The following is a 57671-nucleotide window of genomic DNA, read 5'->3' as shown; positions in this document are numbered from 1 at the left end:
CGATCCGTTCCAGAACGCGCTGATCCTGACTGCAGCCGGCGAGCAGGAAGCAGAGGACAACGGTCAGAAATAGGCGTCTAGGCATGTTTCTTGAACCTCCTTTGCACTAGAAGGAGCAGGAGCAGCAGCATAGGAAAGCCGAAGGAGAAGCCCAGCTGTGCGATCGTCAAATATTGAAACCAAGTCTCCACCTCGATCAAGGATTTCGGGATCATTCCTACACAGGCAGTTGCGACCATGGACAAAACTACGATCATTTTCCAGGGGATGCGGCGAAAGACCTGCGACATCACCGCCTGGCCGGACCAATAGTACATCGCCCCCGTATGCATGATCGAAAACAGGAACAGGCTGAACAGAAAGTTCTGAATGCGCTCGATGAACGGAAACCGCAAATAGGCATACATGTCGAGGATCGGAAAAGACGAATGGATCAAAGCTTGATGGCTGAAGAAGCCGTAAGCCAAAAAGGTGACCAGCAGGTAAATGAACATAGTGATCCCGTTACCGAGATGGATGTATTTCAGCCATTTTTTGTTGTTTTCCGCATAGGGGAACAGAAAAAGGCATAGCTCGTATCCCATATACGCGCCGTACAGCCGGATAAATCCCTCTTTCATATCGGTTCCCTCCTGGAGCAGAAACGGCGTCAACCGAGCAAAATCGAATTCGCCGAGGAAAAAAAAGGCGAGCGGAATTTGCAGCAGCAGCAACAACGAGAAAATGACATTTGCCTTGGACATGGCGTAGATTCCTTTAGCAACATAGAGAAATACGAGTATGTCTACGAAGATCTTGAGCACCACATCCGAGGTTGTCGGAAAGATCAGCATTTGATAGATCAAGGCATACTGCTTGATAACGAGACAGCCGATCATGCTGAACAGCCCCCATAGCAGCACATACAGCGGGATCAGAAGGAACCGCGGCAGCGAGGCGCCGAGAATGTCAAACACGGATCTTCCCCCGCCCATCTTGTAAACTGCGGAGATCAGCATAATGTTCAGCGCAACGAACAGGAACATCGGAACAAGCATCAACCAGCCGTTGGTTCCCAAGTAGCGCGCCGTGATCCGCGGCAGGGTGAACAGGACGATCCCGCTTTGGGTGTTGAATACCATGAGGGCGATATGGAAGCGATTCAGTCTCTCCCGATCCAATTGGGTCACCTATTTCTTCATTTTGTTGGTTGTTGGATTAGTTGTACGGGACTGCTTCGGACGCTTGGAAAACATCCAGAACGGCCCCCGGATAAAAATGTCCTTCCAGTCCGTCGGTTTGATCGGCGCGAGCGGTAACATGTACGGTGCTCCCAGGCTGGTCAGCTTGGACATATGGATGATCACCAGTCCCAACCCGAACATGAAGCCGAAATTTCCGAGCATCCCCGACAGGATGATCAGAGCAAACCGTATGAGACGGATCGACCCGCTCATCGTGTAGCTGGGAATGACGAACGAAGCGATGGCGGACATCGCCACGGAGATGATCAGGATGTTGCTGGTAAATCCGGCTTCCACCGCCGCCGTGCCGATGACGATCCCGCCGACAATCCCGATCGTTTGCCCGATCTTGGACGGCAGACGGGCGCCGGCCTCACGCAGCAACTCGAGGGTGGTTTCCATCAGCAAAGCTTCCAGGACCGGGGGAAAAGGGACGCGGCTGCGCGATTCGGACAACGAGGCCAGCAAATTTTGCGGAATCATCTCGTAATGGTATGTCGTGATGGAGACATACATCGAGGTGAGCGTCAGCGTAAGCACAAAGGCGACATACCGCATGACCCGAAGAAACGTGCCGACGGCCCAGCGGCTGTAATAATCGTCGGGCGAGGTAAAAAATTCGAAGATCGTCGTAGGCCCTACGATGACCGAGGGGCTTTGGTCCATAATCACGACGACCCGCCCTTCGTTCAGTTTGGATACGGCAACGTCGGGACGCTCCGAGGTCAGGAACAGCGGAAAGATCGTGGAGGGAAAATCCTCGATCAATTGCACCAACATGCTGCCGTCGAAAACCGCGCTGTATTCGATGCTGCTAATCCGGTCGGACATGCGGTTGACGAAGTCCATATTGGCGATTTCGTCGATATACATTAAACACACCTTGGACTTGAACACTTCGCCGACCTCGAATTGCTTGACCTTCAATCGGCTGCTTTTCACCCTGCGGCGGATGATGGACAGATTGGTGTCCAGCGATTCAATAAATGAGTCATGCGGGCCGACAATCGTGGACTCCGTTTGTGACGATTCGATCGGCCGTATCTCGGGTCCATAAACGGAAACGAGATAGACCCCTTGCGGCACGAACAACGCGGCATCCCCGTCCAAAACGCCGCGGATGACCTTCGTTATATCGACCTCGCGGGCGAATTGGGACTGCTGCAGGAGCCCGTCCAGATCTTCACGACGGATGTTTTCAAGCGGAATCACCACGTTATTGATAAACTTCTGCTTGTCGACCATGTGATCGAAGTATAAGATATCGGCCTGGATCACCGGGTACGTCCGATGCTCCAGATCGGAGCAGCCCCGGAATTCATCCAGCACGCGGTTCAGTGACAGCGGGCCCGGTGCCTGGGGTTCGGATGTATGGGGTGTTTGCTGCCTGGTTTTTTGATTGGCTATCGTGAAGATGGATTTCATTAGTCGGGAGAACAAGGTGTAATTCCTCCAGTTGAGGTAGTTTCTTCTATTGTGTGTAGCATGGGTCGAACTATGCAGGGATGGCGAGAGATTGATTCGGATGCAAAAAAGGAATGCCGCATCCTATCGCAGCATTCCTTGGAGTTTCATTGTCTTTCATTCGATTCGCCCAGCAACAGCCGGGATAATTCGGTATAAGTGACAGCCGGCGTATAAGGAAGGGAACCCTCCGATTCGGGCCGAACACCGCGGTGATTGAACCAGATCGTCTGCCAACCGGCACCGGCTGCTCCAACGACATCGTTGCGCCAGGAATCCCCGATATAACAGCATTGCTCCGGTGCTTTGCCCAGCTTCTCGGCAATCAGGTGGAACAGCCGAATGTCCGGTTTGGTGAGGCCAATCGCTCCCGAGATGAACACCCGCTCGGCGGGGATCCGCCGGTCCACCCCCAGCGCTCGGATTTTTCGCCACTGGTGATCCGGCGGCCCGTTCGTAATAATTCCGACGACCACGTCCCGCGCCTGCAGCTCGCCGATGAGCTCCAGGGCTCCGGGGAACGGATGAATGTCAAATTGACGGCTCAGATAGGCGGCCTGAACCGCTGCGGCTTGTTCCGCGGACAGCGGGAGGCCGAACTCCCCCAGCGAGCGGATGAAACGCTCGGTACGCATCGACTCAAGCGCCTGACCTTGCGTTGGCGTGCCCCCAGCTTCGGCAGACAGAAAATCACTGTAATAGCGCATCCTGTGATAAGCCGGCTCGTACGGAAAGTCATTCCCGGTATTCAGTATTTCTTCCAGCGCGGCGCGGAAAGGCTGCAGGTGGTCATATAACGTATCGTCAACGTCAAAAAATACCGCATGGTTTGGCGTGATTGGCTTCATTGCGATGTTCCTCTTCTCCCTCTTCCAGCCGCAGTAGAAAACCTTGGCCTTTTCCATTAAAATGCTTATGTATTGTACTGACAGCAGGAGCTGACATCTTCTCATTATACGGGACAGGTTCGAAAATACATAGTTTCATCCGGCCTTTTCGTTATATGATGGGATCGGGTTGTACATTTTGGACGGAAAGGTTAGGACCGGATGTGAAAAAGCCGAAACGATGGTTTACCTTAAGAAATCAAATCTTCCTCAGCTTCATGCTGCTGATGATATTTGTCCTGGGGATTGCGAGCGTTCTGACGTATTCCCGGGTGTCTGCGCTGCTGAAAACCAATGCCGAGAAGCATATCAGCCAGACCGCGCTTCAAGCCAACGGCCGGTTGGATGCGCTGATTGCCCAGATCAACACGCTGACGACTCAAGTCGCCACCGATGATTATGTCCAGCAGCTGCTGATGGCTGAGGTGCAAGGGCAGGAGACGCCGTTCAGTTCGCGCCAGTCGTTGCTGCCGTTGTTCAGTGACTATCAGGCCTACGTAACCGGCATTAAATCGCTGGAGTTATATACGAACGACTACCGCCGGTTGTTCCCGCTTAACGAAACCCAATTGATAGACACGATTGACTCGCAGTGGATCAATGCAGCCAATTGGGGCAAGGGGGCGCTCGTATGGATTGGCATCGATCCGCGCGACCCGTCCTCCGTGCTGGCGCTGCGCCGAGTCAGCCTGCTCGACCGCTGGTTTTCGTCCGGGGGATATTTAATGGTGCGGATCGACCGAGCTTATTTTCAAATTCATGAGCAAATCAACGGGGAAGGCGGGGAATATATCCTGTTGGTGGATGGGAACCAGCGTCCGGTGGCAACGAACTTCAGCTTTCCGGCGGAAGATTTGAATTTGAAGGAGCTGCTGGGCAATCCGGGGAGAAATATCACCATCGGCGGACAGGAATTTATCGAGGTGAAACAAGCTTCCAAAGCGACGGGGTGGACGCTGGTCTTCTTCACGCCGGTCAGCTATGTCACCAGCGGGATCTCTGCGCTTCGCACGGCGGTCATTGCCTCGGGAGCAATCGGTGTGCTCCTGTTCCTGATCATGTCGCTGTCGCTGTCCACGATGATTACCCGGCCGATCTTCCGGCTGATCAAGGCGATGCGCGGGGCGAGATTTGGCGTGCTGCAGCCGAACCCGATGTTCTCGAAGACGATGGAAATCAATGAGCTGAACAATTCCTACAACCAGATGGTCGACAACATGAATGAATTGATCCGCGTCGTCTACGAGAAGGAGCTACTGCAAAGCCGCACCGAACTGAAAGCGCTCCAGGCGCAAATCAACCCGCATTTCCTGTTCAATACGCTGGAGGCTTTCTACTGGTCGCTGGAGGAGAAGGGGGAAGAGGAACTGGCTAATCTGGTGGTCGGCATGTCCAGCTTGTTCCGGTATACCATCAGCAGTTCGAACCAGGATGAGTGGGTGACGATGGAGGACGAGCTTGAGCATGTGGAACGTTATCTCCAACTGATGGATATTCGCCTTGCAGAACGGTTAACCTGGTCCATTGACGCCGGCGAGTTCCGCCACGTCAAGCTTCCGAAGCTTCTGATCCAGCCGTTGGTGGAGAACGCGATCTTGCACGGGGTGGAGAAGCAAGTCGGCCAGGGCAAAGTCAGTATAGCCGTCGAATCGGCGGAGCGGGAAGGTTACGTAAAAATCACCGTACGGGATAACGGTCCCGGAATGGATGAGGGAACGCTGAACGGCTTAATGCAGGCGATGGAAGGGGGGCCTTCCATTTCCTCCAAAGGGACCGGCGTTGGGATTGTAAACGTGCAGCGGCGGCTGCGTTTGTATTTTGACGGGGAGCATGGGGGAAAACACGGACTGCAGGTCGCCAGCCGTCCGGGCGAAGGAACGTCTGTAAGCTTTGAAATACCTAGTGAATTCGGGGGAACGGGATGAAGCAGCCAAAAACGATTCTTGTGGTGGAAGATGAACCGAGGACGAGACAAGGGTTTACGAAAACGCTGGAAGCGTGGTCTGCCGGGCGGTATCGCATCGAAGCGGCGGACAGCGGGCAGGCGGCGCTGGCTTGGCTGGAAGACCATGTCGCCCATCTGATGATTACGGACATCCGCATGCCCGGGATCAGCGGGTTGGAGTTGATTGAAATGCAGCAGCGTCACAAGCAGTTCAAGCCGGTCGCGATCATCATCTCGGGATATGCGGAATTCGAATACGCGCAAAAAGCAATGCAGCTCGGCGTCGTCAACTATTTGCTCAAACCGGTGGACAAGCACAAGCTGGTTCAAGCAGTGGAGCAGGCGCTGCTGGTGGAGGACGACCGGCATCGGATCGAAACGATGGAGAAGCTGGTCGACCCGCGACTGCTGGAGACGAAGGAGACGGATACGCAATATACGCCGCAGGTGCGTGAGGCGTTAAGCTATCTGGATGAGCATTTGCACGAACCGATTACGATGCGCCAGGTGGCCGACCGGCTGCATTTGAATCCGAGTTACTTCAGCGTGTTGTTCAAGGAACAAACGGACCTCACCTTCAGCGAATATATCAGCCGGCTGCGGGTGCTTCGCGCCAAGGAGCTGCTGTTGCGAACGACGCTGTCCGTCGGGGAGATCGCCGAACGCGTGGGTTATCAAAGCGATAAATATTTCATCAAGGTGTTCAAAAGCTATGAAGGGATGAGCCCCAGCAAATACCGCAGCAAAGCGAAAGAGACGGAAGAGAACGCCTAAATGCGAGAGGATTCGAGATTTTTACTGCGGCAAAAGGCGTCATGCCCTACAACTGGTATGGAAGCGGAAACATCAACGTGATAAACTTGGGTTGAAGCGGTTACATCAAGTGGCCGTGATAACTAGGGGGATCAAGCATGTCCAACCATAAAACAATACCCATCCTGTTGATTGCGCTTCTCCTGCTGCTGGGACTCTCCGGCTGCACCGGCGGTAAGGCAGCCGGAGGCGGGAGCGCGGAGGACCAGGCGGCCTCGGCGACAGGGGGGAACGTAACGATTCAATTCATGCACCTGTGGCCTGCAGGCGCTTCACCGCAGCAGAATAAACTGGTAAACGAAATCATCGACCAATATCAATCCGAGCATCCGAATATAACGATTCAGCAGGAAGTGATGGAAAACGAGCAATACAAGAATAAATTGAAGATTTTGTCCGCGGCCAACGAACTTCCTGACGTGGGCGTAACCTGGGCGGCTGGATTCATGGATCCGTATGTGAAGGGAGATCTGTTTGCTCCGCTGGATGATTTGCTGAGCAGCGGATTGAAGGATCAATTCGTACCGGGGGCGACGGATGCTTACGCCGTGCAGGGAAGAACGTACGGCTTGCCGATCGAGCTGAACATCTCGCCGATTTATTATAATAAAGCGATATTCGAGAAATATGATCTGAAGGTGCCGCAAACTTACGATCAGTTTCTGGATCTGGTTAATCAACTGAACCGTGAAGGGGTAACCCCGATTGCACTGGGGAACCGGGACCGATGGACGGGATCGATCTGGTACATGTACCTGGCCGACCGTCTCGGGGGACCGGAAACGTTGAAGAAAGCGATCGACCGTTCCGGGACCTTCGAGGACCCGGCATTGATTCAGGCCGCGGCCGAAATTCAGAAGCTGGTGGACATGAACGCTTTTAATAAAGGCTTTAACGGCCTGTCCAATGAGGAAGGGAAATCCGTCTTCATGAAGGAGCAAGCCGCGATGTTCCTGGCGGGAACCTGGGAGGTGCCGAACTTTACGAGCAACCCGGATGTCCCTCAGCAATTTAAAGAAAATGTGGGCTTCTTCAAATTTCCGACCTTCGCCGGCGGCAAAGGGGATATTAACAGTTGGGTTGGCGGGCCGGGGGTAGGCCTGTTTGTGGCGGAAAACTCCAAAGTCAAAGACGAAGCGAAGAAGTTCGTGGAATACTTCATCGGCAAATGGGGGGCCGAATCGGTCAGCACAGCCGGGGTGATCCCGGCAACCAAGGTGGACACTTCCTCTTCGGATTTACCCCGGCTCTACATCGATCTGCTGGATGAGCTGAACAATGCCAGCAACCTGACTTTATTTGCCGATGTGCAAATGAAATGGAATGCCGCGCAGACGCATCTGAACATGATTCAAGCGTTGTTTGGCAAAGCGGTGACGCCGGAACAATTCGTGAAGGAGCATGAAGCCGCGCTACAAAAGGGCGATTAATCCCGGTAAAAGAAGTCTGTCCAGTAAACCTGGGCAGACTACCAATAAAATACATAATATAGAATTAGTAAAAAATAAAATGTTAGACTAAGTGTTCCACAAGCCAGTCCTGCAAGTGCTAAGCCTTTACCGGAATCATTGGACCTAGTAATTTCATTTGATGCCTGTCTTGCCAAAATAATTGAAATTACTGCTAAAAGAAAACCTAAAAATGGTATTACTAAAGATAAAACACCTAAAATTAGAGAAGCAATAGATTTAGAATTAATCCGTTCTGGTGAGCTTCTAAACATTATTCATATCCTCCTTTTATAACTAACATTATGATAAATTGTGTATTTATGTAAAAAGTGATTTATATAATATAACGTAAGCTCTGTTCAATGGTCAAGACCCCGTTTAGTGGACATTGAAAAAACATAGACAACAAGCTGGTTTCTGTATTCTCAGAGGGGGTTAGTTTGTTTCTTCGGGTACGGCAGTTGTTATAAAAAAGTATATTCTCCAACCCGATTTTTCTCGAATCCATACGAAACTGCTTTTGAATTTCCTTCAAGAAAACAAGTATTGTCTTGAGCTGGTATTTCCACCGCCTTATAGTCCAGAGCTTAATCTTGTTGAAGGATTTTGGAAATGGTTGGAAGCGGATGCGATCAACAACGTCTATTACTACACACTGCTGAAATCCTAACCAATGTCCAAGCATTCATGGTCGGTTACTTCCGGTTAGCCTCAGCCAAGGGCTATTGAGAGAAATTCGACCAGTGGATTCAAAGAAGACTCTAATGTACCTCTGGAATCAATGTAAACGAGTATGGACTCGTTTTCTTGAACTTCGAGCACTCGAAGTCCAAGATTAGGCTTGCAAAGCAATGGCAAGCTCCCGCTGGGGGCATGAGAAATGGCTGTAACACAAATAAAGCCCTCCCGACTTCCTACTGGGAAGCGAAAGGGCTGAAAAGTTTGCTTTCTGGTTACCTGGAACTTCGTTAACCTTTTCTGGAAATGCCGAGTACGTACCCACATGCTAGGTTTTGTGAGAGGACAGGGATGCCGCCGCCTCCTACTCAATATTGTTTATTACTTAAAACCAAGGATTAAGTCGTTTCAAACTGTGCCGTGACTATATTAGCTATTGTGGAAACATATAAGTAAAGCCCATAAGTGTTCTGAAAGTATCCGAGCACAGTTGCGTCAAAAACAAGAGATGCTCTAGCAGGTCTCCCATTAACTCCAGAAGTTTCCTGCGGATTGTCAACCCCAAAGTAAACCCGGTTATAACTCCCACCTGCTACACTAATATAAGGATCGTAAACATCGTTAATGTAAGAATATCCATAACCAGATGCTACTCGGACATAATCGGCTTTATAGTTGCACTTAATAAGTGTAGAATCTTCTGCTACGGTAACATTTCTATAAATTGTATACCCAGTACCAGGTGTCGATGTTCCTCCTCCTACCGATGCAAATGGAGTAATTTCTTGATCCTCAGCATCTTCTACTTCAATTATTTCTATTTCCGCCTCAGTACTGTCGATTTTTGACTGTCTAACTGATCCGTCTGGATATGTGGTTCTTATAATTGTTTCTTTATCAGAAATCTTGATCTGCTCAGTAACACCTTGATCTCTCATTGCAGGATTATCTGAATCAATCATTTGACCTGACTCAAGTTTGCTAATTAGAGCCAATTGAGTTTCCCTCGGAATTCCAAGCTCGTCCATTTTTAAAGTCAACTCCGACAAAACCTCATCAGAAATCCCTACAGGTTGGACTACTTCATTTGCAAATGCTGCGGGAACAGATGAAAATACTAGAACTGTCGACAAAACAATTGAAGCCAATGCCTTTTTCATGAAATTCTACCTCCTTAATTTTGGGATATTTTACAAATAAAATGTTAGTATGTTATATTTTATTTGTCAACCAAAATATAGTAAAGGTGAGATAATAATGAATTTTAAATTACTTTTACATGAATTATCGATTTATCTACTACTAGCAAGTGAAGTATTATTGTTTTTCGTTTTCCTTCTTCTGTTTTTTTATCTATTTAGCAAGAATAAAATTGATAGGGAACTACAAAATGTTTTGGGGCTAATAAAGAAAAGATAAGGGGGATCTCACATGGGCTCTTGGTCATTTTCTGTTCCAATCATCTATTTGTTTACTATCATCAATTCTTTAGTTTTTTTTATTGTTATAGCTTTTATCGTAAAAATCCATAAACATAAAAAAACTATGTTAAAAACAATAGCAACTTTAAAAGAGTATCTGGGGTATATGGGGTATACAGGGAAATAATAGAGTAGGACGGGGGCTAGCCGCCCCCGTCCTACTCTATTTATCCGACGTATTGGGATAAGGAAATCAGCGCCGTCATCGTAATGATGTTCAGCAGCGTCGAGATCAGCACGGTTTGCGAGGCGAAATCCGGCTCGTTGTCGTACTCCTCCGCCAGAATCGTACTGTTCACGCCGGTCGGCATGCCGGAAGCGATCAACAGAGCTTGGGCCGGAATCCCCTTGAGGCCCAGCGCCAACACCAGCGCGAATCCGATAGCCGGTCCGATCAGCAGGCGCAGCGCTACGCTGACATAAACGTCGATCCGGTCGAGCCGGAGCGGATATTTGATGATTTGCGCGCCCAGCGTCAGCAAAGCGATGGCGACCATTGAATCGGCGATATACCCGAGCGGCTTAGCCACGAAATAAGGAATCGGCCACCGGAGCATGTGCAGCGCCATTCCCAGCACTAGGGCGTAAGGCACGGGCATCTTCAGGAAGCCGATCAGCGCCGCTTTCAGCGTGCCGCCGGATTTCGCCCTTTGAACGGACATCACGCCGAAAGTAAACGTGACCAGGCTCTGGAACGTCATCACCAACGCTTGGACCGAAGTGGCCAACGGATCGCCTTTGAAGGCCAATTGGTTGATCGGCAGTCCGTAATTGCCGGAGTTGTCGAGGATCAGGCTGTTGGCAAAGGCGGCCCGCATGCCCGGCCCGAACTTCAGGCGCCGGCTGACAAGCAGACTGACCCCGTACAGCAGCAAGACGTACAAAATGTAAAACCCTGTAACGCTCCCCAGCAGTTCCGCCGACATTTCCGATTCGTACATGCTCATGAATACGACTGCGGGCGTTACGAAGTAGAAATTGATCTTGGCCAGCGTGTACAAATCCAGTCTGAAAGCGCGCTGCATCAAGGCCCCTAATCCGATCAAGACAAAAATAGGCAAAACGACATCGAGCACAATATCGCCGATCATCTCTAGGTGTTCACTTCTTTCTTATTCACAGTTGCTTGTTATTATATCACGCTCGCCGCCGTATAGAAGATGTAAAATGCACTTTGCGAACCGGGTGTGTTAAAATGGCTTCACAGCAAACTTGCCCGTCGCTTGAATTAGGGAACCTATTTCCTGCGCGTGTGTACAATAAGGAGGGAACGCCGATGGGAAACGCCTCCCCGCAGAACCATCCCATCCTGAACGATGTGGAGCGAATGATTCACCTGGAGACGGAATTGACTCAATTTAATCATGAGCGATCCTTGTATTTGGCGGAATCCGCCCGACTGACGGTGACGCGGATCGGCGGGACCACGCTGCTGCTGGATGCGTCGTCCCCCGCGTCCAGCTATTATAATCGCGTTATCGGCTTTGGCCCGGCAGATTTGGATCGGTTGCCTGAGATTCTCGGGACATATACTGCGGCAGGCATCGATCCCTGCTTCGACATGAGCCCGGACCGGCAAACCGGCGAAGTGGCGGAAGTTTTGGCGGCACGGGGGTTCGTGCCGAGGCTGCAGCTTGCTTTTCTCAAACTGGAACGAATTGGAGAGAATCTGGAGCAGGCGAAGCCGGCACAGGCTCAGGCCAGGAAGGACATCGCCGTCTCCCGGGTTGCTGACGAGGCAGGGGCTCTCTCATTGATCCAACTCATCGAGCGGTCGCGCGGCGGAGACGGTTCCGCCTTGGAGGAAGCCAAGGTACAACAGAAGAGCCGGTATTTCTACCGGGCGGATTTTCAAAATTACGTGGCTTGGATTGGAGGAGAGCCCGCAGGGATCGGGTCACTATTTATCCGCAGGGAAACGGGGTATTTGGCTAACGACTTCACGTTTCCGGAGCACCGGAGGCAGGGCGTCCAGACCGCCTTGATCCGGCACAGACTGCAAGCCGCCTCAGCGCTGGGGCTGACGCGGGTGTATACCGATGTTGAGTTTGCATCGGCCAGTCATGTGAACATGTTGCGATGCGGGTTTGAAATGGTTTATATGAACACGTTCTGGATGAAATCGGCGTCGCCGCTATAAGCGGATTGGCGCTGTTTTTTATTTGGCCGTTCGCCTGCGGAGGCGCGGTACCCGCCGGATCAGAAGTTGACCTAGCACTTCGGACAAGACCAGCCCGATCGCGATCGACCCGGACAGGAGAAAAGCTTTGGCGGCAAGCTCGACCGCAAGGTCGTATTCGTTCTCCACGAAGCGGCGCATGGCGTCGTACGCCAGCCCGCCGGGAACCAACGGGATGATGCCGGCTACGCTGAAGATAATGACCGGCTTCTTGTAAATCCGGGCAAACAGCTGGCTTAAAGCACCCACCAGAAAGGTCGCGGCAACGGTCGAAAATACGCTGTCCATCCGCGGCTCCAGCAAGAGATAGACCATCCAGCCGACCATGCCGGACAGGCCGCATTGGAGCAGCGTTCGCTTGGGTGCATTAAAGAGGATGCCAAAAGCCCCTGAGGCGATAAAACTGACAAGCAAATGCACGAGGATATACATCGGACGGCAGGTCTCCTTCCGCTCTAGTTACAACAAGGTAAACACGACGGCAATCCCGGCCCCGATGGCAAAGGCGGTCAGGAAGGCCTCCGCCCCGCGCGACAACCCGGACACGAGATGACCCGCCATCAGGTCCCGGACCGCATTGGTGATCAGCAAACCCGGTACCAGCGGCATGACGGAACCGATAATGATCTTATCCAACTCCCGGCCGATGGATAACTGTACAAAACCCAGGGCCAGCAAACCGATCAGCAAAGCAGCGGTAAATTCGGCGAAAAACTTCACCTTGACCAACCGATGGAACAGCAGGTACGCGGCGAACCCCAAACCGCCGCATAATATGCCCGGCAGGAAATCGGTCAGTTGGCCGCGGAACATCAGCGTGAAGCAGCCGCTCGACAAGGCCGCCGCCGCCATCTGCAGCGGCATCGGGTAGGCGTGCTTCTCCTTCTCGATTCGCAGCAGCGAGGCATAGGCCTCCGCCGCCGTGAGATCTCCGCTGCCCAGCCTCCGAGAGATGTCGTTCACCGCGGATACCTTCTGCAGATCGGTTGTCCGCTCCACGATGCGAATCAGCTTGGCTGATTCCGCTTCACCGGATTGGAAGACGATCCCTGTCGGCGTCACATAACTATGCGAGCCCGGCAGCCCCAGCGCCTCGGCCATCCGGGTCATCGTGTCCTCCACGCGGTAGGTTTCCGCTCCGCTTTGAAGCATGATTTTTCCCGCCAATAGGCAGACCTGTACAGGCTCCTGTCCCTGGACCGCAGCCGTGCTATTCATCACCGTCACCCTTTCAAGCATCTGACGCCATTATATCACGCTGATCCGCGCAGAGAAATGGACTCGACTAGATATGTCATATATTGTCGAATATAATCGAAATATAGCAAAAAAATCTTATTATTTTCCATATAATATGTTATGCTATCCCTATTCACCAATGCACCTTACATCAGAGAGGAACATGGGATGCTGCAAAGCTTATTTAACAATTTTACGCTGCTAACGACTGCGATTTTTTTGGGATATATGATTAGAGACAAAATACCGGATCGAGTGGAGAAGGCGTTAGGTTCCCGGCTCCTGTTGGGCGGCGCTCTGGGGTTGTTAGGTATTATTCTGATGTATTACACTTTTCCGGTTTCGGGGCATGCTGTGGCCGATTTCAGGCAGCTGCCTATCCTGATTTCGGTCTACCTGGGCGGCGGCATTTCAGGGACCGTTACTACTTTATTGATCGCACTCTACCGGATGTTATTTCTGCATGGCTTCGGCATTTATTCGGCGATCGCCGCAGTGAATGGCCCCGTGACGCTCTTGATCGGGTTCTTGCTCCTGCGCAGGCGAAAAACAACGGTTCCACGCCTGGTCCTCGTGTTTACGCTCTGCGCCGCGAGTACGTCGGTGATGATGACGATTCTGAGCGACGGCCGTCCCTTCAAGGAGATCGGTTTATATCTTCCTTTGCTGATTTGCGCCGGGTTATTTACGTTTTCCATGCTGGACTATTTACGCAACAAGGACGATTCCATTCGTACCATGAGAGAGGCGGCGAACCGCGATTTCTTAACGAGCCTGTACAATTCCCGGGCGTTCGAGATGAAGATGGAGCACAAGGTCGCCGCCGCCCAGCGCAACAACATTCCTTTCACTTTGCTGATCGTTGATATCGACCATTTTAAGCGGGTGAACGATCAATACGGCCATCCGGCAGGAGATGCCGTGCTGCTGCAGATCGCCGATGTGATGAGGGAGACGTTCCGTCCCCGGGATCATATCGCCCGCAAGGGCGGCGAGGAGTTCGTGATCCTGGTTGACCATTGCGATGCCGAACAGATTAAGGTGGTCGCCGAACGGCTGCGCAGCAACGTGGAGAATCATACCTTCGTGCTGCCGGATGGGGAGGAGCTGAAGTTGACGATTTCCGCGGGAAGCGCCACTTACCCGAACATTGATGAAGAGGAGCTGTTCGTTAAGGCGGATCAGGCGCTTTATCAAGCAAAGGAGAAAGGCCGTAACCGGGTGTACCGGGCCGCAGACCTTGACTAGCCGTGAGATTCAGAAGCCTTCCGTACGGTGCGGAAGGCTTCTTTTCGTAGGGTTTATTCGGTTTCGTCGCCGTCAAAGCCGTTCAGCAAATCGGTACCGTGCATGGCATCCGGATCGGGGGCAACCGGATCGATCGGGCTGTCCTTCTGAATAGCGTCTGCATCCGGCACATCGGGGAACGGATCTTCCGGGTCCATTAACGGGGCGTCTTCTTCGCTGATGCCCTGGGCGACTCGGGTATCATGAGGCAGCAGGTCATCCGCGGGGATATCGTTCTCGCTCCGATATTCCTTGAGCAGCTCGTACCGCTCATATTCGAAGTCCGCGGAGGTTTTGTCATCATATCCATCCATGGTTCGACGGCTCCTTTCCACTTCATCATCATGATTCTTCAAAAGTTTACCCCAAATGAGTCAGGGAAATCCGGGTTGACTTCCGGCACACCTGCGGCTACAATGGCCTGTGAATCCCGGTACGAGCTGGTTTGGACCCGGGCAGAGGAGATGAGAGCTTGATCACGATCTATGATATTGCGCAAATCACCGGCTTTTCGCCAACGACGGTATCGAAGGTATTTAACGGATACTCCGACGTCAGTGAGAAAACACGCCGTAAAATCCTGGACGCAGCCGACCAACTCGGCTATGTGCCTAACGCTCATGCGCGCTCATTGACAACGAAACGCTCGTGGACGATCGGCGTGCTGTACATCGAAGCCTCCGGCGCAGGGATTCTCCATCCCTACTTCGGCGGCGTTATCGAGGGCTTCAAGCAGGTTGCCACTTCCAAGGGGTATGACTTGATGTTTCTGTCCAAGGATATCGGAGGCAAGCGAAGCAGTTATCTGGAACATTGCAAAATCCGCGGCATCGACGGCGTTGTGGTGGTCCTGCCGGATGCATCCGATCCTTATTACCAGGAGTTGCTGAATTCCGACATCCCTTGTGTCCTGCTGGACCAGGAATCCCGTCTGAAGAGCACCATCTATTCGGACAATGCGGAAGGCGTCCGGCAAGCGGTGGCTTATTTGCATTCCCTCGGCCACCGGAAAATTGCGCACATTGGCGGCGGCCCAACCTTTGCGGGCGAGCAGCGTTTGAGCGGGTATAAGCAAGCGATGCAAGAGCTGGGACTCCCGATCAACCCGCAGCATGTCGTGCAGGGCAGCTACGATTATACCGTGGAGAGCGGGAGCAAAGCGATGGAAGCGTTGATGAGAGCGGACGAGCTGCCTACGGCCGTATTCGCAGCCGGCGACAACCTGGCGGTTGGAGCTATGATGGCGATGAAGCGCCACGGGCTGCGCGTCCCCGAAGACATCTCGCTGATCGGGTTCGATGATATAGAAATGGCGAAATTTCTAACGCCCGCCTTAACGACAGTACGCCAAAACACATATGTACTTGGCAGCCGGGCAGCCGACATGTTAATCTATTCGATAGAAGGCGGGGAAGACGTGCAACAGGGCGTAATCCCGGTGGAGCTGGTCATTCGCGATTCTTGCCGATCGCTGTAGGCCGCGAAGGCCTCTATTTTTTTGCAAGAGACCGAAACCGGTTTCGATGCCCGTCGTTCTTATGAATTTGAAGTCCCGGCGTCCGCTGCCGGCGGCGCTAAGCCTGCATGAAATGTAATCGATTCCAGGAAGTCAAAATGAAACCAAGGAGAGGATTTACGATGGCAAAATGGTTAAAGGTGCTTACTTCGCGTGATTCTGCAGACCGCCTGCAGCCGCAAGGGGAAGTGGCAGTGCAATCCGGCGGTGGCGCCGGCGCGGGGCGGAGATTGACACTGGTGCCGGAACAAATCTACCAGACCGTGATGGGGTTCGGCGGCGCCTTTACGGAAGCCGCTGCCTATACGTTGTCCCGGATCAGCCCGCAGAAGCGGGATGAAGTGATTCGCCGGTACTTCGACCCGCAAGAAGGGCTGGGCTATACGTTAGGCCGCGTGCACATCCACAGCTGCGACTTCGCGCTGGAGAACTACACGTATATCGAGGACGGCGACGTTGAATTGAATACGTTCGATATTTCTCGCGATCACAAGTGGGTGATCCCGCTCGTTCACGATGCGGCCAAAGTTGCCGGGAAGGACATCACTATGCTGGCCTCTCCTTGGAGCCCTCCGGCCTGGATGAAGACGAACGGGGATATGAACCACGGCGGCCAACTGAAGCCGGAATACCGCGAGGTCTGGGCGCGCTACTACACGAAATTTATTAAAGCTTACCGCGAAGCGGGAATTCCGATCTGGGGCATCACGGTGCAAAACGAGCCGGCGGCGGTTCAAACTTGGGATTCCTGCATTTACAGCGGTGAGGAGGAACGCGATTTCGTACGTGATTATCTGGGGCCGGTGATGCACCGGGAAGGGCTGGCGGACGTGGAGCTCCTGATCTGGGACCATAATCGGGACATTATGATCGAACGGGCTTCCGCCGTGCTGAGCGATCCTGAAGCGGCCAAATACGTTTGGGGCACCGGCTTCCACTGGTACGTCAGCGAAGCGTTCGAGAACGTCGGCAAAGTCCATGAGCTGTTCCCCGACAAGCATCTCCTGTTTACGGAAGGCTGCCAGGAGGGCGGCGTGAAGCTGGGCGAATGGTTTACCGGCGAGCGTTACGGACGCAATATCCTCGGCGACTTGAACAATTGGAACGAAGGCTTCCTGGATTGGAATCTGGTGCTGGACGAAACGGGCGGCCCGAACCATGTGGGCAACCTGTGCGACGCTCCGATCATCGCGGATACAACTACCGATACGCTTCATTACAACAGCTCTTATTACTACATCGGTCATTTTAGCAAATACATCCAACCTGGGGCTGTTCGCATCGGACTGGATACTGAAATTCCATCCTTGCTGGCTGCGGCGTTCCGCAATCCGAACGGCAGCTTCGCAGTGGTTGTGCAAAATGAAAGCGACGAAGCGCAGCCGTTTGTTTTGGAACTGGGCGGTGAAGCCGCAAGCGAAACGCTGCCGGCCCATTCGATCGCGACCTATATCATCCAAGCCTGATCATCACTTTTACTTAACGGAGGGATAGGACTTATGCCTAATTATGCTTTTGAGGAAAATGCGTTCGTCATTGAACAATTTGACCGGGCGAAGCCGTTCTCGAGCTTCCTCCCCGGTCTCGCCGGTTTGAAGGGGATTCCGATGTGGACGTTTTACGTTAACCGGGGGCAGGCGGTTAGCAGCTTTGGGATTCGGGACAAGAACAGCCCGATCATGGAATTCTCCCCTGCCAGCATTACGTACCAATCGGTTGCGATGAAAGGCTTCCGGACGTTTATCAAAGCTGCGGGGAGAACCGGGATTTATGAGCCCTTTCAAAGCGCCTTCCCCGATCCATCCGCCGCTCGCCGCATGAACATTCTGGCCAACGAGCTGACGATCGAGGAAACCAACGAAGCGCAGGGGCTTCGGGTGAAGGTGAGTTATTTTCAAGTCCCCAACGACGACTACGCAGCCCTGGTACGCCAGGTGGAGATCACGAATATTTCCGGAGCTCCAATACAGTTGGAGATATTGGACGGCATGCCGGAGATTCTTCCGTACGGGGTGGAGAACGCCGGCTATAAGGAAATCGGCAACCTCCTGCGCAGCTGGATGGAAGTCGAAAATGCGGAGCAGGGGATCCCGTTCTACCGGGTTCGCTCCAGCACTCACGATGAAGCTGAAGTCAGCGAGGTGCAAAGCGGCCATTTCTATTTGTCCTTCGGCGAAGACGGCAACCTGCTGAAGACGATCGCCGACTTTGCGGTTATTTTTGGCGATAACACGTCATTGGCTTATCCCGATCGTTTCGCCGAGCATCTGCTGTCGGCGCTGACTGCTGAACCTCAATATTGCACCAATAAGGTTCCTTGCGGATTTTCGGCTCTGGCGACCGAGCTGGCTCCGGGGGAAAGCCGCCGCATCTTCACGTTGATCGGGCATATCGACAGCGTGGAGCGGCTGAACCGCAAAGCGGCCGAGATCGCCAGCCCGGCCTATATTGCCCGCAAGCACGCGGAAGCCGGTCAACTGACCGAGGAACTGACCGCAGACATCGCCACGAGAACGGCGCTGCCGCTGTTTGACGCTTATTGCCGCCAAAGTTATCTGGACAATTTCCTGCGCGGCGGATATCCGTTTATTTTCGAGAACGGCCGGGAAGGGTTCGTCGTCCATCTCTATTCCCGGAAGCACGGGGATCTGGAGCGGGATTACAATTTCTTCTCCATCGCCCCGGAGTTTTATTCGCAGGGCAACGGCAACTTCCGGGATGCCAACCAAAACCGGCGCAGCGACATCTATTTCAACCCGCGGGTTGGAACGTTTAATATCCGCACGTTCTTCAGCCTGATTCAAGCCGACGGCTACAATCCGCTCGGCGTAGAGGGCACGACCTTCCGCGTTCCAGCGGAGCGGGCCGGCGAGTTGTCCGCTTTCCTGCAGAAGGCGGTGGCGGATCATCGGGAGGAGCTCGCTGCACAGTGTCTGGGTTCTTTTACCCCGGGGAAATTGATCTCGCTGGTGATCCACCGCGGCGTTCAGCTTCTTGTGGAGGAGAACGAGCTGTTGATCGGCGTGCTGTCGCTCGCCGAGCAGCAAATCGAAGCTTCTTTCGGGGAAGGGTACTGGTCGGATCACTGGACGTACAATATGGACTTGATCGACAGCTATCTGGATATTTTCCCGGATCGCAAGGAACAGTTGCTGTATGGAGAGCGGGAGTATACGTACTTCGACAGTCCGGCCCGCGTGCTGCCGCGCAGCGAGAAATACGTGATCAGCGGCGGACAGGTTCGTCAATACGGCGCGCTGATTCATGACGAAGAGAAGATGGCGAAGCAAGGGCTGACGCTGAAGAGCACCCACTGGCTGAAAACGGGACATGGCAGCGGAGAAATCTACCGGACGACCTTATTCGTCAAGCTGCTCTCGCTGGGTCTGGTCAAGTTCGCCACCCTGGATCCGTTTGGCATGGGCGTGGAGATGGAAGCGAACAAACCGGGCTGGAACGATGCGATGAACGGATTGCCCGGGTTGTTTGGCTCGGGCATGAGCGAGACGTTCGAGTTGAAGCGGCTGCTGCGATTCGTCGAGGAAGCTTGTGCGGAAGCCGCTGCCGAAGGCCGGGCCGTGTCCGTGTCCGTGCCGGAGGAAATCGCCGTCCTGCTCAGCGAAGTAGGGGAGCTGTTGGAAGCGCGGTTAGCCGGGAAGCTGGAGCCGTTCGCCTACTGGGATCAGGTGGCAGCCGCGCGTGAGCGGTACCGGGAAGCCATTCGGTTCGGGATCAGCGGGACGGAAACCGCGCTGGAGCTTAGTGCGGTCGGCAAGCTGGCGACACGCATGCTGGAGCAAATCGAGCGGGGCATTCAGGAAGCGATCAGGCTGGGCAACGGTGTGACGCCGACGTATTTCGCCTTCGAAGCGGTGGAATTTGAACCGGTGACTGACGCCCAAGGCAAGCCGGTCATCAGCGGTTACGGGCTGCCGAAGGCGGTCGTGAAGAAGTTTGCCGTTCGTCCGCTGCCGCATTTCCTGGAAGGCCCGGCGCGTTGGTTGAAGACGGTGGAGGACCGGGAGGAAGCCAAACGAACCTACGAGCAGATCCGCAACAGCGACCTGTTCGACGCTCGGCTTCAAATGTACAAAACCTCGGTCAGCCTGGACGCGGAGACCCACGAGATCGGCCGAATCCGCGCCTTTACGCCGGGGTGGCTGGAACGGGAATCGGTATTCTTGCATATGAGCTACAAATACCTGCTGGCGCTGCTCAAAAGCGGCCTCACCGAGGAGTTCTTCGCCGAGCTTCGAACCTCGTTGATTCCGTTCCTCGATCCGGCCGTGTATGGCCGCAGCACGCTGGAGAATTCGTCGTTCATCGCTACGAGCGTCAATCCGGACCCGGATACCCATGGGCGCGGTTATGTCGCCCGTCTCAGCGGATCAACCGCCGAATTCCTCAGTATGTGGATGACGATGATGGCCGGGAAGCGGGTATTCCGCCTGCACGCAGGCCGGCTTCGGCTGGCGCTCCAACCGCTCCTGCCGGGATGGCTCTTCGATGAGCAGGGCGAGGTGTCGTTCCGTTTCCTGGGAACGACGGAAGTCGTCTACCGGAATCCGCAGAAGAAGGATACCTACGGCCCCGGTGCGGCGGCGATCCGCCGGTTGCTGGTGCAGAAGCAGGATGGCACGAACCTTGTGGTTGACGGCTCCGTCCTCGACGGCGACCTGGCCGAGGAGATCCGCAGCGGTGCGGTGCGGCGGATTGAAGCGGAATTGGCCTGACGGAGAATAGAATTCACGTCGATAAGACGTCCCATTTTCCAAGTGAGACTTCGGATAGGCGCGGGCAGCGATGCCGCGCTTGTTCGGAGCCTTTTTTTTAAGCGCATCGATGTTATAATTAGAAATCATTCGCGGGGAAGGAAGGAACACCGATGCATCTGGAAATCAATGGCGAACGGTATGAAGTGACCGCAGAAGGCCTCACGGTGGAGCTGTTGCCGAAGGAGTTCGCTCTATTTCAATTCCTGTACCGCAACGCCGGCAGGACCTTTAGCCGCGAGCAATTGCTGGACCGCGTGTGGCCGCTGGAATATCCGGTCGAACGCACGGTGGACGACCATATCTATCGGCTTCGCAAAAAGCTAAATTCTATCGCCGGGCTGGAAATCCGGACGATTCGGGGACTAGGTTACAGCCTGATTTTGCCGGCCCCCCATAATCCGGAAGGAGCCATCCCGACCTTGGCGGATCCGGAGCTGCATGAAACGATGCGCGCGATCTTCGGTAAATATCAACTCTACGGCCAAGGCCGGTCGATGTTGGCCCTCGCGCGCCAGCAGGACGTGCTTGGCTATAAACTGGACCCGTTTTATGCGGTATATATTCATTTCGTGCAAGGCGACCTGGATTGGCTGTTGAATCAGAGCGAGGCGCCGTTGCGGGATCGGCTCTACTACCTGATGCTGTTCTTCTGCCTGTCGGTAAACCCCGGGCAGGCCTTGCCGGTATGCGAGCGCATGCTCGCCCAGGAACTGCTGTCGCCCTTTCAGCACCAGGAGATGGAGATTCTGACGATCCTGGATATCTATACTCTTGCCGGCGAACCGGCTAAGTCGTTGGATCGCCTGCGCTTCAGTTATCGCGTGATCGACGAGCTGAATTACGATAATTTCATCCCGCAAACCGCCATCGCCGAGTTGCTGGCCCATCTGGTGGCCCGCTCGCCGGAGCGCAAGCTCGAGAAGCTGGCGCATGACATCGAAGACGGAATGTTAACCGACAAGCCTTTTTTAAGGGAGATCGGCGGATATAAAGTGGTTAAAGGGTTGTGGATGCTGAGGCGAGAGGACAGCGCGATCGCGGAAAAGCTACTGGATGAGGGGCTGTCGGTGTTGGAACAGTCTGGCTTCGTGCCGCTCCGATTGCTCTCTCTGTACCGGATCGTTCATTATTTTGCGATGTTCCCGCCCCCATCGGCGTTGCATCGGAAATATGAGGCCTTATTCCAAGCGGAGCTGGACCGAGTTGGCGCAGACCGGTTGGCGGGCGACCTTGAGGCTGTCATTCGCGGCGAATTGGAGCGTTCTGAAAGACCGCTCTGATCATCCTCTGACATTCCTCCGTTACATTGAGCTTAGCGTTTCGAAACTAGGTTCGTATGGAGGAATTAGAATGACGGGGAATGGACTAGCCGGGCCAGGCGGCCTGCTTCGCAACAAAATTTTCACTCGCGTATACACCGCTTATACGGCGGCGTCATTCGGCGATTGGTTTGATATGCTGGCCATCCAGGTCTTGGTGGGCTACCGTTGGGAAGCCGGTCCACTTATGCTGGCGTTGATTCCCGTGACCAATGCCTTGCCGGGCGTTCTGCTCGGTTCCCTTGCCGGCGTAGTCGCCGACCGAATCAACCGGTTGACGCTGATGCGTATTTGCGATTTGCTGACGGCAGCATTGACCTTGCTGATTCTGCTGGTTCCGAATATGTTCTGGCTGCTTCCGGTATTGACGCTGCGCGCCACCCTATCCACCTTCACGATTCCCGCGCAGCAATCGTTGACGCGCAGCATCGTTAGGGAAGACCAGCTGTTTCAAGCCACCTCGCTGAATGGCTTTGTCAATCAGGGCTCCAAAATTGCCGGTCCGCTGCTGGGCGGCTTTGCGCTGGCCCTGTTGTCCCCGGAATGGTGCATCTTGCTGAATGCCTGCTTTCGCGCGGTTTCTTTGCTGATCTTGCTCACGGTTCAAAAAGCGGAGGTCGATGGCGGGAATTCGGGCCTCCGTCCGACCGATCCTTCCACTGCCGCACCGGAAGCCGCCGTCCCAACGTCCTTGCGCACCATGTGGATCGAAGGTTTGCGTTTTATGGTGAGAACCCGGCTGCTGCTGGCAACGCTGCTGTTAGGTTTTATCGCGACACTGGCCATTCAGATGATTGATTTTCAATTCACCAGTCTGTTCCGGGAAATCGCTCCGCATCAGGAATCCTATCTTAGCTGGATGGTTACGGCGGCCGGTGTGGGAGCCGTTCTGGTTATTGCGGCATTAAGCCGCTGGAATGGGGAGAAGGCGGGATACGTCTGGAAATTCGGGGTCGGATACGGGTTGATTGGCAGCGCGGTTGGCGGCCTGGGTTTGCTTCCCTCGGGGGTTACGGCAGTACCGATCCTGTTGCTGGGGTTCGGATTAGGCGTTGGCAATGGATTGGTGATTGTCACATTCAATTATTGTCTGCAGAAAGAAACACCGCCGGAGATGGTCGGCCGCGTCTTTGGCATCCAAACCTCCTTATTGGGGATGGTGATGCTCGTCGCCCCGCTGCTTGGAGGACTTCTGGTGGAACGGATCGGCCCCGGCGTCACGTTCGTTCATTTAGGAAGCATTATCGCGGCACTCGGGCTCGCGGTTCTCGGATTGGGGAGAATAGTGTGGCGGGGAGCAGCGGCGGCTTCGGTCGTGCAAACCGATTCGAGACAACCTTCAGAGGGAGTTTAAACCAGCATTTTCTTCTTTGAATAAGAACGTATGTTTGGTATAATAGGTGCCAAATTCAGTTCTTGGGTTATGGCCCTGCAGAGGAGGGAAGAGCGTGCCGGAAACCCGTTTCGAACGAGTCCGCACCAAAGCGGCATTAAATCGGGTGAAGGAAGAGACGATGCCGTTTGAATGGTCGATCAATCCTTACCGGGGCTGCGGGCATGGATGCCGGTTCTGTTATGCGCGGGCGTTTCAGACGTTTCTCGGGAAAAGCGCCGAAGACGAGTTTCAATATCGGATCTCCGTTAAGGAAAATGCCGCCGAAGCGCTGGAGAAGCAGCTCTCTGCCTTGGCGAGGAAATACGCTTTCGATATCGAGGCGGTCAGCCGGCATGTCGGCCGCGTGGCGATCGGCACGGCGACGGACCCGTACCAGCCGGCAGAAGCGAAAGAGCAGTTGACGCGGGAATGCCTCAAGCTGTTGGCCAAATACCGGATCAGCACCAGCGTGACCACGCGTTCTCCGCTTGTGATGCGCGATCTGGATATCCTGCGCGAAATGCGGGATGTGACCGTGAACGTCAGCATCAATACGCTGGATGCGGAGCTTATCCGCAAGCTGGAACCGGCTTCGCCGCATCCGTCCAAACGGCTTGAAACCGTGAGTTATCTGGCGGATCACGGAATTCGCGCCGGCATGTTCGCCGCGCCGGTGTTGCCTTACCTGACCGACTCGGAGGAAGTCCTGGACGCGCTGTTGCAGGCCGCCAAGGATAGCGGCGCCCGGTTTGCCATGATCTCGCTGCTGCGCCTGTCCCCGGACGTGAAGACGGTGTTTCTGCGCACGCTGCAGGAGCATGCTCCCGGGCTGGTCCCGAAATATCGGGCCCTGTATGCCGGCGGCGCCTATGCCGATCACGGCTACCGCGAGGCGTTCCAGCGCCTGGCAAGCGAACTGCTGGCCAAATACCGGCTCACCGGTTCCGCTCCGACTTGGGAGGCGGAGGCCGATCGCAGCCAGGCTGTCCCAATTCCGAGGAACGTTCCCCAGCCGGCCCGCCCGGTTTCGGCGCTGGAAGTGACACCGGAGATCGAGCAACTCTCTTTTCCTATCTAAATTTTCCTAATCCAGGATGGCAAGATCATAATCCAAGTTGAACCGCAGGGGGAAGCCCTTGCGGTTTTTTTTGATAGAAATGCAAACTATTCATAGATAAAACAACATATAAACGGTAAAATAACTGTGGTGCTTGAATCCTAAAAATATTTATCACTATTTCCATAAATTGAAGGTTTTCGCGGTGATTGCATCGAATGCTACTAGGTAGCCTAATAATCATGGTGTATATACTTGAAGGCATCAACCGGGTTTACACTCCATAATATCTGCAGAGGTGCTGTATGAAGGCTTTGGTTAAAGGGTTTGTCATTTTTTTCGTAGTAATAATAGTAGTTCTTTACGGTTTTATATTCAAAAATTCAACCCCTAAAGGTTCGGATAGCCTTCGGATCAATCATTGGCAAATCGCTTGGACAGATGAACTCAATCCGCAACCCAGTAAAGAATGGCTTGAAAAATTGGATGGATGGATCGATGTGGAAGTTGGCGAGGATATCCCGGTAATGCCGCATGCGGGAATGTCCCAATGGATCAAGATTCAGCTCCCTGAACTGACAGGCAATTCTCAGGTTCTATTGATCGAAAAGATATATGGCAAACACATTGCAGTAAATATTGATGGTGTTCAAGTTTACGAATCCCATCGAAAGTTCAATTACAATCTCAACAGCCTTTTGGTCCCGATCAGTGCAGAAGAATCCAAGCAAACGGTATATATCGGAGTTTCGGCAAACAACAAAATTGGGATTTTCGATACGATCAAAATCGGTGATTATCAAGGTTTAATGAAAGACTTTATTCGAGAAAATATCACGGATCTAATTCTAGGCAGTACGCTTATTTTTATCGCTGTCATCATGCTCTTCTGTTCTGTATTTTTGAAATATGTAAATATGCCGATGTGGTTTTCGCTCTGCGCAGTTATTTTTTCCAGCGGCTTGCTGGTTCTGACGTATTCACCTTTTGTTTTCTGGCTGTTCGACTATACGTCGGCGGGCAGGATTTTGGTGGTGCTTTTTGACGTTGCGTTGTTTATTCTGCTCCCTTCGTTTATCTTTTTCTTTGAAAAGATATTTGGTCCCGGCTATTTTGATTTGATTCGATGGTCGCGGAAAATTTTGGTTGGTTATTCCACTCTTTGCTTACTTATTCTATTTATCAATGAGCTATCGGCCAATCGCTTCTATAAAATTTACTCGCTCATTACCACTCAATTTGCAGGATACGTCATTATTACTCAGTTCCTTATTCTGATCTGTATTCTGACAATGTATATGATGAAGGGGAATAAAGAGGCGTTCATCTTTTTTGTGGGAGTTTTATCTTTTACGCTGCTCTGTGCAGGTGAACTAATCTGGTATTACTACAACGACGGATACTACAAATTGTTTTTATGGAAAATAGGCGTTGTCTGCTTCATGACGTCGCTGATTATCATCTTAGGTCGAAGATTTGCTGAAAACCATGAGCAGGTGGTGGAGTACTCCAAGCAATTGGAGATGTTTAACAATGAGCTGCAGCGTTCGGAGAAGATGGAGATTATTAGCGAGTTGGCCGCTTCCGTGGCCCATGAAGTTCGGAACCCGCTGCAGGTCACTCGCGGATTTCTGCAACTGCTGGTCGAGAAGCAGCAGCACTCCGATAAAGTCTATTTAAGTATGGCCTTGGAAGAACTCGATCGCGCCTCGGCGATCATTACCGATTTCCTTACCTTTGCCAAACCTGAAGGCGGCAAGGTAACGTCGCTGAATGTCCTGGATGAATTTGTTCATATCGAAGGCATTTTGATTCCGCTCGCCAATTTGCAGGGAGGCAAAATTTCTGTCCATATCCCTAAAAATCTTTATGTAAAGGGCAATTCGTCCAAATTCAAGCAAGCCTTCATCAACATTATCAAGAATAGTATCGAAGCGCTGAACGGCGAAGGTGATATTCAGATCTGGGGTTATGAAGAGGAAGATCAAGTGGTAATCCATATCAAGGATAACGGGGAAGGGATGGACGAGAAAGTGTTAGCCAGATTGGGCGAACCCTATTTCTCCAACAAAACGAAAGGGACCGGCTTGGGGTTGATGGTGACGTTTCGGATTATCGAGGTGATGAACGGGGAAATTAACTTCACCAGCAAAAAAGGAACAGGGACCGAAGTAGTTATCCGGTTTCCCTCCGTGAATCGAGAGGATTATGCAACAGGATAAACATTCGGTCCCTACTCGGTTTGGCATTGCCCGATCGAGAAATGCCCTAGTTGATTAATTCAGGGTTATTCCCAAATCCCAGCCGGTTTGATTTCGCTCTTTACCACGTTTTCCGGCTTCGGTGGCAGTACAACGTAAAACTCGTCAGAGCTTTCTTCGATGGTTTTGATTTTGATGTGATCCGGGAGAATTACACCCAGTGCCTCCTGGATTGCGGCTTTCGGATCGGCAAGCAGTTTCGCTTTGAAGCTGGGGTCTTGCCATGCTTTCTCGACGACTTGCGATTGAAGGAGAGCTCCTGTTGTCACTAAGATCACCCTTTCCTATAAAAATAGTTATATTTTCCTTATTACTATAACATGGAATTCGACAAAGCGCTAGGAGAGGTTCATATTTTTCGACAGCCAATACGTCAGTCCGCCATGAACCAATAAATTTCGTTCTTCCCGCAGACTTTGCGCCCCTTCCACTAGATTTTGCCGTAGGTACTCGTGAAATTCCCGTAAATGGGGAAGATCGGGAGCGTTAGCGTTCAAGACGGCGGCGTTGTGATCCGTTTGTTCTGCAAAGGTGAATAGGATGTCCCGAACATATAACGCGTGTTTGATTTCCTCCGAGGTTGGCCTGCGGTCCGGAAGAATCTGCATCTCTTGTTGCACGGCGGAAATCAGAGAGTTGTAACTGCCTTCCCGAAGATCCTTCTCCCAGTCCTCCCAATCATCCAGCATTTGTAGCGTAACCAGCACCGCGTCCACGGCGGCCTCAATTGCGGAGATTCGCCGATCCTGGCCAGTCAGCAGCAGCATGCCGGCAACCGACAGTTTTACCGGGGAAGCCTTATGGGCGATCCGAACGGGGTTGTCCCGAAAGAAATCGCTTCTGTTCTCCAGCGCGACCGCCTCTGCCCACTCCGAGGTATATTTTCGGTAATAAGTCCAAAACGGGGAGGAAACGGGATAATAACTCCGATAGATTTGTCCAAATTCAAGTAATAACAAATTCGCCAGCGGCAGCTTCCGTTTATCATCCGCCTGCGGATCGTCCATCACTTCGTCGATTAAATGGTAATACATCATGGCGAAAATCATGGCTACGGTCAGCCGTCGGCTGTCTTCTGATTTGACGCTGGCAGCCTCCTGGAGCCAGAAAGGTAACAGATAGCTAATGTAGTTTTGGGAGCCGCCCCTTTTCAGCGCGTGAAATCTGCCAAGATAGGTGATGGCTTGATCCCGAAACGTCTCCGGCAATCCCGATAAAATACTTTCCGCCTCGTCGAAAGCGATCTCTAAATCTTGTTCAAAACTTGTGAACCAGTTCACAAAAATGACCCCCCTTATCCTAGGAAACCTCATTTTCATTATATAGGAGATTTTGGGGATAAGGTAGTTTAAGAGTAATGAGCCCCTTTCTTGAAGAAAGAGGCTCATTGAAATTCTGAAGGATCAGCTAGAAGAGCTGATGAATGCCGATTAGAATCAACAGCAACCCGGAGACGACGGTGGCGTGATTTCCGAATTTCTCCGCGGCAACCTTCTCGCCAAACCCGGCGCATGCGGCCAGCAGAAGATAGCTGAACAAACCAACAGATAACGAGGTATACCAGACGTTGAGCTGGGTGATTCCTGCGTTAAAGCCCCCGGCCAGCGCATTCATGGCCAAGGCGATTCCCAGCAAGATCGATTCCCCCAAACTGATGGATTTGGAGCTGTCCTTATCCGCCTCTTCCGGGTTGCGCAGCAGGCGGGTTAAGGGATTCGCCTCCTCCTCCTCGACCGGCACCATCTTCTTCTCCAGAAACGGCTGCAACAGCACCCATACGCCTACCCCAACGATCACAACCGTCCCCAGCAACTGCCCGATCCACGGATGGATCCAGGAGGATAACCAGCTTCCGAATAACCCCGACACCAGAGTGGCCAAAAAAGAAATGGCGGCGATGGCCAGATTGGAGTACCATGGAATGCGGATTTTTCGTACCCCGTAAGCAATGCCGACTCCCGCATTATCCAGGTTGGACGCGAGTCCAATGGCGATGACAGCCAACAGACTGTAAGAACCCATGATGTTCGCTCCTTTGTAATCCATGATGACACAGCATATGCCCAGAAGATGGAATTGGTTTATGGGGCAAGCCGTCATCTTGTCCGCAGGAAAACCGGAGCTGCCGATAAAGGGTTTCCATTACATCCAATAAAGTAGTATAATGACCACAAAGATAATGTTTGGGAGTGATAAATGTGCTTGAAAACTTGTTGCGTCCGTCTCATCTGCTGCTTCTCGTGATCGCGGCGCTTTTGCTATTTGGTCCCAGCAAGCTTCCGGAACTGGGGCGCAGTTTCGGCACGATGCTCAAGGAATTTAAGAGAGGCGCGCGCGGGGATATCCTCGAAGACGAGAAGCCGCAGGCGGCGGAAATCCAACCCTCCGCTGAAACGAATAAATCTTCCTGATGCCAGTAGACAAGACGCCTTCGGGGGTCTTTTTTTTTCTTGCGATGTTAATCGCTGCCATAAAAAAAGCGCGGGCTTCCGGGAATTCGGAGCACGCGCTTTTTCGATTTAAACATCGGGATCGCCGTTTCGCTAGACCGAAAGCAGCAGAAGAATAATGGACGATAGCCCCAGACAAGTACTGATCAGGTACAGGAACATCACAACCTGCTTCTGATTCAAGCCTGCCCGAAGCAACCGGTAGTGGACTTGGCTGGCATCGGCCACGTAAGGCGATTTCCCTTGAAGCATCCGCTTGATGACGACAAACAGGTTGTCAAAAATCGGGACGCCAAGGGCAAGCACCGGGATAAACAGAGACAAGACCGTCGCTTGCTTGAAAGCACCGTCCAATGCGATCACCGCCAGCATAAACCCAAGGAACGTTGCCCCGGCATCGCCCATAAATACCTTGGCCGGCGGCTTGTTGTACCGCAGATACGCGAGCGTCACCCCGATCAGGGCGATCGACAGCATCGCGGAGTTGGTTTGCCCTTTAGTTAACGCTACCACAAACAACGTTACCGCCGAGATGGCGGACAATCCCCCGGCCAATCCGTCCAATCCGTCCGAGAAGTTGATCACCGTGGTGACGCCAAAGATCCACAGGATCGTTAATACGAACTGGAGCCACTCCGGCAGCAGGACGTAGTCGCCGCTGAACGGGTTGACGAAGCCGCTAAAGGTGATGCCTGCCGCATAGACCAGGACGGCAGCGGATACCTGAACGATCATCTTCGGCAGGGCCGGAAAGTCTTTGCCTTTTGTTTTGTACCAGTCATCGATCGTTCCGATGGCCAGCAGCAGCACGCCGCCGGCAAACAACGCGCCCGTCTCCCAGGAGAAGTTGCGCGTAAACAGCAGATACGAGATGAAGAACCCGGCGAATATCGCATAGCTTGCCGTCAGCGGGATCGGCTGACGATGGATTTTGCGCTCGACGTCTGCACGGGGTTTGTCCACGAAGTCAAGGCGAAAGGCCAGCTTGCCGAGCGGAGGAATCAGAACATACACGATCAGAAACGATAACAGAAAAGTTAATAAGTATAAAATCGCTATTCACCACCAGATGTTAGACTCAGGCTAAGGACTATTATAAAAAGAAATTCGGACAATGTCGAATACTTGTATCACCCGCTGCATACCGTGAAGATGAACGTAAGGCCAATAATGTGGTACATTATAGAAGATACGAATGCTTTTGCAGGTAAAATACGCTTTATCACCTTTATAGGCAGGTACACGGAGGGATTTGGATATGCAAGACGATTATGCGCGCAAGCTGGAAGATCAGAAAAACCTGTTTCGGCAGTTAGGGATCAAGCTGGATGCGCTCTCCATTCACGAAAAAGATTTTGACGCGAAAATGCGGGGCTACGATAAGGAAGAAGTCGACCGGTTCCTGGACGACATTATCGTCGATTACGAGCGCTTCTACGATATCATTACCGATTTGCTGGACAAATATAAAGAGATCCAGCGCCGGCAAGCCTATTGGGAAGAAGAGAAGAAGGCCATGGCCGTTCGCAAGCCGCAGTTTGATCTGGAGAATGCCGTGGATCGCAAGATGGTTGAGGACGGCATTCGGCAAATGGAACGCAGCCTGGAGCAGTTTAAGCTGCTTCTCCGCGGCGAGCGGTAGAAAGCGAAAGGAACCGATCCGGAGGATTTGATCCGGGTCGGTTCCTTTGCATATGGAGGACGGAAGAGGTGCAGAATAGACCTGATGATTTGTTGGATATTCATGTGATGTTCATGAAGCAAATGGTTGCATCTCTGAAAGTGAAGTGGTATGATATAAACAAGATTTAGATTTAGTCTAAATTTAAGACAATTCGTACAGGAAGCACTAGACAGACCGCTTCTTCAAAATTTTGATATGGTGAATGGAGGAATGAAACATGGCAAACCCAACCCTGACTCAAGCAGATCAAGAACTTCAAAAACAACTCAACCTGCAAATCGCAAACTGGACGGTGATGTACACGAAGCTGCACAATTTCCACTGGTTCGTGAAAGGTCCGAATTTCTTTACGCTTCATGAGAAATTTGAAGCTTTCTACGATGAAGCGGCTGGATATCTCGATGATATCGCCGAACGCCTGCTGGCCATTGGCGGTACGCCGGTGGCAACTCTGCGCGATGCCTTGGGGCTGGCCAGCATCTCCGAAGCCAGCGGCAAGGAAACCGCCGATGAGATGGTGGCAGCGATCGTAGCCGATTTCGAGAAATTGGACAGCGAGCTGAAGGAAGGCATGGAAGCAGCCGCAAGAGCGGAAGATGAAGCGACGAGCGATCTGCTGCTCGGCATCGTCTCCTCGCTGGAGAAACATCGCTGGATGCTGAACGCCTATCTTGGGAAATAAGAAATTGGCGGTTACAGGAAAGACCTTGCCCAAGCCGAATATAAGGCTTGGGCAAGGTCTTTTTTTGCGTGCAGCTTCAAACCACTTTGAAGCGTTCGATCAAGGTATGAAGCTTCTCCGATAACCCCGAGAGGAAGCTCGCTGAAGCGTCAACCTCTTGCATGGCGGCCAGCTGTTCCTCGGAGGACGCCGACATATTCTGTGCGCTGAGCGCCGTATGGCCGGCAAAACGGACGATTTCGTCAATCGACTGCACCAGTCTTTGCGAGTTGTCCGACAAGAGCCGAACCCCTTCGCTCACATCGGCAATGGACGCAGCGGTGAATTGAGCAGAGGCTTTGATGTCCGCGAAGGAGGCTCCGGCGCTGCGCACCAGCTCGGCACCGCGTTTCGTTTCACGGACGGTCTCGTCCATCGCACTGCCGGTGAGCTCCACCTGGCCCACGATATGAGTGACAAGCTCGCCGATTTGCTGCGCCGAAGCTGCGGATCGCTCGGCCAACTTGCGGACCGAGGAAGCGACGACAGCAAATCCGCTGCCGTATTCCCCGGCCCGAGCAGCTTCGATCGAAGCGTTTAGCGCCAACAGATTCGTTTCGGCTGCGATGTCCGCCATGATGTCAAGGATGCTTTGCACCTCTTTGGTATGGCCGCCCAGCTCTTCAATGATCGCGGAAAGCTGAATGATTTTCGCTTCCATCGTTGCCATCTGTTCCACGCCGGATTCAATAGCTTGTCCCCCTTGGTTTGATGCAGCGGAGACCTGCTGCGCCGACGCGGAGACGTCTTCGGCACGGCGTGCGATCTGTCCGATCCGTTCAGACATGCTGCGCAGCATGGCCGATTCGGATTCCAGGGTCGCAAGCTGCCGCTCGGCGCCTTCGGCAAGGGACAAGGTGATCTCTACGGTTTGCTCACTGGCCTTTCCGGTTTGCTGTGCGCTGGCGGACAGTTCCTGCGAAGAAGAAGCCACGTGCATCGAGGTTTCGTTCACTTCGGTGATCAGTTGCCGCAAGTTGTCAACCATCTTCGTGAAATTGCGCGTTAATTTCCCGATTTCGTCCTGGCTGTGCAGTTGACCTGTCTGTACGGTCAAATCGCCGTGAGCAACCTGCTCTACCTGGCGGGACAACGTTTCCAGCGGACGAATCATCCGGTGGATGAAGAAGTACACGAAGACGACGGCGGCGATCAGGACGCCGGCTCCGATGAGGAAAGGCAGGAGCAGGATGTCGCGGGTTCTCTCCCCGATAATGGAAGCATCGAAGTTGATGACCATCAGTCCGATGATTTCTTGATTGGGGTCGTGATCTTTGTAGATCGGGCCGTATCCGCTGAGCAGCTTCACCCCGTCATAAGAATACACCTTGGTATATACGGAATGCTTCATCTGGAGGATCATGTCCCGGTCCTGTTCGCTGAAATAAAAAGCGTCTCCGGCCTGATATCCCCGGCTCTGCAGGTTCTGATCTGCGGCGAGGATGGTGCCGTCCAGCGACATGAGGAAGACTTCCTTAAACAGCGGCTTGTGTTCAACCGTCCAGTTTAAACCCTTCTCGAGCTCGGCAAGCTCCGAGCGATCTCCGCCGGCAAGCCGTGCAACGGCATCCGGCGCAACGAGTCCGGTCGTAATGTTGGCGCAGCCTACCGTCTCGACTCCGACGGATTTCTCCACCTGGCGATACGTCATTTGATAGCCAAATAACCCGATCAACGAACCGACTAGGAGCAGCAGTCCAATCAGTACGGTAGTAATTTTTTGTGCAAAGCTCATGTTCCAACTCCCTCAATTCACTTGATGACTGTATATGCCAGCAGCACTAAGACACATTATATAGAGAATAAATTAGCGGGATGTAATCTATCGCACATGATTTTGTCGAAAAAGATGAATAAAGAGAGAAAAAAATCACGGAAGGTGACGAAATATGTCAGGGAATGAAGAGAAATGGCGGTTGTTTATCGCGGTGCCCCTTCCACAGGAGATCAAACAAAAGCTGGATGCCTGGTGCAAGGAACAAACCGCGCGGCTGCAGTTCAAGAAATGGGTACATGCCGGGGACTATCATATCACGGTGCAGTTTCTGGGAGATACCTCTCCGGGACGTTTAGACGATCTGACGGCTTCAATAGAGCAAGCGGCGAAAGGAGCAGCACCGCTGAGCTTGGAGGCGGCGGGAATCGGCACTTTCGGTCGTCCGGCAAGTCCCAGCGTGCTTTGGGCGGGCGTTCGCGGGGAGGTGGCCGGGCTGGAACGTCTGCACGGCCGGGTTACGTCGGAGAACCGTGCGCTGGGCTTTGTGCCGGAGGAACGGCGCTTCAGCCCGCATATTACGCTGGCCCGGAAGTATCGGGAAGGGGCCCGGCTGGATCCGCAGGCGCTGCAGGTCTTGCCGGAATTCGGGACCTGGACGGCTGACCGCCTGGTCATTTATCGGACGCATATGCACGAGCGTCCGATGTATGAAGTGGTTGGAACGGCGCTGCTGTCTTAATTGGCGCGCTGTTCGGCAGAAGCGGCAATCTGCAGGCGTACGCGCGCCGGAGCGGCTGACGGATGCAGCAGGCTGATCACAGCTCCTGCGCAGCGGTCGGGGCGATAGCTGTGTTGCCGCTCGGCCGCTTGTAGCACGGTTCGACCGTGATCCGCATTGCGACCCAGGATGTTGGCAAACCAGCTGTCCAACACCTCCGGTGAGTCCAACTCGACGCCGAAGCCGCGCTGAACGAAGTATTCACGGTTTTTCTCCTCCTGGCCAGGGATCGATTCGAAGAACAACATCGGAATGCCTTTGGCCATTCCTTCGGTGCAGGTCATGCCGCCGGGTTTGGTGATGAGCAGATCGGAGGCATCCATCCATTTGCCGATCTCCCGCGTGAATCCGATGACCTTCATGTTCGGATGTTGAAGGGCCGGGTGCATACGCAGCTTTGCGGCCAGCTTCTCGTTGCTGCCCATACAGAAGACGATCTGGACTTTCTCGCGCCAGGCTGCCAGTTTGGCCAGCAGCTCCTCACTGAACAATAATCCCCAGCCGCCTCCCATGACGAGGGCGGTGGGCATATCTTTTAACCCCAATTCCTCCCGAGCGGACGTTTTCTCTTGCTTGCTCCAGAAGTCCGGGTGCACGGGAATGCCCGTAACCTGCACCTTGGAAGGGGCTACGCCGCGCTGCACGAGCAGGGCTTTCACCTCCGGCGCAGAGACGAGATACCGGTCCACGCCGGGACTCATCCAGGATCCGTGTGCATCATAATCCGTAATAAGCGTACAGAGGGGAACGTTCAACCCTGCAGTCACCTTGAGGTAGGAAACGATCGCGCTTGGGATCGGATGGGTGCAGATGATGAGATCGGGATGAAGCTGGGCGATGACCTCGGCGGTGTGCTGATAGAACATTTTGTGCAAAGCCAACCGCGTCAATTTCCCCACGGGTTTCTCATATTTGTGCTTATAAAACAGGCCCACCAATGCCGGGCTGGCGTTCACCGTCATCCGGTAAGCGGACAGGATCAGCGGTGCGACGGTTGGATTCAGGAACGAACCCAGCTCCAGCACCTTCGTCCGGATCTGCGGATCCATTTGCTTCAGTCCAGCCGCCAGCGCATGTCCGGCTTGCGTATGTCCGCTTCCGAAGCCCTCCGATAAGATTAACACTCTTCGTTTACGCATGAGAATTCACCTGCTCCCAAGGATAGTCCGATTCAATGCTCTTGATACTAAGTGTATGTGGTTTGTATGCCGGCTTGAAGAGGCTGGGGACGGGTGCGCCAACTGGACTTAGGTCGGGGAGGCGGCCGGAATGATCCAAGGTTGGGACAGGCGGATGAAAATGAATGAAAAATCCTGAAAAAACATCTTGCAATTGTTAGGCGGGAGGAGTAAAGTAGGGATTGACCAAATGACCGAAAATGAATTTTAGTCATTTTTCGGTACGATCGACAATTTCACGCAGGGAGGTGACAAGGATGGCTGTGGTAGATCGCCGTAAACTCGTAGTCGAAGCGGCAGAGAAGTCTTTTGCATTATTCGGCTACAAAGCAACGACGATGGACCAAGTGGCGAGAATTGCGAATGTGGCCAAAGGAACGATTTACACCTTCTTTACGAACAAGGAGGAGTTGTTCGATGAAATTTTGCGTTCCGTCATTACGGAAATGAAGCAGGTCATCGAACCGGAGATTGATGAGGAGAAACCTTTCTTCGAGAACTTGCACCGGGCAATGGACGGGTTGTTGGAATTCCGAAGCAGGCATGAGCTCCTGATCAAGTTGTCCCAGGAGGTTCGCGACTTCGGCACCCCCAAAGCCCAAGAGGGTCTGGAGCAGATCGAAAATGCGATCCTGGAGTATCTGGAGCGTCATCTCACCCGGGCGGCTAACCGGAAGGAAATCCGCTCGTTTGATCCTAAGCTGGTTGCTTTCGTTGTGTTCAAGCTGTATATCGCGATTACGTCGGATTGGAACAAAAACAATAAGCCTTTGTGTAAAGAACAAATCAAGGAGTTTATCCGTGATTTTCTGGCGGGAGGCTTGCTTCTGCCCATGGAAGCCTAAACGATTTACATCAACTATAGAGAGAGAAGCCACTAAGGGGAGAGAAAGCGAAAATGAAATCATTAAGCGTATTTTTCAAAGATATGGGGGCCACCTTCAAGAATCCTAAAGTGTTCATCCCCATTCTTGTCGTGCTGTTCATTCCCGTACTGTACAGCGGCATGTTCCTGACGGCCTTCTGGGATCCGTACGGGAAGATGAACGAGCTGCCGGTTGCGGTGGTGAATGAGGATCAAGGGGCGCAATACGAGGGGAAAGAGCTCAAGGTCGGTGAGGATCTCGTCACCGAGCTGAAGAAGAGCGACGATTTCCAGTGGAAATTCGTCACCCGTCAGCAAGCGGAAGCCGGGATGAAGAACAACGATTACTACATGACGATCGTGATTCCGGACAATTTCTCATCCCAGGCAACCACGCTGATGGATGAGCATCCGACGCCGGCGCAGCTGATCTTCGAGCCTAATGAAGGTTATAACTTCTTGGCCGCACAGATCGGCGGCACGGCGGTGAAAGAAATCAAATCCAAGGTCTCTGCCAAAGTGACGGAAGCCTATACGGAAACCTTGTTCGACCAAGTGGAGAAAATTTCAGGCGGGCTCAGCGATGCGGGCAGCGGTGCCAGCACCCTGAACGACGGAGCGGCGAAGCTCGACGACGGCGCGAAGAAGCTGAAGGAGAATCTGACCAAACTGGTCGATGGCACGATGAAGCTGGAGAACGGCGTTGTGCCGCTGGAGAAGGGCACACAGTCGCTGTACCGGGGCATCAATGAAGTCAAAACCGGGGCCAGCAGCTTGGCCGGCGGATTGACACAGCTCGAAGCCGCCAACCAGCAGTTGGAGAATGGAGCCAAGCAGGCGCATCAAGGCGGTACGCAACTGCAAACAGGCCTTCAAGCTTCGCTGGAAGGCGCGAAGAAGCTGGAAGCCGGCTTAACGGCGTCCGAGCAAGGCAGCGCTGAGCTGCAAACCGGCCTGGAATCGTCGGTTCAAGGCAGCGCGAAAGTAGCCGCAGGGGCGAACAGCGTAGCGCAAGGTTTGGAGCAGCTTGCCCAAGCCAATCCGGAACTGGCGAAGAACGCGGCGGTTCAGCAACTGATCGCCGCCAGCAAAGCGGTAGCTCAAGGCAGCGAACAGCTGCACCAAGGGAATCAGCAGTTGCTGCAAGGCAGCCAGAATCTGCATAGCGCCCAGGAACAGCTGGTCCAAGGCGGGAAGCAATTGACGGCAGGCCAAGAGCAGTTGCTGCAAGGCGCGACGCAATTAACGGCGGGCCAAGAGCAACTGGCGAGCGGCCTTGAGTTGTTCGGCAGCAAGTTGTCGGAAGCGGCTGCCGGAGGACAGAAGCTCGCAAGCGGGGCCGGTCAGCTTAGCGCGGGCGCTAAACAACTGCTTGGCGGCGTCGAGCAATTGTCCGGCGGGGTAGGCACGCTGGCGGACGGCTCGAAGAAGCTGGATGCCGGTGCGAGCGAGTTGAAGAACGGCATGGATCAACTGACGGACGGCTCGGGCGAATTGGCTACGAAGCTGACCGATGCTGCGGAACAAACGTCCGGAGTGAAGAAGACCGATGCGCTCGTGAACATGTATGCCGAGCCGATCCAAATCAATGAGCAGAAGGTGAACGAAGTGCCGAATTACGGCACGGGCTTTGCCCCTTACTTCCTGTCGCTTGGCCTGTTCGTAGGGGCATTGATCTCGACGCTGGTCGTGCCGGTTCGAGGCACCTCGGTGGCGGAAGCCAGCGGCTGGAATCGCTTTGTAAGCCGCTCGATGGCTTTTGCCGGCATGAGCCTGGTGCAATCCTTGCTGGCCGTCGTGCTGGTTCTGTACGGACTGGGGCTTGCGGTCAAGAGCGTTCCGCTCTTCTATCTCTTCGCCTTTATCACCAGCTTATGTTACATGTTCATCATTCAGGCCCTGGTGACCTGGCTGGAGAACCCGGGTCGGTTCCTGGCGATCCTGATGCTGATCTTCCAACTGACGACCAGTGCCGGGACCTTCCCGCTCGAGCTGATTCCGAACTGGATGAAAGCCTTCAACCCGATCCTGCCGATGACGTACAGCGTCAAAGGCTTCAAGGCGGTCATCTCAACCGGCGATATGCCGATCGCTTGGGAGAATATCGGCTTCCTGGCCGCGTTCGGCGTCGTATTCCTGGCGCTCACGCTGGTCTACTTCCTGCGTCACGAACAGAGCGCGGATATCAGTCCCGAAGCCAATCTGAGCGTACAATCACATTAAGAGTATTCCTAACAGATCCGCTCCCCGGTTTATCCGGGGGCGGATTTTTTTGCGTTGGGGCGCTTCGTCATTTTTAAGCGAGGGATTAAGGGATGCCGCGCGGTATGCGGATAGAACGGTTTGTCCTGTCCGGACGCTTTGCATGATTATCCCGTATGATCAGGTCACCGGGAGCACAGGGTCACAGGGTTATGGGGTCACGAGGTCACGGGGTTACGAGGTCTCTGGGCCCCCCTCTTGATGAGGTTGAAATGAGAGTTGTTGACGGACTTGGGTTCCGATCTTCGAACCTTCCTCCCCTTAACAAAAGGGATAATGGTGCAAAGAGTCCTGCAGAGACAACAACCCGGCTTCATATGGTGACGCTTTCGTGGCAAAACCGCCCTGGCAGAGCCAGAAAGTTCTAATCAATAGTGCAAAATAAAGAGAATATAATGCAAAAACAGACGTGACATTTTCCGTTAGAATAGTAAGAAAGATTGAACCGGGCTTATCCGGCATAGTGGCAGGGCATGGGCAATGATCCGCTTATCTTCGTTAATCAAGTTGCGAACTACCTCTAAATAGAAAGGTTGCGTCAGATGATGAAACATACCGTTATACCTCCCAAGCAGGGACTTTATGATCCCGCCTTCGAAAAAGACGCTTGCGGCATGGGTTTCGTGGCCCATATCAAAGGGAAGGCTTCCCATGATATCGTCAGCCAGGCGCTGACCATGCTGGCAAATATGGAGCACCGGGGTGGTCAAGGCAGCGAGCCGAACTCGGGGGACGGCGCAGGTATTTTACTGCAAATCCCGCACCGGTTTTTTGCCGCCGAAGCGATGAAGCTGGGATTCACTCTGCCGGATGCAGGACAGTATGGTGTGGGGATGCTGTTTCTGCCTCATGACGAGGCTGCTCGAGCCAAGCAGGAAGAGGAGCTCGTGCGCATCGCCGAGGCGGAAGGACAACGCGTTCTCGGCTTCCGTACCGTGCCGACTCGCGATGAGATGCTGGGCCAATCGGCTAAAGCGGCGAAGCCGTTCGTCCGCCAGGTGTTCATTGAGCGATCCGCGGAGCTTCAGAACGATTTGGACTTCGAGCGCAAGCTGTACGTGATCCGGCGCCGGGCTGAGCTTGCGATCCGCTACAGCGGAGCGGAGCAGGGGGATGCTTTTTACGTATCCAGTCTGTCGTGCCGGAAAGTTGTATACAAAGGGATGCTGACCACGGAGCAGGTGGGGCAGTTCTATCTGGATTTGCGGGACGAGACGCTGGAGTCGGCGATCGCTATGGTGCATTCGCGCTTCAGTACGAATACGTTCCCAAGCTGGGAGCGGGCGCATCCGTACCGCTTCATGATTCACAACGGCGAGATCAACACGCTGCGCGGGAATGTGAACTGGATGCATGCCCGTCAGTCGATGTTCAAGAGCGAAGCGTTCGGCTCCGATTTGGAGAAGGTTAAGCCGATCATCAATCCGGACGGCTCGGATACGGCGATGTTTGACAACACGTTTGAATTCCTGTACCTGAGCGGACGTTCCCTGCCGCATGTCGCCATGATGATGGTGCCTGAGCCTTGGGTCGGCCGGGAGGACATGGACCCGGATAAGCAGGCGTTCTACGAATATCACAGCACGATGATGGAGCCGTGGGACGGGCCTGCGGCCATGGGCTTTACGGACGGCATCCAGATCGGGGCTATCCTCGACCGGAACGGCCTGCGCCCGTCGCGTTATTATGTGACGAAGAACGATTTGATCGTCCTGTCCTCGGAGGTCGGGGTGCTCGATATCCCGGCGGAGGATGTGCTGTACAAGGATCGGCTCCGTCCGGGCCGGATGCTGCTGGTTGATACGCAGGAAGGCCGGATCATATCCGACGAGGAAGTGAAGTCGGCGATCGCCAAGGAGCACCCCTACCGCGAATGGCTCAACGAGCATCTCGTTGAACTGGAAGACTTGCCGGAAGCGAAGGAGCTTCCGCTGGAAAGCCATGAAGATATTGCGCGCCGCCAAATGGCGTTTGGCTATACGTATGAAGACCTGCGGAAAGTGCTTGAACCGATGGCTTTAACCGGCCAGGAAAATATCGCCTCGATGGGCTACGACGCGCCGCTCGCCGTATTATCGGAACAGCCGCAGCGGTTGTACAACTACTTCAAGCAGATGTTTGCGCAAGTCACGAACCCGCCGATCGACGCGATTCGTGAGGAATTGGTCACCTCGACCGCGACGACGATTGGACCGGAGCGCAACCTGCTTCAGCCGGAGCCGGAGAGCTGCCGGCAGATTCGATTGGATTCGCCGATCCTGTCCAATGAGGATTTTGCGAAAATTCGTCATTTGCATCGTCCGGGCTTTAAGGCGATCACCATTCCGATCCTGTTCCCGGCCGCAGAAGGGGCGGAAGGGCTGCGCAAAGCCTTGGATACGTTATGCGAAGCGGCCGACCGGGTCATCGCCAAAGGCCACAACATCCTGATCTTGTCCGACCGCGGCACGGATGCGGAGAATGCGGCCATTCCGGCGCTGCTGGCCGTGTCCTGTCTGCATCACCATCTCATCCGTGAGGAGACGCGGACCAAGGTCAGCCTGCTGCTTGAGTCGGGCGAACCGCGCGAGGTGCACCACTTTGCCTTGCTGCTTGGTTATGGTGTCAGTGCGGTGAATCCTTATCTTGCGTTCGAGACCTTAAAGGACATGATCGAACAGCGTATGCTGCAAGGGATTTCGCATGAAAAAGCCGTGTACAATTTCATCAAGGCCGCGACCAAAGGAGTCGTCAAAACGTTGTCCAAAATGGGCATCTCGACGATTCAGTCCTATCGCGGAGCGCAAATATTCGAAGCGGTTGGATTGGAGCCGTCGTTTGTGGACCGCTACTTCACGTGGACGCCTTCGCGGATCGGCGGCATCGGCCTGAAGGAAGTGGCGGCGGAGACGCTCGCTCATCACTTCCGGGCCTATACCGACAAGGACGGCAGCGACAAGGTGCTGGATTCCATCGGGGAATACCAGTGGCGCAGCGGCGGGGAAGAGCATCTGTTCAACCCGCAGACGGTGCATTTGCTGCAGCAGTCGGTCCGGACGGGCGACTATCAGCTGTATAAGAAGTTCGCCGCGCTGGTGCAAGGCGAGAACGAGAAGCACTTGACCCTGCGTTCCTTGCTGGATCTGAAGCCGGTCGGACCGAAGGTGCCGTTGGAAGAGGTGGAATCGGCGGCATCGATCCTGCGCCGCTTCAAGACCGGGGCGATGTCCTTCGGTTCGATCAGCAAGGAAGCGCACGAGACGATTGCGATTGCGATGAACCGCATCGGCGGCAAGAGCAACACCGGCGAAGGGGGCGAGGATCCGGCGCGTTATGTGCCGGATGCGAACGGCGATCTGCGCCGCAGCGCAATCAAGCAGGTGGCTTCGGGACGTTTTGGCGTCACCTCGAATTATTTGGTCAATGCCGACGAAATTCAGATCAAGATGGCGCAGGGGGCTAAACCGGGCGAAGGCGGACAACTGCCGGGAATCAAGGTGTATCCTTGGGTTGCGGAAGTACGCGGCTCCACGCCGGGGGTTGGTCTGATCTCGCCGCCGCCGCACCATGACATCTATTCGATCGAGGACCTGGCAGAGCTGATTTACGATCTGAAGAACGCCAATCCGCGGGCCCGCATCAATGTGAAGCTGGTCTCGGAAGCCGGTGTCGGAACGATCGCCGCCGGCGTTGCCAAAGGCCGCGCCGATGTCATTCTGGTCAGCGGTTATGACGGGGGAACCGGGGCCTCGCCGCAAAGCTCGATCCGCCATGCGGGTCTGCCTTGGGAGCTGGGGCTCGCCGAAACGCATCAGACGCTGATGCTGAACAATCTGCGCGACCGCGTCGTGCTGGAAACCGACGGCAAGATTCTGAACGGCCGCGACCTCGCCGTTGCCGCTCTGCTTGGCGCTGAGGAGTACGGCTTCTCGACCGCGCCGCTGGTGGCGGTAGGCTGCATCATGATGCGGGTCTGCCAGCTGGATACCTGCCCGGTTGGCGTCGCAACGCAAAACCCGGAACTGCGCAAAAACTTCAGCGGCGATCCGCAGCACGTCGTCAACTTCATGACGTTCGTCGCGGAGGACCTGCGCGAATGGATGGCGGAACTGGGCTTCCGCACGCTGGAAGAGATGATCGGACGTACCGATTGCCTGGATACGGTCAAGGCGGTCGATCATTGGAAGAAGTCCGGCGTCGACCTCAGCTCGCTGCTGCATATGCCGGAGCTGCCTGAGGGAAGCAGCCGCTACTGCACGAAGCAGCAGAACCACGGGCTGGAAGAGACGCTGGATCTGACGCAGCTCCTGCCCCTGGCTCTCCCCGCATTGGAGCGCGGCGAAGCCGTCAGCGCCCGGCTGCCGATCTGCAACGTGAACCGGGCGACCGGGACGATCGTGGGCAGCGAGGTTACCCGCCGCTATGGACAGCAGGGGCTGCCTGAAGATACGATTACGTTCCACTTCGAAGGTTCGGCGGGGCAAAGCTTCGGGGCGTTCGTACCGAAGGGCATGACGCTGACCGTCGAAGGCGACGCCAATGACTATACCGGCAAAGGGTTGTCCGGCGGCAAGGTTGTCGTGAAGCCGTCGCCGCGCGCCACGTTTGCGGCGGAGGAGAACATCATCATCGGCAATACGTCGTTCTACGGGGCGACAAGCGGAGAGGCGTATATCCGCGGGATTGCCGGAGAGCGGTTTGCGGTGCGCAACTCAGGAGCCAACGTGGTCGTTGAAGGCGTCGGCGACCACGGCTGCGAATATATGACCGGCGGACGCGTTGTCGTCCTGGGCGGAACCGGCCGGAACTTTGCGGCCGGGATGTCCGGCGGGATCGCTTACGTTCTGGATGAAAGCGGAGATTTCGCCAGCCGTTGCAACCTGGAGATGATCTTGCTGGAGGCGGTCGAAGACCCGGCGGAAGCGGATCAGCTGCAGACGTTGATCAGCCGTCACATTCTTTACACGGACAGTACGGTTGGACGCCGGGTGCTGGATCGGTGGAACGAGTACTTGCCGAAGTTCGTCCGCGTCATTCCGAAGGACTACAAGCGGATGCTGGAGCAAATCCGCAAAGTGGAAGACGAAGGATTGAAGGGCGAAGCGGCCCTGCTGGCCGCCTTTGAAGCGAACGCACGCGAGCTGGCTCGCGCCGGCAACAATTAAACCGTTCGACTCTTTCAGCAGGTTGAGACTGCCCCGTTTGTCTATGACGACAGCGGGGCAGTTTTTAGTATGAAAGAAACAGGTTGTACGAACATATGTTTTTGTAATACAATATTTTGGAGAATCTTAGAAACCGGACGTGGAAGGAGAGGGTCCGCCCTTGTCAGAACAAACCTATGCCCCGCAAGGCGGCAAACGAAGGACGAAGCCGCTGGGGCATTACCGCGAGATGCTGGAGAAGTACGTGTTCGCGCAGCGGAAGCTGCTGTTCAAAATGGCCGCGCTGCTGTTGATTTCCATCGCGTTGCAACTGATCAATCCGCAAGTGATTCGTTATTTTATCGACACGGCTCAAGGGGAAGGAAGCCTCAAGCCCTTGTATATTGCGGCGGGACTCTTCATCGGCTTCTCCTTGACCCAGCAGATCGTATCGGTCTGCGCCTCCTTCTTCAGCGAGAACCTGGGCTGGACCACCACCAACAAGCTGAGGGCGGACCTTGTGAGGCACTGCTTGTCGCTGGATATGTCGTTTCATAAATCGAACACTTCCGGCGCTCTGATCGAAAGAGTGGACGGTGATGTCAACGCGTTGGCCAACTTCTTCTCCAGCTTTTTGATCCATTTGCTGGGCAATTTGCTGCTCATGTCGGGGATTCTGGTGCTGCTGTTCCGCGAAAACATCTGGATCGGCGCAGCGATGAGCTTGTTCGTTGTCGGGGCGATCTTTATCATTCGCCGAATCCGCCAATTCACCGTTCCGGTCTGGACTAAATGGCGGGCGCAAAATGCCGAGCTTTACGGGTTTATCGGCGAACAGCTGGAGGGGACCGAGGATACCCGGGCGAACGGAGCCGCCGGCTATGTGCTGGAACGCCTCTATGCGATGTCCCGGCGGATGCTGCCGGTACGCATTCGCGCATCACTGGGTTTCGGCATGATGTGGGGAACTACGATCCTGGTGTTTGCGCTGGGAAACGCCGCCGCTTTTTTGGTCTGCGCCTGGTTGTGGAGAAGGGGCGAGCTGACGATCGGTTCGATCTACCTCGTCTTCTATTACACGGAGCTGCTGGCGCAGCCGATCGAGAAGATCCGAACCCAGCTGGATGATCTGCAAAAAGCCGACGCCAGCCTGATCCGCGTCCGCGAATTGCTGAACACGAAGCCGAAAATTACCGACGGGCCGGGGGCGCCGCTGCCGCAAGGGCCGCTGTCCGTAAAATTCGACCAACTGACCTTCGCCTACGAAGAGGAGGGGGAGCCGACGCTGCACGATCTGGATCTGGTGCTGAAGCCGGGCGAAACGTTGGGTCTGCTGGGCCGCACCGGCAGCGGCAAATCGACGCTGGCCCGGCTGCTGCTGCGCTTCTATGATCCCCAGCAGGGCAAGATCGAGCTGTCGGGAATCGACATTCGTGAGTGCAAGCTGCAGGAGCTGCGCAGTGCGGTGGCGATGGTGACGCAAAACATCGAGATTATGGAGGGCACCGTTCGCGATAACCTGGCTCTGTTCGATGAGCGTATTCGGGACGAGGATATTCTGTCCGTGCTGAGCGAATTGGGGCTCCAGGAGTGGTATGCCGCCTTGCCCGACGGGCTCGACACGGTCCTCTCCTCCGGAGGAGGCAGCCTGTCGGCCGGCGAAGCGCAACTGCTTGCTTTCGCCCGCGTGTTCCTTACAAACCCGGGGCTGGTGATCCTGGATGAAGCCAGCTCGCGCCTTGACCCGTTGACGGAGAATCGGATCGAGGCGGCGATCAGCCGGCTGCTGGAATCGCGGACGTGCATTATGATTGCGCATCGGTTATCGACGGTACAACGCGCGGATCAGATTCTGATCCTGGAGGACGGCCGGATCGTGGAATACGGGCCGCGGGCCGATCTGGCCGCTGATCCGGCGTCCCGGTTCAGCCGAATGCTGTCCGTTGGCCTGGAGGAGGTGTTAGCATGAATACGCGGCATTTCTTCTGGAGGCTGCTGTTGTATCGCCCGGCTTATTATTTGGCCAATTTGTTCTCATGGATGGTCATCCATATGGTCCCGCTGCTTCCCGGTCTAATTACGAAGGCATTCTTCGACGATCTGGAAGGCCGGGTCGACTTCCCGTATGGAGTCGAGGGACTGATGGCGCTGTTCATCGGCGTAGCGCTGGCGCGCATCATGCTGATCGCCGTTGGCTGCTGGACGGATGGCGGCTATCGCTTCCGCATCAGCATGCTGCTGCGGCGGAATATGTTGGCCCATGTGCTCAAAGAGCCCGGCGCCAAGGCCATCCCTTGCTCGCCGGGGGAAGCGATCAGCAATTTCCGTGACGACGTGGACCAAACCGAGGAAGCCATGAGCTGGTCGGTGGATATGTTTGGCCTCATCGGATTTGTTGCCGTCTCCAGTTATATCCTGATCTCCATCGATGCGCAGCTGACGTTTTATGTTTTTGTCCCGCTGATTCTGGTTGTCACGGCAGCGCAGATTGCCACGGCGCGCATCCAGAAGTACCGCGCTGCCAGCCGCGCGGCTACGGCCAAGGTCACCGCTTCGATCAGCGAGATGTTCGCGAACGTTCAGGCCATTCAGGTCGCCGGGGCGGAAGGGCGAATTGTGCGCCGGTTCGAACGGCTGAGCGACGAACGCCGGAAGATGATGGTCAAAGACAAGCTGATCACCGAGTCGCTGTCCTCCGTGTTTACGAACTCCGTCAACCTCGGGACGGGACTGATCCTGGTGCTGGCCGGCTATAAGATGCGCAGCGGATCGTTTTCCGTTGGGGATTTGTCGTTGTTCATCTACTATTTGACCTTCGTCACTCAGTTGATTTCGAACGTCGGCAACTTTATGACGTTCTATAAGCAGATGGCGATCAGCTTCACCCGCTTGAAGCAAATGCTCCAGGGCGCGCCGGCCAAGCTGCTGACGCTTCCGGCATACATCGGTATCGGCAAGCCGTGGCAGGTGGACGGCGATCCATCGCTGGGGGCTTCTCATGAAACGTCCGCCGTCCGGGGGCTGGAGCCGTCAGAGCTATCCGGCAAGCTGGAGGCGGAGCGGTCGGTGCCGCCAGCCGTTCATCCGGTGGAGCCGCTTCAGCTGCTGGAGGCAAGCGGGCTAACGTACCGCTACCCGGAGACCGGCCGGGGGATCGAGAACGTCAGCCTGAGCCTTCCGCGCGGCTCGTTTACGGTCGTCACCGGGATGATCGGCTCCGGCAAAACCACGCTGCTGCGGGTGCTGCTTGGCCTGCTGCCAGCGGAAGCCGGCGAGATCCGCTGGAACGGACGCCGTGTCACCACGCCGGCAGACTTCTTCGTTCCGCCGCAAAGTGCGTATACGGCGCAAATCCCGCGCCTGTACAGCGACAAGCTGCGGAACAACATCCTGCTCGGGCTGCCCGAGAGCGGGGGCAGCCTGACGCAGGCGCTGCACGTCGCCGTGCTGGAGGACGACGTGGCGCAACTGGCGCATGGCCTCGACACGATGGTCGGGCCGCGCGGGGTCAAGCTCTCGGGCGGCCAGGTCCAGCGGACCGCGGCCGCCCGGATGCTCGTGCGCGAGGCACAGCTGTACGTATTCGACGACCTGTCGAGCGCGCTCGACGTCGAGACCGAACGTAAGCTGTGGGAGCGGTTGTTCCAGACCCGAGGCCAGGCCACCTGCCTCGTGGTGTCGCACCGCAAGGCCGCGCTCTCGCACGCGGACCATATCCTCGTGCTGAAAGACGGCACGATTGAAGCCGAAGGCACGGCGGAGCAACTGCTCGCCTCAAGCGCAAGCTTCCGCCAGCTGTGGTACGGCGAAGATTCGCAAGCAAGCGGAGTGTGAACCAACCAATCAACCGCCCGCTCACGGCTTCACCCTGGCTTGCAAGCCGGGACAGAAACAGGAACAGGAACAGGAACCGAGCTTCCGACTCCCAGTACGAAACCGCCCTTGGCCGCTCCGGGGGCGGTTTCGTATGCTCAGCGGGCTCGATTCATCCTGCATGTCATCCCGTTTCATCAGCTCTCCATCAGCGGTGCGTCATTCCTGAAAGCTTTAGCCGGCGGGCGCCTTATGGTAGAATAGGATAAATTATCCTGACTTAACGGGATACAGTTCGAAGAGAGAGTAGGGGAGTATCCATGGAGATGACGCAGGAACCGGTCGTGCGCATGCGGGACATCAGCAAGCGCATCGGCGGCAAGACGCTGATCGACCGATTAACGCTGGACATTCCAAGGGGTCAGGTATACGGCTTCCTGGGACCCAACGGAGCCGGGAAAACGACAACGATCCGAATGATGGTCGGATTAATGTCGATTTCGGAAGGTGACATCCTGATTGAAGGGGCCAGCATCAAGGACCGATTTGAAGAGGCGATCTCGCATGTCGGCGCCATCGTGGAGAATCCGGAGATGTACAAGTTCCTGACCGGGTATCAAAATTTGCTGCATTATGCCCGCATGTCTCCGGGGGTTACGAAACAGCGGATCTGGGAGGCGGTCGAGCGGGTAGGCATGCAGAACCGCATCCATGACAAGGTCAAGACGTATTCGCTGGGCATGCGCCAGCGGCTTGGGGTTGCGCAGGCCATCCTGCATCGGCCGAAGCTGCTGGTGCTGGACGAGCCCACCAACGGGCTCGACCCGCAGGGCATCCGCGAGCTCCGCGATTATCTGCGGGCGCTGGCGCGGGAGGAAGGCACGACCGTGTTCGTCTCCAGCCATTTGCTGTCGGAAATGGAACTGATGTGCGACACGGTCGCGGTCATCCAGCAGGGACGGCTCGTGGACGTCAAGTCCCTGCATCCGGAGGCGGGAGAAGGCCGGGAGCGGGAGACGGCCTTTGAAGTGAGCGATCCGCGGCGTGCGGCGGAGCTCATTGAAGGTGGCCGCATCGAAGGCGGCCGGCTGATCGTATCCGCCGATCGGCAAGCGGCGGCGGACATGAACGCCAAGCTGGTCATGGCGGGCATCGACGTATACGCCATCCAGACGGTGACACGCTCGCTGGAGGATCAATTCCTGGAGCTGACGGGAGGGAAGCACATTGAATAATTTTCTGGCGTTGGTCCAAAACGAAAACATGAAGATCTACCGGCGGGTCCGCACCTGGATTATGTTCGGGCTGCTTGTCCTGCTGACGATCTTGTTTGGACTGCTGTTCTCACTGGACGGGGGCGGCCGCCGCATTAGCGCCTGGGATGCCCTGGATCAATTAAGCTTCCTGTATTATCTCGTCAGCATTTACGCAGCGGTCGTAGCCGCTGACATCGTGGCCGGCGAATTCACCTGGGGGACGATCAAGCTGCTGCTGATCCGGCCTTGGACGCGGACGAAGGTGCTGCTCTCCAAGCTGCTGGCCGTGCTGTTGTTTACGCTGGCGATGAGCGTGGTATTTTTCGCCGCCGCCTGGGCTGTCGCGTTTCTGATTTTCCCGAATGTGCCTTCGCAAATTTTCCTTCCGGGGGAAAGCCCGCTGGGCCGGATCCTGGAGAGCCTGCTGTACAGCTATATCGATCTGCTGGTCATCGCTGCGTTTTCGTTTATGCTGTCGACGGTCTTCCGCTCCAGCGGCATTGCGATTGGGTTGTCGATCTTTATCCTGTTTGCGGGCAACATCTTTACGATGCTGTTTAACCCGATCCGTTATCCTTGGGCTAAATATCTGCTGTTCGCCAATATGGACCTGGGGCAATACCGCGGCGGTCAGATTGGTCCGGCCGGCATGACGTTGGGTTTCTCCGCAGCCGTGCTGGCGGCCTACGTATTGTTGTTCCTGGCGGTGGCCTGGCTGGTGTTCAAGAAAAGGGATGTCGCGGCTTAACTATACGCAAAAAAATAAAGTTCCCGTTTGCCTCTTCAGGCGGGAACTTTTTTACGCTCATTTCGCCTTACCCGGCTTCAGGACGCGCCGCTTTCTTCACCTTTCCTTTGCCGGAAGAGGCCGAGGGTGAAGGGGCGGGGGCAACCCGTTCCATTTTGCTCGATCCGTTCAGCAGACCGCCTTCCACGATGATCAGCTTGGCAACCTCTACGTTGCCGTCGATCTGGCCGCTTGACGTGATCGTTAATTTGCCTGTCGTGGATACGTCTCCGACGACTTTGCCGGCGACGATGACCTCGGCGCCTTTAATGTTGGACATGGCTTCCCCGGTTTCGCCGATGATCACCTGCCCCTGGCAGTCAATCTCCCCGTGAATTTGACCCTCCACGCGCAGATTGGATTTGCATTCCAGTTTGCCTTCCACCAGGCTGCCTTGACCGATTAAGGTGTCGGTCAGACGGGGGGCTTTCTTGTCTTTGAACATAACGGTTCATCTGCCTCCTTTCCACATCAGGATTACTTCAAATAAGGCATCGGATCGATGGCTTTGCCGCTTTTGACGATTTCAAAATGCAGATGGGGTCCGGTGCTGCGCCCGGTATTGCCCAGATTGCCGATGCTGTCGCCTTTCTTCACCTCATCGCCGACGGAGACGTCGATATCGCTCAGATGCATGTACCAGCTTTGCAGGCCGCCCGGGTGCTCGATCACGATGTATTTGCCGTGAGAGCTGTCCTGCTTGGCGGTGATAACCTTGCCTGCGGCTGCGGCATATACGGAATCGCCTACTTTGCCGGCAATATCGATCCCCGCGTGAAAGGCCGCCCGGCCGGTGAACGGATCGGTCCGGTAACCGAAATTGGAGGTCAGCCGCGTGGACAGCGTAGGCCATTCCGAGGGTGTGCCGGAGAGGGAGTACTGCGTTTGTCTCGCTTTCTTTAGGGTGAGCGGAACATGCTTCTCCATCTCGTCCAGCATGTCGTTCATCGCCGCGAAGTTGTCCCGCGTGTCCGCTGCCAGCGCTTCAATCTCGTTCTCGTGGACCGCGATGAACTCGCCGCCAACGCCGCTGTCTCCAAGCTCATCCCGCGGATCGTCCCAGGGTAACGAAGACAGCTTGCCCAGGTTCTTCGCATCGCCGTCTCCGTATTTATCGATAAATTTCTGAAGCTCCGCTTCGAGCTCGGCTACCCGCTCCATCCGGTCCATCATTTCCTTGGACTGGCCTGATAAGGTGATCACTTCGTTCTGCAAACGTTGAATCGCTTCTTCTTTGTTGGTGACCACGGCTTCAAAGGCCAGGGTTTGCTGCTCCAGCTGTTGTTCCAGGCGGGAAACGGTCTGGTCCGAATGAACCTGCAGGCTGACGATGAGCCCGGAAATGGACAGCAGCGCCAGCAAAGGCACAGCAACAACAAGCGGCTTGGACACTTGCACCTGTTTGACGGGCCGGCCGGCATCCCGAAGGACAAGCAGCGTCATCCGATTCGGATTCGGTACGCTTACGCTCCTCATGGCATCCCCTCCCTACGCTTCGTTGGTTCTATAACTTATCTATTCCTATGATTCTTAAATCATGTCAAAAAACTGGTCCTGTCTCATATAAATGGCGGCAGAATCTGCCTCATTCAGAGAGTTCCGATGAATAAACCGCCGTCCGAATGGTTAATGCTGATGGCAGGGAGGGTGGAAGGCATGATCTGGCTGATCGGCATCTTACTTATTTTCATCGTACATCTCGCACTCATCCTGCTGCTCGAATTCCGCAATCCCGGCAAAGCCGTTGCCTGGATGTTTATCTTGTTCTTGTGTCCACCTGTGGGGCCTGTTCTCTACTATCTCATGGCGCGCGAATACAAGAAGCGCAAAAGACTCCAGCACCGCGGACCGGTCCCGTTTCGAGCTCTTCGGTCGCTGCTCCGCGCCCGGTCGTTGACCGCGGATACGCTGGAGAAGATGAGCAATCCCGAATTTGTTCAGCAGGAACGGCTTTTCAAGCTATTGACGCATCAGGCGGTCAACCCGATTACCTGCGGAAACCGGACAGAGGTGTATTCCTCCGGGGAATCGGCTTTTGGAGCTATGCTGGAGCAAATGGAACAGGCGCGGGATCATATTCACCTTGAATTTTATATTTTTCGCAGCGATATGATCGGGTCGGCCTTTGGCGAAGTGATGATTCGCAAAGCCCGGGAAGGGGTCAAGGTCCGGATGCTCTGCGATGGGCTCGGGAGCTTCAAGCTGGCGCACGCGTTCGTTAAACGGCTGAAGGAAGCCGGGGTGGAGGTCTATTTCTTCCTGCCGCCGCGGGTTGCCGTGTGGAATCGCCGGGTCAATTACCGCAATCACCGCAAAATTGTCGTGGTGGATGGAAGAGTCGGTTTCGTAGGCGGATTGAACGTGGGCGACGACTACCTGGGTCTCTATGAGAAAATGGGGTATTGGCGCGATACGCATCTGCAGCTGGAGGGAGATTCCGTGAATGATCTGCAGCTCGCCTTCCTGGAGGATTGGCTGCTGGCCTCGGGCCAGGATCTCGGGGACCCTGCCTTGTTTCCGGCCCGTGAGGGTCCCGGGCGGGAGCAGGTGCAGATCCTGACGAGCGGCCCGAATTTGCCGCGGAATGCGATTCAGGAAATGATCTTTAATTCTATCGCGGTGGCGAAGCGCCGAATTTGGATTGCTTCGCCTTATTTTATTCCGGACCCCAGCGTGTATTCGGCGCTCAAAACGGCGGCATTAAGCGGGGTCGAAGTGATTGTGATGATGCCTTATCATTCGGACAGCCGCTTGGTCAAGCTGGCTTCGCTGTCGTACGTTGAAGAGCTGCTGCAGGCCGGGGTCCAGTTCGTTCAATATACCAAGGGTTTTCTCCATGCCAAAGTGATGTTGATCGACGGCCTGCTCGCTTCCGTGGGAACGGCGAACATGGATATGCGCAGCTTCTTCTACAACTTTGAATTAACCGCCCTGCTGTTTGACCCGGAGGCGATTGCCCGGCTGGAGCGGGATTTCCGGCAGGATCTGGCGGATTCGATCCCGATTCGGCCGGAGGAATTCGCCGGACGGTCGCGAAGGCAGAAGGGGCTGGAACTGCTGGCGAGGCTTCTGGCTCCGCTTCTGTAGCCGATGGACCGAATCCTTGTCATCCTTAAGCGCGAGTCGGTGCCTTCAGATGCTGCAAAATCAGCTTCAAGGATTGCGGGGGCACCGCCTCCAGCAAATCGCCGCGTTCCTTCAGCCGCTGGCCGATATTCAGCAGGTTGAAATCGGCGGGCTTGGGGTTCTTCCGAACCTCGTCCCAGGCAAGGGGCGTCGAGACGCTGGCGGCCGTCCGGGCGCGCGGTGTATATGGAGCTGCCAGGGTTTTGCCGCCGTAATGTTGCAGATAGTCGAAATAGATTTTATCGCCGCGGTCTTTTTTCAGCCGTTCGATGGTGAACAGGTTCGGGTGCTTCTCCGTGACGTAGCGGGCTACGAAATGGCCGATGGAACGCAGCTCGTCGAAGGTTACGCCGTATTCGATCGGCACGATGATCTGTACGCCGGTTGCTCCCGAGGTCTTCGGCACGGACTGCAAGCCCAGCGAGGTCAAGATGTCCCCGACCAAAGCCGCTGCCTCCATCATCCGCGGTTCGTCTTCCAGCGTGGGATCGAGGTCGATTATCCATTCGCAGGGCAGTTGCTCCCCGACATAATGCAGGGAGGGATGGAATTCGATGCAGGCGAGGTTGCCGAGCCACAGCAGCACCGGCAGCCGGTCGAGTACAACGTAATTGATGTTCTCGTAGATGGCCGTGCGGACGAAGGGGGGCAGTGGATCGGGCGCATTTTTCTGATAAAAAAATTTGCCGTGAATGCCGCCCGGATAACGAATCGTCGTCAGCAAACGGTTGCGGCAATACTTCAACAGGTAAGGCGATAGCTCAGCCAGCTTCTCCAGATACATCAACTTGGTGATGCCCGCTTCGGGCCATAACAGCTTATCCGGGTTGGAGACAGGCACCTCCTCGCCTTCGATTGAGATCGTCCCTTTGATCGGTCGGGGCATGGCCGCTCCTCCTTTCCTCATCGGATGGGTTTGGTGTTAGGCTTGCCTGGGGGACGGGAAACTATGAGCCCCGATCCGGCTATGCCGGAATGGACCCGGAGGCGCGGGGGCAAACTTGGGAAGCAGGTTGAAATGGATTGGAGCTTAAGAGGAGGCAAGAGGTCTGTATGGAACTGAAGCCGGTCGCACCGTTTGAACCGATTCGCAGCGATACGATTCCGCAAGGAGAAGAATGGGTGGCCCAGGTGAAGTGGGACGGGGTACGGATGTTGACGTATCACGATGGCCGCGAGGTGAAGTTGGTCAACCGCAAGGGAAATGACCGGACGCTGCAGTATCCGGAGTTTCTGGATACGGGGGCCTACTGCCGCGCCAAATCGGTGATTCTCGACGGGGAAATGATCGCCCTCTCGGGGGGCAGGCCGTCGTTCCATGAGATCATGCGCCGCGACAGCCTGCGGCGGGAGCAGGAGATCCGTTTCGCGTCCGGGCGGATACCGGCGATCTATATGATCTTCGACATCCTGTACCAGGACGGCAAGTGGGTGAACGGCGAGCCGCTTGTGCGCCGCCAGCAGTTGCTGCAGGAGCTGGTGATTCCTTCGGAACGGGTGCAGATTGTCCCTAACGTGGCGGACGGCGAGCTGTTGTATGGCTTGATGAAGGAGCGGGGCTGGGAAGGCATTGTCTCGAAACGGCTGGACAGCGCGTATACGATGGGGGGCAAGGATGCCCGCTGGGTGAAGAAGAAATTGGCCCGCGATTTGTACGCGGCGATTGGCGGTGTGACTTACCGCGATGGCGGAGTCAATGCCATCCTGCTCGGATTGTATGACCCGGAGGGGCGGTTCATCTACATCGGGCATGCGGGGAGCGGCAACTGGAAGGTATCCGATTGGCGCGACCTGACGGAGAACGTGAAGCCGCTGATCCTCGCAAACCGTCCGTTTGCCAACGTCCCCGAACGCATCAAAGGGGCCGTCTGGCTTCAGCCGGCCCTGACCGTCAAAATTCAGTTCCTGGAATGGACGCCCGGCGGCACGATGCGCCACCCCATCATCCAGGGATGGGCGAACGTCCCGCCCGAGGCGTGCGACATGGGGCAAAGCATGTAGCGGCAGGAATGTTTATTTTGCCTTCGGCTTGGCGGCGCTGCGCCGTTTGGGCTTCGGTTTGACCGCAACGCTTGGCGTTGTTGGCGTTGCAGTCTCGGTGCCTGCCGACGCTGCGGCGGGGGCCGCAGCGGGCTCGGCCTTCGCTTTCTTGGCGGCCGATTTGCGCGTGCGCTTCGCCGGTGCTGCGGCAGCGGAACCCGGATCGGTGGCGACCGGCCCCACCGCCTCGATGCTCGCCTGTAGCGCCGCCATCAGGTCGATCACATTGGTTTCCGGCTTGGCCGGAGCCAGGCTGATCTCTTCGCCGGCGACTTTTTGCTCGATCAGGTGCAGCAGTCCCTCGCGGTAGTCGTCGGTGTATTTCTCCGGCTCAAACGGGGTGGACAGCTGCTCGATCAGCATTTTCGCCATCGTCAACTCCTTGTCGTTCACCTGAATGTTCTCCGGCAGATTGGGCACTTGGGAGATCGGTCGGATTTCGTCCGGGTAAAATATCGTCTCGATCGCCAGGCATCCTTCCATTACGCGGATGGCCGCGAGGCTGCTTTTGGAACGGATGGCGAGTTTGGCGATGCCGATTTTCCCCGATTGACGCATCGCTTCCAGCAGCAGTTGGTACGCGTTCCCGCCGGCCTGGTCCGGAGACAGGTAATACGTCTTCTGGAAATAAATCGGATCGATCTCCTCCAAGTCCACGAAATCGATGATGTTGATCGTTCTCTCGGCATGGGCGGACAGCTGCTCCAGCTCTTCTTTTTCAAAAAGCACGTACTTGCCTTTCTCATATTCGTAACCCCGCGAGATTTCCTCCCAATTCACGTCTACCTCGCAGGACGGGCAGCGCCTTACATAGGAGATCGGACTGCCGCAAACCTTATGAATGTATTTCATGGAGATGTCCTTGTCTTCGGTGGCCGAAAACATTTTGACCGGCACATGGACCAGCCCGAAGCTGATCGCTCCCTTCCAGACAGTATGCATGGTAGTAACCCCTTCCTTGTTCCTATGGATCCGCTTGGGGATCCACTTTGCAGATTCGCTTATTCGTAGTATGGTTTTAAACGTCGTTTCTATTTACGCTCTTTTCGCTCGGCTGCGGCCCCCCATTCGTTCCGGTGTTCAGCGGTTGCGGGGGGTGCGGTGGACCGATATAATGAGGACAGTGCCTAACCGGTGTCCGTGGAGATGATTGTGCGGTGTTGTAGCGGACGTCAGGGATTGAGTGATGAAAGGGAGCGGATCGTGAGAGACGTTCGGGATTGAGTGATGAAGGGGAGCGGATCGTGACGGACATCAAGGACGAGCTGATGAGTTTGAGGCGACCGCAACAGGCAGGAATGACGTAGTTGAAGGAGCGCGAACCGAACCGTAAGGTAAACCAGACGGTATAGGGATGCGTAAGGGTAACCAATACCAAGGGCGGAGTTGGTAACGGAACCCAGAGACGTTATTTGTCTGCAGGCGCGGGGATCCGGCCGCTAACGGAACGGAGAGACCTTATTTGCCTGGACTTCGGTGTTTTTACTGCCGAGAAGGCGGAATAGCGGCTCCTGATTCCGTTAACGCGGGAAATGTCCGGGAAATGAGCAAATAAGGGCCTCTCGTTCCGTTAGAGGTACTAGAACTGAGTTGATAACGGAACCCAGAGACGTTATTTGTCTGCAGGCGCGGGGATCCGGCCGCTAACGGAACGGAGAGACCTTATTTGACCGGATTTCGGTGTTTTTACTGCCAAGAAGGCGGAATAGCGGCTCCTGATTCCGTTAGCGCGGGAAATGTCCGGGAAATGAGCAAATAAGGGCCTCTCGTTCCGTTAGAGGTACTAGAACTGAGTTGATAACGGAACCCAGAGACGTTATTTGTCTGCAGGCGCGGGGATCTGGTCGCTAACGGAACGGAGAGACCTTATTTGCCTGGATTTCGGTGTTTTTACTGCCAAGAAGGCGGAATAGCGGCTCTTGATTCCGTTAGCGCAGGAAATGTCCGGGAAATGAGCAAATAAGGGCCTCTCGTTCCGTTAGGGGCACTAAAGCTGTGTTCGAGGTACTTGCGTGATCCCACGATAAAGGTGGTAAGCTAGAGTGAGTATGAGTATGAATATGGACAAGGGCACCCCCTCAGCGCAGTGGGTATATGAAGCCGAAGATCTGAAAGGGACGGAGCGGCTGGCGGAAGCGCTGGCGAAGCTGGCTCAGCCGGGGACGGTGATCGCCCTGGACGGAGACCTCGGTGCGGGCAAGACGGCGTTCTCCCAACTGTTCGCGAAGCACCTTGGAGTGAAGGATACGGTGAACAGTCCGACCTTTACTTTGATCAAGGAGTATGAGGGAAGGCTGGCTTTTTATCATATGGATGTGTACCGGCTTTCGCTGGATGAGGCGGATGAGCTGGGACTGGACGAGTATTTTTATGGAAATGGCGTCACCTTGGTGGAGTGGGCCAGCTTGATTGAGGAGCTGCTTCCGGAGGACGTGCTGCGCATCTACGTAGAGACGGTGTCAGCAACGGGGCGGCGCCTGCATCTTAATGGGCAGGGCGGGACCTATGAAGCGTGGGTATCCGCCCTGAAAGAGAATGGAGTATCCGAACCATGAACGAATATGAAAACAAGCGGCCATCGCAGCGGCTGCTGGTGTTTGACACCGCCACTTCTTCGCTGGCGGTGGCGGTGATGGAGGGCGGCCGCGTGCTGGCCGAACGAAATATCCATGCCGAACGGAACCATTCGGCATATCTGGTGACGGCGATCGGAGATTGCCTGGAGGCGGCGGGGCTCGCCAAACGGGACTTGAACGGGATCGCCGTCGGGATTGGGCCAGGCTCCTACACCGGGATCCGGATTGCCGTCACGACCGCCAAAACTTTGGCGTGGTCGCTCCGGCTTCCGGTCTACGGCGTCTCGAGCCTGGCCGCTTTGGCGCTGGGCGGCTGGGCCAGCGCCAGCGGGCAAGACGCCGCCG

49 protein-coding genes (1 of these 49 running past the window's edge) are annotated in these 57671 nt (G+C 54.9%); 29 read left to right on the top strand and 20 right to left on the bottom strand.

Annotation, left to right across the window (positions count from 1 at the left end):
* From BN3795_RS23505 to BN3795_RS23490, 4 genes are all read right to left on the bottom strand, one after another.
* Positions 1–85, bottom strand: the beginning of a protein-coding gene (locus BN3795_RS23505) for a Ger(x)C family spore germination protein (RefSeq protein WP_068787102.1). The gene continues 1019 nt to the left of window position 1, outside the view; the window shows 85 of its 1104 coding nt (coding positions 1–85); it begins with the start codon at positions 83–85; the stop codon falls past the left edge of the window.
* On the bottom strand, positions 78–1160 hold the full coding sequence (locus BN3795_RS23500) for a GerAB/ArcD/ProY family transporter (RefSeq protein ID WP_198524818.1): 1083 nt from the start codon (positions 1158–1160) through the stop codon (positions 78–80). The genes BN3795_RS23505 and BN3795_RS23500 overlap by 8 nt, the downstream gene beginning before the upstream one ends.
* Before the next feature lie 9 nt (positions 1161–1169).
* Positions 1170–2663 carry a spore germination protein gene (locus BN3795_RS23495; RefSeq protein WP_232730023.1) on the bottom strand — a complete coding sequence of 498 codons (1494 nt, stop codon included), beginning with the start codon at positions 2661–2663 and terminating at the stop codon, positions 1170–1172.
* A 131-nt stretch (positions 2664–2794) separates the two neighbouring features.
* On the bottom strand, positions 2795–3535 hold the full coding sequence (locus BN3795_RS23490; protein WP_068787099.1) for an HAD family hydrolase: 741 nt from the start codon (positions 3533–3535) through the stop codon (positions 2795–2797).
* A gap of 203 nt (positions 3536–3738) precedes the next feature.
* Here BN3795_RS23490 and BN3795_RS23485 point away from each other — a divergent pair, with 203 nt between their 5' ends.
* The 3 genes from BN3795_RS23485 to BN3795_RS23475 all read left to right on the top strand — a co-directional run bounded on the left by BN3795_RS23485 (position 3739) and on the right by BN3795_RS23475 (position 7762).
* Positions 3739–5499: a sensor histidine kinase gene (locus BN3795_RS23485; protein ID WP_110945352.1), complete on the top strand. Its 1761-nt coding sequence runs from the start codon at positions 3739–3741 to the stop codon at positions 5497–5499.
* Positions 5496–6293, top strand: coding sequence for a response regulator transcription factor (locus BN3795_RS23480; protein WP_068787098.1), 798 nt, complete (start codon positions 5496–5498; stop codon positions 6291–6293). The genes BN3795_RS23485 and BN3795_RS23480 overlap by 4 nt, the downstream gene beginning before the upstream one ends.
* A gap of 137 nt (positions 6294–6430) precedes the next feature.
* Positions 6431–7762, top strand: a complete 1332-nt coding sequence (locus BN3795_RS23475) for an extracellular solute-binding protein (RefSeq protein WP_068787097.1) — start codon at positions 6431–6433, stop codon at positions 7760–7762.
* A gap of 38 nt (positions 7763–7800) precedes the next feature.
* Here the strand turns inward: BN3795_RS23475 and BN3795_RS25375 are convergent, their stop codons facing one another.
* Positions 7801–8055: a DUF4190 domain-containing protein gene (locus tag BN3795_RS25375; protein ID WP_110945351.1), complete on the bottom strand. Its 255-nt coding sequence runs from the start codon at positions 8053–8055 to the stop codon at positions 7801–7803.
* A gap of 194 nt (positions 8056–8249) precedes the next feature.
* Between BN3795_RS25375 and BN3795_RS25370 the strand changes: the two genes are divergently transcribed.
* Positions 8250–8453, top strand: a complete 204-nt coding sequence (locus BN3795_RS25370; protein ID WP_110945350.1) for a transposase — start codon at positions 8250–8252, stop codon at positions 8451–8453.
* Between the two features lie 406 nt (positions 8454–8859).
* Here BN3795_RS25370 and BN3795_RS23465 read toward each other — a convergent pair whose 3' ends face one another.
* The gene (locus tag BN3795_RS23465; protein ID WP_068787095.1) at positions 8860–9621 is read right to left on the bottom strand and encodes a hypothetical protein; all 762 of its coding nucleotides are present in this window, start codon (positions 9619–9621) and stop codon (positions 8860–8862) included.
* Between the two features lie 271 nt (positions 9622–9892).
* Between BN3795_RS23465 and BN3795_RS25750 the strand changes: the two genes are divergently transcribed.
* Entirely contained in the window at positions 9893–10069 is a 177-nt protein-coding gene (locus BN3795_RS25750; protein ID WP_198524816.1) for a hypothetical protein, read from the top strand.
* A gap of 40 nt (positions 10070–10109) precedes the next feature.
* On the opposite strand, the gene BN3795_RS23460 is transcribed toward BN3795_RS25750, so the two are convergent.
* Positions 10110–11033 (bottom strand): AEC family transporter, encoded by a 924-nt coding sequence (locus tag BN3795_RS23460; protein WP_068787094.1) that lies wholly within the window; start codon positions 11031–11033, stop codon positions 10110–10112.
* Between the two features lie 185 nt (positions 11034–11218).
* On the opposite strand from BN3795_RS23460, the gene BN3795_RS23455 reads away from it, so the two are divergent.
* Entirely contained in the window at positions 11219–12082 is an 864-nt protein-coding gene (locus BN3795_RS23455; RefSeq protein WP_068787093.1) for a GNAT family N-acetyltransferase, read from the top strand.
* Between the two features lie 18 nt (positions 12083–12100).
* Here BN3795_RS23455 and BN3795_RS23450 read toward each other — a convergent pair whose 3' ends face one another.
* A complete protein-coding gene (locus tag BN3795_RS23450) occupies positions 12101–12553 on the bottom strand; it encodes a threonine/serine exporter family protein (protein ID WP_068787092.1) in 453 nt (150 codons plus the stop codon).
* A 27-nt stretch (positions 12554–12580) separates the two neighbouring features.
* Entirely contained in the window at positions 12581–13339 is a 759-nt protein-coding gene (locus BN3795_RS23445; RefSeq protein ID WP_068787091.1) for a threonine/serine exporter family protein, read from the bottom strand.
* A gap of 189 nt (positions 13340–13528) precedes the next feature.
* Here BN3795_RS23445 and BN3795_RS23440 point away from each other — a divergent pair, with 189 nt between their 5' ends.
* The gene (locus BN3795_RS23440; protein ID WP_068787090.1) at positions 13529–14608 is read left to right on the top strand and encodes a GGDEF domain-containing protein; all 1080 of its coding nucleotides are present in this window, start codon (positions 13529–13531) and stop codon (positions 14606–14608) included.
* Positions 14609–14661: 53 nt separating this feature from the next.
* On the opposite strand, the gene BN3795_RS23435 is transcribed toward BN3795_RS23440, so the two are convergent.
* Positions 14662–14961 (bottom strand): hypothetical protein, encoded by a 300-nt coding sequence (locus BN3795_RS23435; protein ID WP_068787089.1) that lies wholly within the window; start codon positions 14959–14961, stop codon positions 14662–14664.
* 158 nt (positions 14962–15119) lie between these two features.
* On the opposite strand from BN3795_RS23435, the gene BN3795_RS23430 reads away from it, so the two are divergent.
* The 7 genes from BN3795_RS23430 (at position 15120) to BN3795_RS23400 (ending at position 26911) form a co-directional block, all read left to right on the top strand.
* Complete coding sequence (locus BN3795_RS23430) at positions 15120–16124, top strand: LacI family DNA-binding transcriptional regulator (protein ID WP_068787088.1); 1005 nt, start codon at positions 15120–15122, stop codon at positions 16122–16124.
* Positions 16125–16285: 161 nt separating this feature from the next.
* Positions 16286–17629 (top strand): glycoside hydrolase family 30 protein, encoded by a 1344-nt coding sequence (locus BN3795_RS23425; RefSeq protein ID WP_068787087.1) that lies wholly within the window; start codon positions 16286–16288, stop codon positions 17627–17629.
* Positions 17630–17662: 33 nt separating this feature from the next.
* Positions 17663–20896 carry a cellobiose phosphorylase gene (locus BN3795_RS23420; protein ID WP_068787086.1) on the top strand — a complete coding sequence of 1078 codons (3234 nt, stop codon included), beginning with the start codon at positions 17663–17665 and terminating at the stop codon, positions 20894–20896.
* A 152-nt stretch (positions 20897–21048) separates the two neighbouring features.
* Positions 21049–22218, top strand: coding sequence for a winged helix-turn-helix domain-containing protein (locus BN3795_RS23415; RefSeq protein ID WP_068787085.1), 1170 nt, complete (start codon positions 21049–21051; stop codon positions 22216–22218).
* A 70-nt stretch (positions 22219–22288) separates the two neighbouring features.
* Positions 22289–23611, top strand: a complete 1323-nt coding sequence (locus BN3795_RS23410; RefSeq protein WP_110945347.1) for an MFS transporter — start codon at positions 22289–22291, stop codon at positions 23609–23611.
* 94 nt (positions 23612–23705) lie between these two features.
* Positions 23706–24710, top strand: coding sequence for an SPL family radical SAM protein (locus BN3795_RS23405; protein WP_068787084.1), 1005 nt, complete (start codon positions 23706–23708; stop codon positions 24708–24710).
* A 284-nt stretch (positions 24711–24994) separates the two neighbouring features.
* Positions 24995–26911, top strand: coding sequence for a sensor histidine kinase (locus tag BN3795_RS23400; RefSeq protein WP_110945346.1), 1917 nt, complete (start codon positions 24995–24997; stop codon positions 26909–26911).
* A gap of 65 nt (positions 26912–26976) precedes the next feature.
* Here the strand turns inward: BN3795_RS23400 and BN3795_RS23395 are convergent, their stop codons facing one another.
* The 3 genes from BN3795_RS23395 to ytaF form a co-directional block, all read right to left on the bottom strand.
* Positions 26977–27219 carry an NHLP leader peptide family RiPP precursor gene (locus tag BN3795_RS23395; protein ID WP_068787083.1) on the bottom strand — a complete coding sequence of 81 codons (243 nt, stop codon included), beginning with the start codon at positions 27217–27219 and terminating at the stop codon, positions 26977–26979.
* A 69-nt stretch (positions 27220–27288) separates the two neighbouring features.
* Positions 27289–28230, bottom strand: coding sequence for a hypothetical protein (locus BN3795_RS23390; protein ID WP_068787082.1), 942 nt, complete (start codon positions 28228–28230; stop codon positions 27289–27291).
* Between the two features lie 127 nt (positions 28231–28357).
* Positions 28358–28972: a sporulation membrane protein YtaF gene (ytaF, locus tag BN3795_RS23385; protein ID WP_068787081.1), complete on the bottom strand. Its 615-nt coding sequence runs from the start codon at positions 28970–28972 to the stop codon at positions 28358–28360.
* 176 nt (positions 28973–29148) lie between these two features.
* Here ytaF and BN3795_RS23380 point away from each other — a divergent pair, with 176 nt between their 5' ends.
* Positions 29149–29361 (top strand): twin-arginine translocase TatA/TatE family subunit, encoded by a 213-nt coding sequence (locus tag BN3795_RS23380; RefSeq protein ID WP_110945345.1) that lies wholly within the window; start codon positions 29149–29151, stop codon positions 29359–29361.
* A 132-nt stretch (positions 29362–29493) separates the two neighbouring features.
* Here the strand turns inward: BN3795_RS23380 and BN3795_RS23375 are convergent, their stop codons facing one another.
* Positions 29494–30453, bottom strand: a complete 960-nt coding sequence (locus BN3795_RS23375) for an MraY family glycosyltransferase (protein WP_110945344.1) — start codon at positions 30451–30453, stop codon at positions 29494–29496.
* 205 nt (positions 30454–30658) lie between these two features.
* Here BN3795_RS23375 and BN3795_RS23370 point away from each other — a divergent pair, with 205 nt between their 5' ends.
* Together BN3795_RS23370 and BN3795_RS23365 are read left to right on the top strand one after the other, a co-directional pair.
* Positions 30659–31042 carry a DivIVA domain-containing protein gene (locus BN3795_RS23370; protein ID WP_068787079.1) on the top strand — a complete coding sequence of 128 codons (384 nt, stop codon included), beginning with the start codon at positions 30659–30661 and terminating at the stop codon, positions 31040–31042.
* Positions 31043–31301: 259 nt separating this feature from the next.
* Positions 31302–31766, top strand: coding sequence for a Dps family protein (locus BN3795_RS23365; protein WP_068787078.1), 465 nt, complete (start codon positions 31302–31304; stop codon positions 31764–31766).
* A gap of 76 nt (positions 31767–31842) precedes the next feature.
* Here the strand turns inward: BN3795_RS23365 and BN3795_RS23360 are convergent, their stop codons facing one another.
* Complete coding sequence (locus tag BN3795_RS23360) at positions 31843–33540, bottom strand: methyl-accepting chemotaxis protein (RefSeq protein WP_068787077.1); 1698 nt, start codon at positions 33538–33540, stop codon at positions 31843–31845.
* Between the two features lie 154 nt (positions 33541–33694).
* Between BN3795_RS23360 and thpR the strand changes: the two genes are divergently transcribed.
* The gene (gene thpR / locus BN3795_RS23355) at positions 33695–34261 is read left to right on the top strand and encodes an RNA 2',3'-cyclic phosphodiesterase (RefSeq protein WP_068787076.1); all 567 of its coding nucleotides are present in this window, start codon (positions 33695–33697) and stop codon (positions 34259–34261) included.
* Here the strand turns inward: thpR and BN3795_RS23350 are convergent.
* Positions 34258–35439, bottom strand: a complete 1182-nt coding sequence (locus BN3795_RS23350) for an MGDG synthase family glycosyltransferase (RefSeq protein WP_068787075.1) — start codon at positions 35437–35439, stop codon at positions 34258–34260. The genes thpR and BN3795_RS23350 overlap by 4 nt on opposite strands.
* Positions 35440–35735: 296 nt before the next feature.
* On the opposite strand from BN3795_RS23350, the gene BN3795_RS23345 reads away from it, so the two are divergent.
* From BN3795_RS23345 to BN3795_RS23315, 7 genes are all read left to right on the top strand, one after another.
* Positions 35736–36323, top strand: a complete 588-nt coding sequence (locus BN3795_RS23345; protein WP_068787074.1) for a TetR/AcrR family transcriptional regulator — start codon at positions 35736–35738, stop codon at positions 36321–36323.
* A gap of 53 nt (positions 36324–36376) precedes the next feature.
* Positions 36377–38566 (top strand): YhgE/Pip domain-containing protein, encoded by a 2190-nt coding sequence (locus BN3795_RS23340; protein ID WP_068787073.1) that lies wholly within the window; start codon positions 36377–36379, stop codon positions 38564–38566.
* A 584-nt stretch (positions 38567–39150) separates the two neighbouring features.
* Positions 39151–43749 carry a glutamate synthase large subunit gene (gltB, locus tag BN3795_RS23335; protein ID WP_068787111.1) on the top strand — a complete coding sequence of 1533 codons (4599 nt, stop codon included), beginning with the start codon at positions 39151–39153 and terminating at the stop codon, positions 43747–43749.
* Between the two features lie 229 nt (positions 43750–43978).
* The gene (locus BN3795_RS23330; RefSeq protein ID WP_068787110.1) at positions 43979–45697 is read left to right on the top strand and encodes an ABC transporter ATP-binding protein; all 1719 of its coding nucleotides are present in this window, start codon (positions 43979–43981) and stop codon (positions 45695–45697) included.
* Positions 45694–47562, top strand: coding sequence for an ABC transporter ATP-binding protein (locus BN3795_RS23325; RefSeq protein WP_068787072.1), 1869 nt, complete (start codon positions 45694–45696; stop codon positions 47560–47562). The genes BN3795_RS23330 and BN3795_RS23325 overlap by 4 nt, the downstream gene beginning before the upstream one ends.
* Before the next feature lie 299 nt (positions 47563–47861).
* Positions 47862–48776 carry an ABC transporter ATP-binding protein gene (locus tag BN3795_RS23320; protein WP_110945342.1) on the top strand — a complete coding sequence of 305 codons (915 nt, stop codon included), beginning with the start codon at positions 47862–47864 and terminating at the stop codon, positions 48774–48776.
* On the top strand, positions 48769–49545 hold the full coding sequence (locus tag BN3795_RS23315) for a DUF2705 family protein (protein ID WP_110945341.1): 777 nt from the start codon (positions 48769–48771) through the stop codon (positions 49543–49545). The genes BN3795_RS23320 and BN3795_RS23315 overlap by 8 nt, the downstream gene beginning before the upstream one ends.
* A gap of 67 nt (positions 49546–49612) precedes the next feature.
* Here BN3795_RS23315 and BN3795_RS23310 read toward each other — a convergent pair whose 3' ends face one another.
* Both BN3795_RS23310 and BN3795_RS23305 read right to left on the bottom strand, forming a co-directional pair.
* Entirely contained in the window at positions 49613–50029 is a 417-nt protein-coding gene (locus BN3795_RS23310) for a bactofilin family protein (RefSeq protein ID WP_068787071.1), read from the bottom strand.
* Between the two features lie 32 nt (positions 50030–50061).
* Positions 50062–51060 (bottom strand): M23 family metallopeptidase, encoded by a 999-nt coding sequence (locus BN3795_RS23305; protein ID WP_068787070.1) that lies wholly within the window; start codon positions 51058–51060, stop codon positions 50062–50064.
* 180 nt (positions 51061–51240) lie between these two features.
* Between BN3795_RS23305 and cls the strand changes: the two genes are divergently transcribed.
* Positions 51241–52671: a cardiolipin synthase gene (gene cls, locus BN3795_RS23300; protein WP_068787069.1), complete on the top strand. Its 1431-nt coding sequence runs from the start codon at positions 51241–51243 to the stop codon at positions 52669–52671.
* A 25-nt stretch (positions 52672–52696) separates the two neighbouring features.
* On the opposite strand, the gene ligD is transcribed toward cls, so the two are convergent.
* Positions 52697–53596: a non-homologous end-joining DNA ligase gene (gene ligD / locus BN3795_RS23295; RefSeq protein WP_068787068.1), complete on the bottom strand. Its 900-nt coding sequence runs from the start codon at positions 53594–53596 to the stop codon at positions 52697–52699.
* 167 nt (positions 53597–53763) lie between these two features.
* Here ligD and BN3795_RS23290 point away from each other — a divergent pair, with 167 nt between their 5' ends.
* Entirely contained in the window at positions 53764–54711 is a 948-nt protein-coding gene (locus BN3795_RS23290) for an ATP-dependent DNA ligase (protein WP_068787067.1), read from the top strand.
* 12 nt (positions 54712–54723) lie between these two features.
* Here the strand turns inward: BN3795_RS23290 and ku are convergent, their stop codons facing one another.
* Entirely contained in the window at positions 54724–55692 is a 969-nt protein-coding gene (gene ku, locus BN3795_RS23285) for a non-homologous end joining protein Ku (RefSeq protein WP_068787066.1), read from the bottom strand.
* A gap of 1106 nt (positions 55693–56798) precedes the next feature.
* Here ku and tsaE point away from each other — a divergent pair.
* Entirely contained in the window at positions 56799–57305 is a 507-nt protein-coding gene (gene tsaE, locus BN3795_RS23280) for a tRNA (adenosine(37)-N6)-threonylcarbamoyltransferase complex ATPase subunit type 1 TsaE (protein WP_232730025.1), read from the top strand.
* Positions 57302–57671: tRNA (adenosine(37)-N6)-threonylcarbamoyltransferase complex dimerization subunit type 1 TsaB (tsaB, locus tag BN3795_RS23275; protein WP_110945340.1), on the top strand; the 370-nt coding region annotated here is incomplete at its 3' end. The genes tsaE and tsaB, both read left to right, overlap by 4 nt.

Source organism: Paenibacillus phocaeensis (genome assembly GCF_900021165.1).
GTDB classification, from domain to species: Bacteria; Bacillota; Bacilli; order Paenibacillales; family Paenibacillaceae; genus Fontibacillus; species Fontibacillus phocaensis.
This window is presented reverse-complemented; position numbering and strand designations above follow the sequence as displayed.

Bases quoted from the DNA above. Each gene is read 5' to 3' on its own strand.
- BN3795_RS23490 (WP_068787099.1), bottom strand. From the start codon at position 3,535: ATGAAGCCAATCACGCCAAACCATGCGGTATTTTTTGACGTTGACGAT.
- BN3795_RS23480 (WP_068787098.1), top strand. From the start codon at position 5,496: ATGAAGCAGCCAAAAACGATTCTTGTGGTGGAAGATGAACCGAGGACG.
- BN3795_RS23475 (WP_068787097.1), top strand. From the start codon at position 6,431: ATGTCCAACCATAAAACAATACCCATCCTGTTGATTGCGCTTCTCCTG.
- BN3795_RS25375 (WP_110945351.1), bottom strand. From the start codon at position 8,055: ATGTTTAGAAGCTCACCAGAACGGATTAATTCTAAATCTATTGCTTCT.
- BN3795_RS23465 (WP_068787095.1), bottom strand. From the start codon at position 9,621: ATGAAAAAGGCATTGGCTTCAATTGTTTTGTCGACAGTTCTAGTATTT.
- BN3795_RS25750 (WP_198524816.1), top strand. From the start codon at position 9,893: ATGGGCTCTTGGTCATTTTCTGTTCCAATCATCTATTTGTTTACTATC.
- BN3795_RS23460 (WP_068787094.1), bottom strand. From the start codon at position 11,033: ATGATCGGCGATATTGTGCTCGATGTCGTTTTGCCTATTTTTGTCTTG.
- BN3795_RS23455 (WP_068787093.1), top strand. From the start codon at position 11,219: ATGGGAAACGCCTCCCCGCAGAACCATCCCATCCTGAACGATGTGGAG.
- BN3795_RS23450 (WP_068787092.1), bottom strand. From the start codon at position 12,553: ATGTATATCCTCGTGCATTTGCTTGTCAGTTTTATCGCCTCAGGGGCT.
- BN3795_RS23445 (WP_068787091.1), bottom strand. From the start codon at position 13,339: ATGAATAGCACGGCTGCGGTCCAGGGACAGGAGCCTGTACAGGTCTGC.
- BN3795_RS23440 (WP_068787090.1), top strand. From the start codon at position 13,529: ATGCTGCAAAGCTTATTTAACAATTTTACGCTGCTAACGACTGCGATT.
- BN3795_RS23435 (WP_068787089.1), bottom strand. From the start codon at position 14,961: ATGGATGGATATGATGACAAAACCTCCGCGGACTTCGAATATGAGCGG.
- BN3795_RS23425 (WP_068787087.1), top strand. From the start codon at position 16,286: ATGGCAAAATGGTTAAAGGTGCTTACTTCGCGTGATTCTGCAGACCGC.
- BN3795_RS23420 (WP_068787086.1), top strand. From the start codon at position 17,663: ATGCCTAATTATGCTTTTGAGGAAAATGCGTTCGTCATTGAACAATTT.
- BN3795_RS23415 (WP_068787085.1), top strand. From the start codon at position 21,049: ATGCATCTGGAAATCAATGGCGAACGGTATGAAGTGACCGCAGAAGGC.
- BN3795_RS23410 (WP_110945347.1), top strand. From the start codon at position 22,289: ATGACGGGGAATGGACTAGCCGGGCCAGGCGGCCTGCTTCGCAACAAA.
- BN3795_RS23400 (WP_110945346.1), top strand. From the start codon at position 24,995: ATGAAGGCTTTGGTTAAAGGGTTTGTCATTTTTTTCGTAGTAATAATA.
- ytaF (WP_068787081.1), bottom strand. From the start codon at position 28,972: ATGGGTTCTTACAGTCTGTTGGCTGTCATCGCCATTGGACTCGCGTCC.
- BN3795_RS23370 (WP_068787079.1), top strand. From the start codon at position 30,659: ATGCAAGACGATTATGCGCGCAAGCTGGAAGATCAGAAAAACCTGTTT.
- BN3795_RS23365 (WP_068787078.1), top strand. From the start codon at position 31,302: ATGGCAAACCCAACCCTGACTCAAGCAGATCAAGAACTTCAAAAACAA.
- BN3795_RS23360 (WP_068787077.1), bottom strand. From the start codon at position 33,540: ATGAGCTTTGCACAAAAAATTACTACCGTACTGATTGGACTGCTGCTC.
- thpR (WP_068787076.1), top strand. From the start codon at position 33,695: ATGTCAGGGAATGAAGAGAAATGGCGGTTGTTTATCGCGGTGCCCCTT.
- BN3795_RS23350 (WP_068787075.1), bottom strand. From the start codon at position 35,439: ATGCGTAAACGAAGAGTGTTAATCTTATCGGAGGGCTTCGGAAGCGGA.
- BN3795_RS23345 (WP_068787074.1), top strand. From the start codon at position 35,736: ATGGCTGTGGTAGATCGCCGTAAACTCGTAGTCGAAGCGGCAGAGAAG.
- BN3795_RS23340 (WP_068787073.1), top strand. From the start codon at position 36,377: ATGAAATCATTAAGCGTATTTTTCAAAGATATGGGGGCCACCTTCAAG.
- gltB (WP_068787111.1), top strand. From the start codon at position 39,151: ATGAAACATACCGTTATACCTCCCAAGCAGGGACTTTATGATCCCGCC.
- BN3795_RS23330 (WP_068787110.1), top strand. From the start codon at position 43,979: ATGCTGGAGAAGTACGTGTTCGCGCAGCGGAAGCTGCTGTTCAAAATG.
- BN3795_RS23325 (WP_068787072.1), top strand. From the start codon at position 45,694: ATGAATACGCGGCATTTCTTCTGGAGGCTGCTGTTGTATCGCCCGGCT.
- BN3795_RS23320 (WP_110945342.1), top strand. From the start codon at position 47,862: ATGGAGATGACGCAGGAACCGGTCGTGCGCATGCGGGACATCAGCAAG.
- BN3795_RS23310 (WP_068787071.1), bottom strand. From the start codon at position 50,029: ATGTTCAAAGACAAGAAAGCCCCCCGTCTGACCGACACCTTAATCGGT.
- BN3795_RS23305 (WP_068787070.1), bottom strand. From the start codon at position 51,060: ATGAGGAGCGTAAGCGTACCGAATCCGAATCGGATGACGCTGCTTGTC.
- cls (WP_068787069.1), top strand. From the start codon at position 51,241: ATGATCTGGCTGATCGGCATCTTACTTATTTTCATCGTACATCTCGCA.
- ligD (WP_068787068.1), bottom strand. From the start codon at position 53,596: ATGCCCCGACCGATCAAAGGGACGATCTCAATCGAAGGCGAGGAGGTG.
- BN3795_RS23290 (WP_068787067.1), top strand. From the start codon at position 53,764: ATGGAACTGAAGCCGGTCGCACCGTTTGAACCGATTCGCAGCGATACG.
- ku (WP_068787066.1), bottom strand. From the start codon at position 55,692: ATGCATACTGTCTGGAAGGGAGCGATCAGCTTCGGGCTGGTCCATGTG.
- tsaE (WP_232730025.1), top strand. From the start codon at position 56,799: ATGAGTATGAATATGGACAAGGGCACCCCCTCAGCGCAGTGGGTATAT.